The organism is Bartonella sp. AA81SXKL (assembly GCF_042196945.1).
In the GTDB taxonomy this organism is placed as follows: Bacteria; Pseudomonadota; Alphaproteobacteria; order Rhizobiales; family Rhizobiaceae; genus Bartonella.
In genome coordinates this window covers 211,832-269,502 of record NZ_JBHIRH010000001.1, presented here as the reverse complement: position 1 = coordinate 269,502, position 57,671 = coordinate 211,832, and the positions used below count along the sequence as shown (strand labels likewise).

The 57,671-nt window shown below is 38.4% G+C and carries 46 protein-coding genes and 2 pseudogenes (1 of these 48 cut by a window edge); 29 read left to right on the top strand and 19 right to left on the bottom strand.

Annotated features, from left to right (window positions below):
• The 5 genes from argH to ACFINZ_RS01205 form a co-directional block, all read left to right on the top strand.
• Window positions 1–396: the end of an argininosuccinate lyase gene (gene argH, locus ACFINZ_RS01225; RefSeq protein ID WP_375633603.1), read on the top strand. 1,005 nt of this gene lie to the left of the window's left edge; 396 of the gene's 1,401 nt are visible here — the last part of the coding sequence; the start codon falls outside the window, past its left edge; it ends in the stop codon at window positions 394–396.
• A 51-nt stretch (window positions 397–447) separates the two neighbouring features.
• Window positions 448–627: an LPS translocon maturation chaperone LptM gene (locus ACFINZ_RS01220; protein ID WP_375618333.1), complete on the top strand. Its 180-nt coding sequence runs from the start codon at window positions 448–450 to the stop codon at window positions 625–627.
• Window positions 628–635: 8 nt separating this feature from the next.
• Window positions 636–1,916, top strand: a complete 1,281-nt coding sequence (gene lysA, locus ACFINZ_RS01215; protein WP_375634328.1) for a diaminopimelate decarboxylase — start codon at window positions 636–638, stop codon at window positions 1,914–1,916.
• Window positions 1,917–2,042: 126 nt separating this feature from the next.
• On the top strand, window positions 2,043–4,472 hold the full coding sequence (locus ACFINZ_RS01210) for a TIGR02302 family protein (RefSeq protein ID WP_375676947.1): 2,430 nt from the start codon (window positions 2,043–2,045) through the stop codon (window positions 4,470–4,472).
• 222 nt (window positions 4,473–4,694) lie between these two features.
• The gene (locus ACFINZ_RS01205) at window positions 4,695–5,465 is read left to right on the top strand and encodes a class I SAM-dependent methyltransferase (RefSeq protein ID WP_375632423.1); all 771 of its coding nucleotides are present in this window, start codon (window positions 4,695–4,697) and stop codon (window positions 5,463–5,465) included.
• 912 nt (window positions 5,466–6,377) lie between these two features.
• Here the strand turns inward: ACFINZ_RS01205 and ACFINZ_RS01200 are convergent.
• The 3 genes from ACFINZ_RS01200 to tsaD form a co-directional block, all read right to left on the bottom strand.
• Entirely contained in the window at window positions 6,378–7,058 is a 681-nt protein-coding gene (locus tag ACFINZ_RS01200; RefSeq protein WP_375701121.1) for a response regulator transcription factor, read from the bottom strand.
• 906 nt (window positions 7,059–7,964) lie between these two features.
• Entirely contained in the window at window positions 7,965–8,399 is a 435-nt protein-coding gene (locus ACFINZ_RS01195; RefSeq protein WP_375634332.1) for an EVE domain-containing protein, read from the bottom strand.
• 596 nt (window positions 8,400–8,995) lie between these two features.
• Complete coding sequence (tsaD, locus tag ACFINZ_RS01190) at window positions 8,996–10,090, bottom strand: tRNA (adenosine(37)-N6)-threonylcarbamoyltransferase complex transferase subunit TsaD (RefSeq protein ID WP_375683926.1); 1,095 nt, start codon at window positions 10,088–10,090, stop codon at window positions 8,996–8,998.
• Between the two features lie 306 nt (window positions 10,091–10,396).
• On the opposite strand from tsaD, the gene ACFINZ_RS01185 reads away from it, so the two are divergent.
• The 4 genes from ACFINZ_RS01185 (at window position 10,397) to ACFINZ_RS01170 (ending at window position 15,828) form a co-directional block, all read left to right on the top strand.
• On the top strand, window positions 10,397–11,581 hold the full coding sequence (locus ACFINZ_RS01185) for a COG4223 family protein (protein WP_375683927.1): 1,185 nt from the start codon (window positions 10,397–10,399) through the stop codon (window positions 11,579–11,581).
• 11 nt (window positions 11,582–11,592) lie between these two features.
• A complete protein-coding gene (locus ACFINZ_RS01180; protein ID WP_375636560.1) occupies window positions 11,593–13,152 on the top strand; it encodes a heme biosynthesis protein HemY in 1,560 nt (519 codons plus the stop codon).
• A 146-nt stretch (window positions 13,153–13,298) separates the two neighbouring features.
• Window positions 13,299–14,045, top strand: coding sequence for a glutamine amidotransferase (locus ACFINZ_RS01175; RefSeq protein ID WP_375606037.1), 747 nt, complete (start codon window positions 13,299–13,301; stop codon window positions 14,043–14,045).
• A gap of 796 nt (window positions 14,046–14,841) precedes the next feature.
• A complete protein-coding gene (locus ACFINZ_RS01170) occupies window positions 14,842–15,828 on the top strand; it encodes a DUF2125 domain-containing protein (protein WP_375683928.1) in 987 nt (328 codons plus the stop codon).
• Between the two features lie 1,193 nt (window positions 15,829–17,021).
• Here ACFINZ_RS01170 and ACFINZ_RS01165 read toward each other — a convergent pair.
• Window positions 17,022–21,731 (bottom strand): NAD-glutamate dehydrogenase, encoded by a 4,710-nt coding sequence (locus ACFINZ_RS01165; RefSeq protein WP_375701120.1) that lies wholly within the window; start codon window positions 21,729–21,731, stop codon window positions 17,022–17,024.
• Between the two features lie 274 nt (window positions 21,732–22,005).
• Between ACFINZ_RS01165 and ACFINZ_RS01160 the strand changes: the two genes are divergently transcribed.
• The 4 genes from ACFINZ_RS01160 to rpsP all read left to right on the top strand — a co-directional run bounded on the left by ACFINZ_RS01160 (window position 22,006) and on the right by rpsP (window position 25,206).
• Window positions 22,006–22,662 (top strand): carbonic anhydrase, encoded by a 657-nt coding sequence (locus ACFINZ_RS01160; protein ID WP_375612226.1) that lies wholly within the window; start codon window positions 22,006–22,008, stop codon window positions 22,660–22,662.
• Between the two features lie 230 nt (window positions 22,663–22,892).
• Window positions 22,893–24,461, top strand: coding sequence for a signal recognition particle protein (gene ffh, locus ACFINZ_RS01155; RefSeq protein ID WP_375634440.1), 1,569 nt, complete (start codon window positions 22,893–22,895; stop codon window positions 24,459–24,461).
• Window positions 24,462–24,485: 24 nt separating this feature from the next.
• Window positions 24,486–24,815 (top strand): chorismate mutase, encoded by a 330-nt coding sequence (locus ACFINZ_RS01150; protein WP_375633593.1) that lies wholly within the window; start codon window positions 24,486–24,488, stop codon window positions 24,813–24,815.
• A gap of 16 nt (window positions 24,816–24,831) precedes the next feature.
• The gene (gene rpsP, locus ACFINZ_RS01145) at window positions 24,832–25,206 is read left to right on the top strand and encodes a 30S ribosomal protein S16 (protein ID WP_375634339.1); all 375 of its coding nucleotides are present in this window, start codon (window positions 24,832–24,834) and stop codon (window positions 25,204–25,206) included.
• Window positions 25,207–25,328: 122 nt separating this feature from the next.
• Here rpsP and ACFINZ_RS01140 read toward each other — a convergent pair whose 3' ends face one another.
• Window positions 25,329–25,544, bottom strand: coding sequence for a DUF1674 domain-containing protein (locus tag ACFINZ_RS01140; RefSeq protein WP_375606032.1), 216 nt, complete (start codon window positions 25,542–25,544; stop codon window positions 25,329–25,331).
• 83 nt (window positions 25,545–25,627) lie between these two features.
• On the opposite strand from ACFINZ_RS01140, the gene htpX reads away from it, so the two are divergent.
• The 3 genes from htpX to ACFINZ_RS01125 all read left to right on the top strand — a co-directional run bounded on the left by htpX (window position 25,628) and on the right by ACFINZ_RS01125 (window position 29,896).
• Window positions 25,628–26,674 carry a zinc metalloprotease HtpX gene (gene htpX / locus ACFINZ_RS01135; protein WP_375634341.1) on the top strand — a complete coding sequence of 349 codons (1,047 nt, stop codon included), beginning with the start codon at window positions 25,628–25,630 and terminating at the stop codon, window positions 26,672–26,674.
• Window positions 26,675–26,721: 47 nt separating this feature from the next.
• Window positions 26,722–28,086, top strand: a complete 1,365-nt coding sequence (locus ACFINZ_RS01130) for an RsmB/NOP family class I SAM-dependent RNA methyltransferase (RefSeq protein ID WP_375634343.1) — start codon at window positions 26,722–26,724, stop codon at window positions 28,084–28,086.
• A 64-nt stretch (window positions 28,087–28,150) separates the two neighbouring features.
• On the top strand, window positions 28,151–29,896 hold the full coding sequence (locus tag ACFINZ_RS01125; protein ID WP_375701119.1) for a heparinase II/III family protein: 1,746 nt from the start codon (window positions 28,151–28,153) through the stop codon (window positions 29,894–29,896).
• Window positions 29,897–30,821: 925 nt separating this feature from the next.
• Here the strand turns inward: ACFINZ_RS01125 and ACFINZ_RS01120 are convergent.
• The 3 genes from ACFINZ_RS01120 to ACFINZ_RS01110 form a co-directional block, all read right to left on the bottom strand.
• On the bottom strand, window positions 30,822–30,974 hold the full coding sequence (locus ACFINZ_RS01120) for a DUF1127 domain-containing protein (RefSeq protein WP_273790070.1): 153 nt from the start codon (window positions 30,972–30,974) through the stop codon (window positions 30,822–30,824).
• A gap of 346 nt (window positions 30,975–31,320) precedes the next feature.
• Window positions 31,321–32,940 (bottom strand): bifunctional phosphoribosylaminoimidazolecarboxamide formyltransferase/IMP cyclohydrolase, encoded by a 1,620-nt coding sequence (gene purH / locus ACFINZ_RS01115; protein ID WP_375701118.1) that lies wholly within the window; start codon window positions 32,938–32,940, stop codon window positions 31,321–31,323.
• Between the two features lie 694 nt (window positions 32,941–33,634).
• A complete protein-coding gene (locus ACFINZ_RS01110; protein ID WP_375633588.1) occupies window positions 33,635–34,417 on the bottom strand; it encodes an SURF1 family protein in 783 nt (260 codons plus the stop codon).
• 295 nt (window positions 34,418–34,712) lie between these two features.
• Between ACFINZ_RS01110 and rpmB the strand changes: the two genes are divergently transcribed.
• The 5 genes and pseudogenes from rpmB to ACFINZ_RS01085 all read left to right on the top strand — a co-directional run bounded on the left by rpmB (window position 34,713) and on the right by ACFINZ_RS01085 (window position 38,101).
• Window positions 34,713–35,030, top strand: a complete 318-nt coding sequence (gene rpmB / locus ACFINZ_RS01105; RefSeq protein WP_375633587.1) for a 50S ribosomal protein L28 — start codon at window positions 34,713–34,715, stop codon at window positions 35,028–35,030.
• A gap of 76 nt (window positions 35,031–35,106) precedes the next feature.
• Complete coding sequence (locus ACFINZ_RS01100; protein WP_375701117.1) at window positions 35,107–35,790, top strand: VUT family protein; 684 nt, start codon at window positions 35,107–35,109, stop codon at window positions 35,788–35,790.
• Between the two features lie 556 nt (window positions 35,791–36,346).
• Window positions 36,347–37,197, top strand: a pseudogene (locus ACFINZ_RS01095) (DNA adenine methylase).
• A gap of 8 nt (window positions 37,198–37,205) precedes the next feature.
• Window positions 37,206–37,481 carry a hypothetical protein gene (locus ACFINZ_RS01090; protein ID WP_375633585.1) on the top strand — a complete coding sequence of 92 codons (276 nt, stop codon included), beginning with the start codon at window positions 37,206–37,208 and terminating at the stop codon, window positions 37,479–37,481.
• A pseudogene (locus ACFINZ_RS01085) lies at window positions 37,406–38,101 on the top strand (HaeIII family restriction endonuclease). The gene ACFINZ_RS01090 and the pseudogene ACFINZ_RS01085 overlap by 76 nt, the downstream one beginning before the upstream one ends.
• A gap of 49 nt (window positions 38,102–38,150) precedes the next feature.
• On the opposite strand, the gene cobT reads toward ACFINZ_RS01085, so the two are convergent.
• The 3 genes from cobT to ACFINZ_RS01070 form a co-directional block, all read right to left on the bottom strand.
• The gene (gene cobT, locus ACFINZ_RS01080) at window positions 38,151–40,046 is read right to left on the bottom strand and encodes a cobaltochelatase subunit CobT (RefSeq protein ID WP_375671985.1); all 1,896 of its coding nucleotides are present in this window, start codon (window positions 40,044–40,046) and stop codon (window positions 38,151–38,153) included.
• Window positions 40,047–40,060: 14 nt separating this feature from the next.
• A complete protein-coding gene (gene cobS / locus ACFINZ_RS01075; RefSeq protein ID WP_375636542.1) occupies window positions 40,061–41,041 on the bottom strand; it encodes a cobaltochelatase subunit CobS in 981 nt (326 codons plus the stop codon).
• 202 nt (window positions 41,042–41,243) lie between these two features.
• Window positions 41,244–41,864: a J domain-containing protein gene (locus ACFINZ_RS01070; RefSeq protein WP_375606021.1), complete on the bottom strand. Its 621-nt coding sequence runs from the start codon at window positions 41,862–41,864 to the stop codon at window positions 41,244–41,246.
• A 123-nt stretch (window positions 41,865–41,987) separates the two neighbouring features.
• Here ACFINZ_RS01070 and ACFINZ_RS01065 point away from each other — a divergent pair, with 123 nt between their 5' ends.
• Window positions 41,988–42,260, top strand: coding sequence for a BolA family protein (locus ACFINZ_RS01065; RefSeq protein ID WP_375612716.1), 273 nt, complete (start codon window positions 41,988–41,990; stop codon window positions 42,258–42,260).
• 18 nt (window positions 42,261–42,278) lie between these two features.
• Here ACFINZ_RS01065 and ACFINZ_RS01060 read toward each other — a convergent pair whose 3' ends face one another.
• Both ACFINZ_RS01060 and ACFINZ_RS01055 read right to left on the bottom strand, forming a co-directional pair.
• Window positions 42,279–43,247 carry a tyrosine recombinase XerC gene (locus ACFINZ_RS01060; protein ID WP_375636540.1) on the bottom strand — a complete coding sequence of 323 codons (969 nt, stop codon included), beginning with the start codon at window positions 43,245–43,247 and terminating at the stop codon, window positions 42,279–42,281.
• Between the two features lie 3 nt (window positions 43,248–43,250).
• Window positions 43,251–44,072: a SapC family protein gene (locus ACFINZ_RS01055; protein ID WP_375636538.1), complete on the bottom strand. Its 822-nt coding sequence runs from the start codon at window positions 44,070–44,072 to the stop codon at window positions 43,251–43,253.
• Window positions 44,073–44,204: 132 nt separating this feature from the next.
• Between ACFINZ_RS01055 and rimM the strand changes: the two genes are divergently transcribed.
• The 7 genes from rimM (at window position 44,205) to ACFINZ_RS01020 (ending at window position 50,342) form a co-directional block, all read left to right on the top strand.
• A complete protein-coding gene (rimM, locus tag ACFINZ_RS01050) occupies window positions 44,205–44,762 on the top strand; it encodes a ribosome maturation factor RimM (RefSeq protein ID WP_375618306.1) in 558 nt (185 codons plus the stop codon).
• Window positions 44,763–45,046: 284 nt separating this feature from the next.
• On the top strand, window positions 45,047–45,745 hold the full coding sequence (gene trmD, locus ACFINZ_RS01045) for a tRNA (guanosine(37)-N1)-methyltransferase TrmD (RefSeq protein WP_375612244.1): 699 nt from the start codon (window positions 45,047–45,049) through the stop codon (window positions 45,743–45,745).
• Window positions 45,746–45,954: 209 nt separating this feature from the next.
• Window positions 45,955–46,395 (top strand): 50S ribosomal protein L19, encoded by a 441-nt coding sequence (gene rplS, locus ACFINZ_RS01040; RefSeq protein ID WP_375612245.1) that lies wholly within the window; start codon window positions 45,955–45,957, stop codon window positions 46,393–46,395.
• Between the two features lie 495 nt (window positions 46,396–46,890).
• Complete coding sequence (gene sdhC, locus ACFINZ_RS01035) at window positions 46,891–47,292, top strand: succinate dehydrogenase, cytochrome b556 subunit (protein ID WP_375606014.1); 402 nt, start codon at window positions 46,891–46,893, stop codon at window positions 47,290–47,292.
• Between the two features lie 18 nt (window positions 47,293–47,310).
• Complete coding sequence (sdhD, locus tag ACFINZ_RS01030) at window positions 47,311–47,697, top strand: succinate dehydrogenase, hydrophobic membrane anchor protein (protein ID WP_375612246.1); 387 nt, start codon at window positions 47,311–47,313, stop codon at window positions 47,695–47,697.
• Window positions 47,698–47,703: 6 nt separating this feature from the next.
• Window positions 47,704–49,548 carry a succinate dehydrogenase flavoprotein subunit gene (gene sdhA / locus ACFINZ_RS01025; RefSeq protein ID WP_375620955.1) on the top strand — a complete coding sequence of 615 codons (1,845 nt, stop codon included), beginning with the start codon at window positions 47,704–47,706 and terminating at the stop codon, window positions 49,546–49,548.
• A 14-nt stretch (window positions 49,549–49,562) separates the two neighbouring features.
• A complete protein-coding gene (locus tag ACFINZ_RS01020) occupies window positions 49,563–50,342 on the top strand; it encodes a succinate dehydrogenase iron-sulfur subunit (RefSeq protein ID WP_005774220.1) in 780 nt (259 codons plus the stop codon).
• A gap of 1,871 nt (window positions 50,343–52,213) precedes the next feature.
• On the opposite strand, the gene ACFINZ_RS01015 is transcribed toward ACFINZ_RS01020, so the two are convergent.
• From ACFINZ_RS01015 to ACFINZ_RS00990, 6 genes are all read right to left on the bottom strand, one after another.
• On the bottom strand, window positions 52,214–52,390 hold the full coding sequence (locus ACFINZ_RS01015) for a hypothetical protein (protein WP_375683934.1): 177 nt from the start codon (window positions 52,388–52,390) through the stop codon (window positions 52,214–52,216).
• Window positions 52,391–53,655: 1,265 nt separating this feature from the next.
• The gene (virB11, locus tag ACFINZ_RS01010; RefSeq protein ID WP_375634367.1) at window positions 53,656–54,717 is read right to left on the bottom strand and encodes a P-type DNA transfer ATPase VirB11; all 1,062 of its coding nucleotides are present in this window, start codon (window positions 54,715–54,717) and stop codon (window positions 53,656–53,658) included.
• Window positions 54,692–55,849 (bottom strand): type IV secretion system protein VirB10, encoded by a 1,158-nt coding sequence (gene virB10 / locus ACFINZ_RS01005; protein ID WP_375618344.1) that lies wholly within the window; start codon window positions 55,847–55,849, stop codon window positions 54,692–54,694. Before virB10 ends, virB11 begins: the two co-directional genes overlap by 26 nt.
• Window positions 55,849–56,655, bottom strand: a complete 807-nt coding sequence (gene virB9, locus ACFINZ_RS01000; RefSeq protein ID WP_375606008.1) for a P-type conjugative transfer protein VirB9 — start codon at window positions 56,653–56,655, stop codon at window positions 55,849–55,851. Before virB9 ends, virB10 begins: the two co-directional genes overlap by 1 nt.
• A 13-nt stretch (window positions 56,656–56,668) precedes the next feature.
• Complete coding sequence (locus ACFINZ_RS00995) at window positions 56,669–57,370, bottom strand: virB8 family protein (protein ID WP_375606007.1); 702 nt, start codon at window positions 57,368–57,370, stop codon at window positions 56,669–56,671.
• Window positions 57,367–57,510 (bottom strand): hypothetical protein, encoded by a 144-nt coding sequence (locus tag ACFINZ_RS00990; RefSeq protein ID WP_015857026.1) that lies wholly within the window; start codon window positions 57,508–57,510, stop codon window positions 57,367–57,369. Before ACFINZ_RS00990 ends, ACFINZ_RS00995 begins: the two co-directional genes overlap by 4 nt.
• Between the last annotated feature and the right edge of the window lie 161 nt (window positions 57,511–57,671).

Here is a 57,671-nt window from a genome sequence, read left to right as displayed (position 1 = left end):
GATGGGGCTTTGAGTTTGGAATTATCACTAGCAGCAATGACAGGGATGATTGCTGATTTGAAAGTGAGTAAAAAAGCCATGAAACAAGCAGCGGATTTAGGGTATGCAACAGCTACAGATTTTGCGGATTGGCTTGTACGCAATTTAGGGATTCCTTTTCGCAAAGCACATCACATCACAGGGTGTGCTGTGGCATTGGCAGAAAAAAAACAGTGTCGCCTTCATGATTTATCATTAGATGAACTTCAAGCAATTTGTCCTGATATCAATGCGACACTTTTTGATGTTTTGACCGTTGAAAAATCTGTTGAAAGTCGTAAAAGCTTTGGAGGAACAGCGCCTTCAGAGGTTCTTCGGCAAATTGCGTATTGGAAAAAGCGTCTCGTGAGCGCTTGAGTGATTGTATTTTAAAGGTAAAAAAGAAATCGAGATGAGGAAAGAGGACAAATGAAAATTATATTAAAGGGGTTGGTGATTGTCCTTTTGGGGGGCTTGGGTATTGTTGGGTGTGGGCGTAAAGGGTCATTAGAGTTACCTCCTTCAACAGGAGTGAATTCTTCACAAGGAACTTTTGTTTCTCAAGGCAAAACAGATAAACCTTTTATTCTTGATCGGTTAATACAATAGGAATTTTTATGCGTTTTTTTTCTTATCATCAGGGTGTGCTTCACGCTGAAGGTCTTTCTCTTTTGGAACTTGCGCGGGAAGTTGGAACACCTTTTTATTGTTATTCAGCTAGCGCAATCGTTGCACATTTTAAAGATTATCAGAATGCATTTCATGATATGCCGAGTTTAATTGCTTATGCGGTTAAAGCGAATTCCAATCAAGCAGTTTTACAACTTTTAGCTAACAATGGAGCGGGAGCTGATGTGGTCTCAGAAGGGGAATTACGGCGTGCACTTGCTGTTGGTATTCCTGCGCAGAATATTGTTTATTCTGGTGTTGGTAAAACAGTGAGAGAAATAGATTTTGCTCTTGCACAAGATATTTATTGTTTTAACGTTGAATCAGAGCCAGAACTTGAACAATTATCGGCGCGGGCTGCTGCGCTTTCAAAAACGGCTCGTATTTCTTTACGCATTAATCCTGATGTGGATGCTAAGACTCACAAGAAAATTACAACAGGTAAGTCTGAGAATAAATTTGGTATTCCACTGTCTTTGGCGGGTGATGCATATAAAAAAGCAGCCCAATTGCCCGGTCTTCATGTGTGTGGTGTTGATCTCCATATTGGCAGTCAAATTTGTGATTTAAAACCGTTTGAAGATGCATTTGTTATTGTTGCAGATTTTGTGCGTCAATTATGGAATAATGGTTATGCGATAACCCATATCGATATTGGGGGTGGGCTTGGTATTCCTTATGGTTATGAGCAGCATCCAGTACCTTCTCCTTTTGAGTATGCAGCACTGGTAAAGAAACATATTGCGCCTTTAGGGATCAATATTATCCTAGAACCTGGGCGTAGTATTGTTGGTGAAGCCGGTGTATTGGTAACATCGGTTGTGTATTTAAAAAAGGGGGAAGGACGAAATTTTGTTATTGTTGATGCGGCGATGAATGATTTCATGCGTCCAACGCTTTATGATGCGTGGCAAAATGTAATGCCAGTGAAAAAAACACCAGTAGATGCCCCTCTGATTAATGCTGATATTGTTGGTCCTATTTGTGAAACTGGTGATTATTTAGGCTTGGAACGTTCTTTACCAGTGTTGAAAGCGGGTGATGTTTTGATGTTAACAGGAGCAGGGGCTTATGGCGCAGTGATGGCAAGCACTTATAATAGTCGACTTTTGGTGCCGGAAGTTCTGGTTCAGGATACGCGTTATGCAGTCATTCGTCCACGCCTTGATTATGCACAATTGATAGGCTGTGATCATATTCCAGATTGGATTGAGCCCAAATTAGATTGAGCATTATTAAATATTTTGGGTCTTATTTTTACTAAACTTTGATGAAACAATTTATTTTCTAGAAATTGTTTTGTATGGGGTTTATGATCTTAATGCACCACGATAAAAGGGGATAAATGCTTGTTTATGAAAAATAAAAACATCAAAGGTTTTGCAATGAAGCTTTTGTGTGTGCGCATTTTGATGTGGGGGATCCTTTCATTTGAACGGATGTGGGTACGGTTGTTGCCATTTTTCCTCGTTCTTAGTCTCTTTTGTTCGTTTAGCTGGTTGGGACTTTTTGGTATTTGGGGCTATTGGTCACATTTGCTCTTACTTGGGGTTATACTTATTTGTGCTGGGGCGAGTTTATTTTTTCTTATTCGTTTTCGGTTTCCCACAATGCGGGAAGTAAATTGCCGCCTTGAACGCGTCAATGATCTTAGACATCAGCCTTTGAATATTCAGACAGATCGTTTATGTTCTGAAAATGATGAAGATTTTAGTGCTGTTATTTGGCGTGAACATCAACGCCGAATGGCAAAGCAATTATACCATTTAAAAACGGGATTTATCTCTCTTAATAGTGCGGATTATGATCCTTTGGCTTTAAGGGCTTTGTGTGCTCTTCTTTTTGTGTGCGCTTTTAGTTTTTCTTTTGGTTCACAAGGGGGGCGTTTGGCTGATGCCTTTGATTTTCGTCCTGTCGTTGATGAAAAACTCATGCGGATTGATGCTTGGGTAACACCACCTGCTTATACCGGTGTGGCACCGATTTATTTGACAAAAGATGAGAAAACACAACTAGAAATCCCTGAAGGGAGTAATGTTGTTGTGCGTGTTGTCAATGGGGCTGGCATTACAGTAAAAGCAAAATCTGTAGAAGATGGGAGGGAAGTTTCGTTTTCAGAGAAAACGGAACAAACAGCTTTGAATGATCCAATTGTTCATTTTGAAACACATTTAAAGCATTCAATAAATTTATTTGTATCATCACGTCGTAAAAAACAGCAATGGCACTTGCAGATAATTAAGGACACGCTTCCAACAATTCATTGGTTGGAAAAACCAGGGAGGATTTTAACAGGATCATTGGAGTTACGATATGTGGTGGATGATGATTATGGTGTGACAAAGGCTTTTGTTGAAATAGAGCCTTTTCTTCCTCAGAATAAAAGTGCTTCTTCTCTTTATAATGCTCCGGAAATAGAGCTTCTTCTTCCGCGTGGTGGAAAGGGGAAAATGCGAATGGTGCAGGATATATCAGCGCATCCATGGGCGGGTTCGCAAGTCAAAATTACTTTGGTGGCAGAAGATGGTGCGGGGCAGAAAGGGCGTAGCAAAACTTTTGTTATGATATTACCACAGTGTGTTTTTTCGAATCCTGTTGCACGCGCAGTGGTTGAACTGCGTCGTTTATTAGCTCTTAATCCTTTAGCGCGAGAGCGGGTACTTGATATGCTTTCTGCTTTGCTTGTGCGTCCAGAAAAGGGGTTGCAAAATGCATCGCATTTTATTGTTCTACAAAGTGCGTGGACAAGACTTTCTTTAGCACAAACAGACGAGGATTTGCGCGATGTGGTGGATTATTTATGGCAAATTGCTTTGGGTATTGAAGGCAATCAACTTGAATCCGTGCAAAAAAAGTTAAAACAAGCACAAGCTGCTTTACGTGATGCATTGCGTTACGGTGCTTCAGCGGCAGAAATTGAACGGCTTATGGCAGATTTACGTCAAGCTATGGATGAGTATATTCGTGCTTTGGCTGAAAAAGCACCGGATAGTCAAGTTTCTAAAAATTCTAAAAGCTCAAAAAGTCCTAATCTTTCTGAAGCTACATTACAAGAAAAGCTAAATTTAATTGAGGAAATGGCTAAAACAGGCTCTTCTTTAGCAGCTGAACAACTCTTGGCGGAAGTTGAACAGACGCTTGATCATTTGCATGTGCAAAAAGGCAATCAAAATGAGGGAGAAAAAAGCCAATCTGCACAAATGAAAGAAAAGATGGACCAGCTTGGAGATTTAATGCGTCGTCAGCAAGAAATTCTCAATGAAACACATCAGTTAGAGATGGAACAAAAACGCGGAGAAAATATACCGGAAACACAAAAAAAATCTTTAAAAAAACGTCAAGCTGAATTGCAATCTGAATTATCAACATTAGAAAAAGAATTATCAGAACGAGGATTTGAAACAGGGGGCGCATTGAAAAGGGCAGAAGAAAAAATGAATTCTGCGGAAAATGCGCTTGATAATGGAAATCATCAGGTATCTATACAAAATCAGTCTGATGCTTTGGAATCTTTGAGGCAAGGTGCACAAAATGTTTTGAAAAAAATGCGCGAAACACTTAAAGAAACGGGAGATGAGCAAAATGCTGATTCTGGTCCTAAAGATCCGTTAGGACGTCCACTTTCTTCAAAAACAGATGAAGAACAAGAAGGCGAGGCACTACCACAAGAAAGTGATCAAATGCGTACGCGGCAGATTTTGGATGAAATTCGCAAACGTCTTGGTAAAGAGCATCTTTCAGAAGAAGAAAAAAACTATCTTGAAAGATTGCTTCATTTTAATTAACCAGTGTTGGTTTTTTTCTTAATTGATGTCAAAAACAGTGTATGAAGAATCTCTATGGGGTTTATCTCCAAAAAAATGATTAAAGTGCTTGTAAGGCAATAATCATCCTGTTGTACTGATTTTTTAATCATTTAAGTTTAAAATATGCAATATTGAAATGTTCGCTATTGCGGAAAAAAAGCAGAAGTCCATATAGGTTTGGTATATGAAAATCTGTAATGTTTGAAATTTGTTTCTACATGGTATGTTGAGTTGGATATCGTTACGCTGAAAGATTTTTATGCTTCTGCACTTGGACTACGTGTGCAAAAGACGCTGTGTGACCAATTGAATTTATGGTGGCCTGATCTTACGGATAAACGGATTATGGGATTGGGTTATGCACTTCCTTATCTTTCTACATTGCGTGAACGTGCCCAACAATGTTTTGCTTTTATGCCTGCTGCTCAGGGTGTTTCGCCTTGGCCTTGTTCTGAGCAAGTTGCTACAGCGCTTGTTTTTGAAGAAGATTTGCCGCTTCCTGATGCGTCAGTTGACTGTATTTTATTAGTACATGCATTAGAATATACAGAAAATTCATTTGAAACGTTGAATGAAATATGGCGTGTTTTAGCACCTAATGGCCACTTGATCGTTATTGTACCTAATCGCTCTGGCTTTTGGGCGCGCAATATTACTACGCCCTTTGGTTATGGCGAACCCTATAGTCGGCAACAAATTACTCGTTTGTTCGAAAAAACAAATTTTGTTTCTGGGCCAATACAAGAAATTGTACACTATATGCCCTCTACGGGGTATTTTTCGCGGTTGTTCTCATTTTTTTACGAGCCATTTGCTCGCTATCTTTTGCCTTATTTTGGTGGACTCTTAATGTGTCAGGCACAAAAACGTGTTTATCAGGGTTTGCTCGTACAGCGTCGTCAGTCGCGACGTATTTTTATTCCTGCTTTATCGCCACAGACAAGAAATATTTTAATTTATAAAGATAATTAATCATTTTGTCATTGTCATAAGAACCGCAAGTATAGAAGGATTCTCTTATTTCAATTTTTTGCATTTACAATTTAAAAATATTCTTTTGTACATTAATATGTGGAATTGGTATGTGAATAAAAATCTCAAGTATCTATATACCGAACCATATTTCACGAATAGTGGAAACATTTTAAAAGAAAAAAATGCTGGTATCTTCGTAAAAATAGCAGAGTCCAAGGGATCTTGCATAATATGGTTTATGGTGGTTAAAAACTGTACAAGGAAGGATTAAAATGCTTCTTATGAACCATCTCAAGTATCAAGGGCTCCTCTGCAACATCGAGATCTAACATAAGTGTGTGATGGTGCTGGCTTATTCTTTTATAAACGTAAAGATGGTGGTGCTCAGTGGCTTTATCGTTAGGATAAACATTTAGCGTTATATCATTAATTATATAACCTCTTAAGAGGAGATAAAATCATAAAGAATAGAAGAAAACTATAAAGATAAAAAACATCTCTCAATTTAGGCTAGTGAATATGAGATAAAGCAGTGCGTGGAGCGGTTTTTCTGAAAAAATAATCATAAATAGCACTCATCTAAAGATGATAGTTATGATCAAGAATGTTGCTAAAAGATATCACGATTATTTATATGCGAAACATATTAAAAACTTTAGAAAGAACAAAAGCATGTGAAACAGAAGTTACAAAGTATATCGTGAGGGTTGAAAGCATTTTTGTTTCTGGTTCTCATGTTGGAATATTTCGTTTTTTATTCATAATGTTATATATTTTGTCATAAGAGTACAGATAAGAGTAAGTTCTATGTATATGTAATAGCATTCGAATTATACGTGAAGGTTTTTTCATCTCGTTTCTGTTTTTATTTAGGATATTAAAATTATTTTTGAAACAGTAAATCTCGAATTAAAGATTTAAACGATAACCATTTTGATCTGTCATGAGAATTTGTGCATTGGAGGGATCTTTTTCGATTTTTTGTCGCAAACGATAGATATGGGTTTCTAAAGTATGAGTGACAATATTTTCATTATAACCCCAAACTTGTTCTAACAATGTTTCACGGCTGACAATTTTATCATTGGCATAATAGAGACATTTAAGAATCGCTGCTTCTTTTTCTGTGAGACAGATTTTATTGTTGCATTGATCAAGAAGAAGTTTTTGTCTTAGTTTAAAAGTATAGGGACCAATATGAAAGGTTGCGTCTTCATTTTGTTCATATTGGCGCAACTGTGCTCGAATTCTCGCTAATAACACCGCAAAGCGAAAGGGTTTTGTTACATAATCATTGGCGCCTGTTTCAAGATCTAAAATATTATCACAGTCTGTATCATAATTTGTTATCATGATAATGGGGGCACGAAATTCTTGGGTGCGTAATTGTTTAACGGCTTTGTAGCCATCAAGATCAGGAAGTTGAAATCCCAAAATAGTGAGATCAATATTTTCTTCTTGGATTATTCTCATTCCCGCTTCTGCTGTTTTTGCTTGGAAAATTTTAAACTCTTGATGCATTTGCAATTGTTCTACTAAAATGGGGCGTAGATCATCGTCTTCAACGATTAAAAGAGTATAGTGGTTCATGTTTTTCCTTATAGGCATATTGATGCACTGATTGATATAGTTTCATGAAAAATGAGATTTCATGCAAGAAAAATTAAAAGAAGAAAATTAAAAAAGAACGCTTCTAAAAAATAAACTTTTATAATTTCTAATGGTTGCTTGCTGAAAAGAAGGTATTCCGTCTGCAGAGTATTTTACGTATTGGTTGGAAGCGTTTTTTATGTTCTAGAACGTGTTTTAGCTATTGAGTGTCATCATCTTTACGCTTATGGAGAAACAAGCTAGCACTATCATTCACTTTGCCAGCTCGTGGGTGTTGCGGACAGTCCTTGGCACTTGAGACGATTCATAGGAGGAATTTTTAGTGCTTTCTTTCACGTTTTTTATCTATATGGGACTTTCTCCGCTTAGAATGTGCAAGCCAATAGCTTTTGATTGATTCAATATAAAACAGGTTGGGAATGAGAGAATCCTGCGGTATGAGGCGCACTCGTCCAACATGCAAAACAATGAACACGCAATATGATGCGTTTTTTAAGCGTGAAGAGAATTGTGCAACACTTAGCACATATGCACTGTTTAGGAGAACTTCACGATCGTTTTTATTGTTTTTATCCACGTTCAGTTTTGTTTTTTTGTTGCATTTGTGTGCGAAGGGGATTGTGTGTTATGTTCGTGGTGTTGCTTATTATAATCGTTGAGCAAGCTTTGCCTTTAGCAATGCCGAAAAGATGCATCATAAAGAGGTTTTTTGTGTAATTTGGAAGGAGACTGTATTGAGAAAGAGTGCAGGATAAAAAATGACAAAGAAAAATATCATATTTATGCATTTAGCATGAGAATACCTCAACAGAAGGATGTGTTGAGCTTATTCTTCTGCGCTATGAAGCATCTTTTTATATGAGTTAATGAATAAAAATTATTGTTTTAAGATAAAAGCATTTCCTCCTTAAGGTTGCCCATTAAACAGACTTCTTTCCATTCATCTTCTGTTACGGGTTGCACTGATAAGCGGCTGGCTTTGACCAGCACCATATTTGCTAGTTTGGGATTGGCTTTAATTTGTTTTAATGAAACAGGTGTTGGCATGTCACAAAGTGCACGGATGTCCACACATTCCCAGCGTGGATCAGAGCTTGTAGAATCAGGGTGCGCTTCAGCACATATTTCTACAATTCCTACAATTTCTAAACCTTTATTTGAATGATAAAAAAAACCTTTATCACCATATTTCATAGCGCGCATATTGTTACGGGCTTGATAATTGCGTACACCATCCCATTGTTCGCCATCAGCTCCTTTTTTCTTTTGCATCTCCCATGACCATTTATGGGGTTCAGATTTAAAAAGCCAATAAGCCATGAGTTCTCCTTTTTCATAGACTGTTATGCATTTTTATAAGCATCTTTGTAATACCATCAACGATGATTTTTAAAATGGGGTAAAGAACGACTATTATCTATTTTTTCTTGTTTCAAAATAATGTGTAGTAGAGAGACACGCTCCATTGATATTTCATGTTGTATAAAAGTATTTTGCTCTTTGCTTATCTTTTCAGCTATGGTTTGAAATGCGGTTACTATAAGAGTTTGTTGGAAAAAATTAAGAAAATTGGTTCTAAAAAGCTTTAAGATTACAATGACAATGAAACGAATAAATGATCAAAGATGATGAGGTCAACGAATGGCATTCATATCTATGCTTCGTGGGAGAGAGTAGATCTTATTATGCTGTAAAATACCGTCATTTGAAGTGTAATGATATAAGGCAGTTTTTTGAAACATGAAGTTTTTAAGAATGTGTGGTGAATATTTAGGTTTACGTGTCGATCTTTGGGTTAAGTGAATTGTGTGAGTGGGAAGCAGGTGGAATCTGCTCGATAGAGAATTCGGACTATCTATAGACCGGATTGAGTAGAAATCTTCGTTCTTTAAGATGTGTGTAGGACGTCAATTTTATTATACTTTTGTTCCACGGCGTCCCATCCCGATCAAGGGCGGGGCTTTTTCATCTAATGGCCAGCGTGAGCGGGGTGCAATGTCAAGAGAGTTTGTTTCTCCTCGTACGAGTTTTTGTGCACCGGCAAAAGCAATCATTGCAGCATTATCGGTACACAAGGAAAGAGGAGGGGCTATAAATTCAAAACCATGTTGATGGGCAAGTTCTTGCAACGTAGAGCGAATGGCTTGGTTTGCGGCAACACCGCCTGCGACAACCAAAGCAGGAGAACGCTTTTCTTGATCATGAGAGAGAGGATATTGGTGGGCAAAGTGTTGTAGGGCTAGGTGAATACGATCATGTATTGTATCGGTCACGGCGGCTTGAAAACTTGCGGCAATGTCAGCAATATCATTTTCTGTAAGGGGAGCTATGGCTGTTGCGGCTTGTCGAACAGCAGTTTTGAGTCCTGAAAAAGAAAAGTCTAACCGTTTTTCACCTTTTAAAGGTCGTGGAAGAGGGATGCGATTTTTATCACCAAATAAAGCTGCTTTTTCAAGTGCTGGTCCACCAGGATAAGGAAGACCTAAAAGTTTTGCTGTTTTATCAAAGGCTTCTCCTAATGCATCATCAATGGTGGTTCCTAAACGCTGGTAGTTACCTACTCCATGAACAAGGATTGTTTGTGTATGGCCACCTGAAACTAAAAGTAATAAATAAGGAAAGTTGACATTGTGCGTCAACACAGCTGTTAAAGCATGTCCCTCTAAGTGATTTACGGCAATAAATGGTTTTCCAGTAGCAAGAGAGAGTGCTTTTGCGCTCATAACCCCTACCAACAGTCCTCCTATCAAACCAGGTCCACTGGTGGCTGCAATGCCATCAATATCTTTTAATTTTGTGTTTGCTTCTGTTAGTGCTTGTAGAATTAAATGATCAAGAACTTCAACATGGGCACGAGCAGCAATTTCAGGAACAACACCGCCGTAAGGTGCATGGTGATCAATTTGACTCCAAACAACATTGGAAAGAATTCGGCTGTTTGATTCATTGTTATATTCAATGACAGCCGCTGCCGTTTCATCACAACTTGTTTCTATTCCCAGCAGACGCATTTTAAACAAAACCTTATATTGAAGCTTCTTTCCTGCGTGCGTACCATGAACAGAAAAAGATGCAAAGTATTTCTCTTAGAATTGTTTTTTCTATGAAAAATATGTGTTTTGGCATTTTCTTTGAATTTTATGATATCGTTGATTAAAAAATAAAGCTGTATTTTCGAGTATAAAATGCAATTTTTTTTTAAAACTTGTCTATTAAAGGCGATAATTGTAAATATTATTGAGAAAAGCTGCATTTTTAAAACTTTTTTCATTTTATTATTTTATCATTAAAAAAAGTGTGCACGAAAAGTGACAGAGATGGTCGATTCTTCAAAACCAAAAGTTAAACCACATTATGTTGGTACGCGCCGTAAGAAACCAGTTATTGAACATGAAGCTGTTCCCCATGATTCAGAGGAAAAAATCCATAATTCTGTAGAAGCTCAGGCGCGAGAAAAACAGAATATGCAAGGTCAGGATAAAAGTATCTCTAGTACAACTTGGCTTTTCTTATCCCTTTCTGGGATTTTGGGGGGATTCATTGCTTTGGGAATTTTTATGGGGCTTCAATGGGCTGGTTTTTTTCCTTCTCCTTTTGTGGAAAATTCTGCTGGAGGAGAAAAAGCGTTGCAGATTGCTGAAGCCGCAAAAAGTCAAGGTGAAGACACAAAGGAACAATTGAGGCGGGTCTTTCAAGAAATTGATACGTTAAAAACAGAGTTTTCTTCTTTTTCATCACAACAGTTTAAAACAACGAAAAATGATGAACTATCGAAAGAAGAAAGCAAAAAAGCTTTTGCGATTTTAGAGGAAAAAGTAAAAGCTCTTGAAGAAACTGTACAAACTTTTGTTAGAAAGTCGAAAGATATAGAGACGGCTTTGTCTGTTGGGCAGAGCAATGCAAATAATTTTTCTGCGTTAAAACAACAGTTAGAAGCACTACAGGAAGAAACTGCTGTTAAAAATAGTGAGAAAAAAGAAATAGATACCGCGCTCTTTACTGCAATTAGTTCATTAAAAAATGCTGTAGAGCGTGGTGGATCTTATAATAATGAATTAAAGCTGTTGCGGCAATTATCGCCTTCGATTAATGGACTTGATGTGTTGCAAAAAACAGCTACTGTGGGTCTTCCAAGTTCAGCACAACTTTCAGTTGATTTTGCTCATGTTGCTGATGCAATTGTTGGTACGCAAAATCTTGTTGCGTCAGATGCTGGTTTTTTTGACCGAATTTTAGCGTGGATAAAAGGGCTCATTGTTTCGCGACCGATTGGAAATGTTGAAGGGACAACGCTGGGGGCTATTGCGGCACGCATGGAAGTTGCCATTCAAGCTGGTGATTACGAAAAGGCTTTGAGCGAATGGCAATCATTGCCCCAAAGTGCAAAAGATGTTTCAATGGATTTTGTTAAGCAGCTTGAAAGACATATTGCTATTCAACAGTTGTTGCAGCAATTGTTATTGTCTGTGCAACAAGGATCTTTTAAAGCAACAAAGATGTAAATAGGCCCAAGATGATACGTGTTTTTATTTATATTTTTGTTGTTTGTATCCTCGGTTTAGCTTTCACGTGGGTTGCTAATCACAATGGTATTTTTGTTCTCACATTTTTGCATTTCAGATTTTCTGCTTCATTGCTTACAGTGTTAAGTGTGCTTATTTTGTTTTTTGTAACGCTGGTGCTTTTATGGTGGTTATTGTCTTTCTTTTTTTCCATACCGAGTGCTCTTTCCAATTATTTTTATAAACGCCATCAAAAGCGTGGTTACAAAGCTCTTTCAAAGGGGATTCTTGCAACTTTTGCTGGTGATAGTATGGTTGCGCAAAAAATGGAAGCACGGGTTGCTAAATATCTTGCAGGAAAACAAGAGCCATTGGTAAAACTCTTACAAGCGCAAACCTTGTCTTTACAAAATGACTCTGTTCGCGCCATCGGACTTTATGAAGAGATGAGAAAGGAAGATCCGACAAAACTGGTTGGACTTTATGGTTTGTTTCGTGAAGCGATGAAGAGTAAAGCTTATGAGGCAGCACAACAATATGCCGAAGAGGCACTGACTTTATCGCCAGCACTTTTATGGGCGCATCAGGCGGTGCTTGATCGGTTAAGTACTGAGGGTAAATGGGATAAGGCACTTACTATTTTTGAAAGAACGCAAAAAGCTCTCCCGCGTTCTATTCGCGCGACTCCAGAGCGGCAGCATATACAGGTTTTACTACTAAGTGGGCAGGCACTTTCTTTGTTTGATACACATCCTGTACAAGCACGTGAAGCTATTTTGAAAGCCCATAAATTGGCGCCTGATTTTGTTCCAATAATAGTTATTGCTGCTGATATTCTTTATAAATTAAACGAAACGCGTAAAGCGGATAAAATGATTATAGCGGCTTGGCAAAAGGAGCCTCATCCTGATTTGGGACCGCTTTATCTTGAAAGAGAAGAAGGAGCCATTGGGCGATTGAAAAGGGCTAAGACACTTGCTTCTTATAATAAAGATGCATTTGAGTCGGCTTTCCTTATTGCTAAAGCAGCTTTGGATGCTGGTGAAACAGCATTAGCAAGAGAGAAGGCACAAAAAGCATTACAATGTCATCCACGGGAAAGTGTTTATTTATTGTTGGCAGATATTGAAGAGGCACAGGGAAACAATCAAGGTGCTGTGCGTCAATGGCTTTCTTTAGCACTTCGTGCTGAACGTGATCCAGTGTGGATGTGTGATGGGTCCATTTTTTCTTCTTGGTCAGCGGTTTCTCCAATCAGTGGACGTTTGGGCTGTTTTGAATGGAAGGCGCCTCCTTGTATGCCTTCTCTCACATTAGAGGCGGACAATATTGTGTCGAAAAGGCAAGACAAAGAGTATGTTATGGGAAAAAGTGATGATGTTGGAGATAAGAAGCTTGAAAAATTAACACCTATAGATGATTCTCTTTTGCATAATGCGCAGGTGGAGAAACAAGATATAAAAGAAAAAGATGTAAAAATGTTCAGTCAAACTCACTTAAATGTTGATGATCCAGGGGTTAAAACAGAAGAAGAAACATCTTTATCGAGGAAAAAATTTCGTTTATTTTAAATTGCACCAATGTGATAATACGAATGTTTTCTCAGAAGAAACAATTGACCTAGAAGAAAAAATATCGTTAGTCTTATCCAATAAAATTATTCTCTTATGTTTTAAAAATAAAGTTTTGCTTGGTAGCAGAGGTGATTGGTTAAAAAATGTTTTTAAATCAGAGATGTCTTGATAAAAAACAAAAAAATAACAAACCAAGGATTGCTGTCGTTATTCATCGGCGCTCTACCTATACTGGTCGTTTGGGAAAATTTTTACAACAAAATGGTTTTGTTCTTGATATTTATCGTCCTATTTTTGGACAAAAACTCCCTGATACATTAGAGCATTATGCCGGCGTTGTTATTTTAGGGGGACCGATGAGTGTGAATGACAGCGAAGCCTATATTGGTGAGGAAATTGATTGGATTTCGTTATCACTAAAGGAAAATAAGCCTTTTTTGGGTATTTGTCTTGGAGCACAAATGTTAGCGCGAAATCTAGGGGGGCGCGTTGGTACAAGAAGTGATGGGACTGTTGAAGTCGGCTGGTATCCACTAGAAGCAACCCCACAAGGGAAGGAATTGATGAATTGGCCAGAGATGGTCTACCATTTCCATGATGAAGGTATTTATGATTTACCGAAAGAGGCAATGCTTTTGGCAACAGGGAATACATATCCTACACAAGCTTTTCGTTATGGAAACAATGCATGGGGCTTGCAGTTTCATGCTGAATTTACACGCGCTATGATGCGGCGTTTGGTCGTGCGTTCGGCACATAAATTGACTGAAAAAGGTGCTCAACCTGCTTGTGCACATTTGAAAGGTCGTTTAATCTATGATCGAGCTTTGAGCCAATGGTTTGAAAGCGCATTACACCAGATTTTTTGTACACCGCCCGTACTTGTGTGATTGTTGACAAAGCATTGATTTATATAGGTAATTCACGGTTTTGTATATTGAATGAGAACCCCGAATATAGTAAGGTTTTCTCATTCCAAACCTGTGTATGTTGACTCAATAAAAACTTCTTGCTTGCATGTCACAAGTGGGGCTGGCGTGTGGGCAAAAACTGTATAAGAAAAGACTAAAAATGCTTCTTATGAACTGTCTTAAGTGCCAAGGGCTGTCGCAACATTTGGGGGGTAGCCAAATATAATGATGGTGCTGGCTTTGGGGCCTCCATAAGCGTAAAGAGGGGGCTCAATGGCTTTATCGTTAAGAAACACTATTCATTATCATTTTTGTTGTGCTGTAAAACAGTATGGTTTAAGGCAGAGGTAGAAAATCTATGTAAAACTTTACACATGAGGTGTTTTTTGTTAAAGGGTGTAATGGGTTTTTTTTAAGAAAATCTTGTTTATTAAGCTTATGAGATACTATACTTTAGAACGATGTATAGGGGCTTCTTGAAGTGATCAGTAGATAAAATCCGATCGATTAAGAAGTTGGATTGTGTATAAACTGAACGTGGTTGGGAATCTTTATCCTTTTTAGGGTGGGGAGGAAGTTAAGAGATAAAGAAAGTTTGAATATTGTCTAAATCCTTTCAAATACCATCATCACAAAAAAGTTTTTCTTTGAGTTATTTAATTTGTGGGCTCTTTTGTCTTGCTCTGATATTTATTTATAGCGCACTCTGGTTTTTTTTTCACGTAAAATAGAAGACTATGTTTCTGATATATTCACAAAAGTATCTTCCCATAATATGGCGGCGGTATGTGAGAATGTGCACAAGGATGGTTATCCTTTACGTGTCGGTGTTGTTTGTGACAAGTTTCAATTTTCTTGGCCTTTACATGGGGTTTCTTTATCGACGGGGCGTTTGACAGCTGGTGCACCAATTTACGCACCTCATTTGGTCGAGTTTAATGTTCATTCTCCTGCATTAATTGTTTTTTCCGGAAAAACTCCCATAGTATCGCATTGGCGCAATTTGGTGATTGAAATAGAGCCTTATTGGAAAACGGGTAAAACATTGAAATTTATAGCTGAAGGGCTTGATATTTCATCTTTTTCCTCTTCCCCTGAAGATCAAAAGCTTCAAGAAGCATTAAGAGCACAAACGGCAGATAAAAAAACGACACAAGAAAATATTGAAGATCCGGCATCTTTGCAAAATACGCATGACGTGATTATTCAGCCGTTAGAGCCACAAGATATGCCTCAAAAAATAACGGCAGAATTTTTGCGTTTTGATCTAAAACATGAAAAGAATAATTTATCGGGACATATAACTTTTGACGGTTTTGATGCTTCTCCTTTTTTAAAATCTTCTTTTGTTGATATTCCTAAAATTGATGGCAATTTGAAATGGATTTTAAATGACATCTCTTTTCAGTCTGAAGATGAAGAAAAAAATTGGCAACAGCGACTGTATGGAAAAAGTGGACTTTTAAAGCAAGGTGAATTGACTTTTCATACAGGTGGTGCAGTGCGTATTAGTGGACCTTTTTCTTTTGATGATGAAGGATATTTGACAGCAAAATTTGAACTTGTCCTTATTCAGTCCATGAAGCTTCTTGACACTCTGCAGCACTTATTTCCCGCGCAAGCCAATAATCTTCAAGCGTTATTTTTTATTTTGGGTGTTTTGCCTAAAAATGCGGACGGCACTCCCGTTCTTTCCTTGCTCATTAACAATGGGTGGGTAAAATTAGGCTTTTTAAAACTTGGTCGTCTTGCTCCGCTTTAGGTGTTGTACCAAAGTCTTTTTTCATTTTTACTACCAAATTTCGATTTTTTCTGATTTTCATACTTTTTTTGCAATTTTAGAGTGTCAAAATCTATTTTAACAAAATGCGTATTTAATGGTAAAAAAAATAGCTATAAAAATAAAAAATTACCACCTACTCCTAATTCGTCCAACCTCTTTTCACTTAGTACAAAATCTTATGTCAAACTACATATAGCAACAGTGTTTGTATGGAAAAAGTGGCATTTTAAAGTATGCTGAATTGCCTTTTTATACAGGTGGTGTGGTTTTTGTTAGGAACCTTTTTCTTTATATATGGAATGAGCATATTGCATATATTTGTTTGGGTGTAACCTCTTAAAACAAGTAAATAGCCTAGTTGGAGGAAGATATGAAGTTGTAAAGGGGAAAATCAACATCCATCTTTACTGTCATTTTTTATTCGATTTTATGCATTTCAAAAGCAGTTACAGTTATATCTTTTAAATAATGGATTAAACTTATCCTTTTATTTCTGATATTTTTTAATGAAGCCATATGTCTTCCACGTAAAACAGAATATATTTGTATTGCATATTTACGTATTTATTAAAACAATATTTCTCAGTGCTTCTTATTTCACGATGTCGCCTATGAATGGTATAACGATAAAGCCATTAAACACCACCATCTTTTCGGTTATGGAGTAATAAGCTAGGGGGCAACACCATCATATTATATTTGCTAACTCCCAATGTTACTGCAGCTTTTGGCACTTGGGGCGGTTTATGAGGGGCATTTTTAGTCCTTTCTTTACTGTTTTTATCTATTCGGTTTTCCCATTTGCAATATGCAAGGGGAAATGGGGTTAATTGACAGTAAAATTTGAATTTATTTTTTATTTTGAGTGCTCTGTCTAAAAATGCAGGATAGGGCTTCCGTTCTTCTCTTGCTGATTAGTCATGGATGGATAGAACGGAGCAAAAGCTTAGCTGTTTTGTACAGCTTTTAAGTCTGAAAGTTTATGTTTTTAGGGTGAAAAATAAATCCTGTTGTTTTTTTGAAATTGTTGCAAACAATTCTATTGTGATAAATAGCGAGATTTTTATTTTTGGAACCTTGCCTAAAAATGCAAACTCCCGCTCTCTATTTTTGTTGGTTTGTTGTAGTGGTGGGATAGAACGGGAGATTGAGTGGGTCGTTTTGTATTTGCTTTAGGTTTGAAAGCCAATATTTTGAAGTTGAGAAATCAATCCTGCTGCAAAGGTAAAACGAGAAATATTGAGATCATTTTCAATAAGGGCGCTAATGCGGTTTGTAATGTTGTGAATATGATCTTCTTCTGTTTTTTTCCAAGTGTCAAAAGGATCTTTTTTCTTTCCATGATTTTTGAGGATTTTCATAACGATTTGCCGAAAGCTTTCAGAAACATTTTCTTTGGCTTGGCTTAAAGCCATACTATCATAATAATCTACTACAGGGATTATACGACTTGCTTCGTTAATGCGGTTTATACGAATGATTTGCGCAAGTGAAAAGTAGATCTCTGCGGTTTTAATAAGATCACTGTTGCTTTTTTTTGCAATTAAAGAAATATCACAGATTGTTGAAGCAGCTTCCAAGAGGGCTAATTGTTTCGCTAATGCTTTTGGTGCTCCCTCTTCGCTGTAGTGTAATGCTTTTTCTTCAATCTTTTGCTTAATATCGTTGTCGTGAGAATGCATAAGCTCTTTTTCAATAACGCTACGGGCTTGCTTTATTGTTTTTACAATTTCTTCTAATGGACGTGAGAGATCTATGTTGTGCAAACCCCAATTGGTTGTTTCAAAGAGCATTGGGGTCATTGTTGCGTAGAATTTATTTTGGACAAGACCGGGTATTTTATTATCAAGCTTATCAATTTGCTCAGACAATTGAGGAATTTCGAAACCATCGCGGATGGCAATGAAAACGCGAATAATATTTTCAGTCTTTTGTTCTGTTGCATCGTGTAGTCTATTAACAAAAGTGGGGCCTCCACGATTTACAATATCGTTGGCAATCAGCGTTGCGATAATATTACGACGCAATTGATGGTTAATAACTTCCTTCTTAAAATTTTCTTGAATTTGGGTTGGAAAATAGTTCAGCAAGGCTGTATTGAAATAGTGATCATCAACAATGGGGCTATTAGCAATTTCTTCTTTTAAGGTCAATTTAGCATAGGCAAAAATAACGGCGAGTTCTGGACGGAGAAGACCTTTGCCTTGGGTTGTTCTTTGTCGTAAAATTTGCTCATCAGGGAGTATTTCAACTCTACGATCTAGAAGCTTTTTTTGTTCCAAATCGTGCATAAAGCGTATTTGATAGGGCAAATCAGTAGTGCTTTGGTTTTCCGCCAAAGAAAGCGCAAGGGGTTGTAGATAATTGTTGCGCAAGACGAGTTGCTCGACTTGAGGCGTCATTTTTTTCAAGAGCTTATTGCGATCTTCGCGGGTTAACGTTTTGGCACGTAGTGCTGATGCAAGAACAATTTTGAGATTGACCTCAATATCAGAACAATTCACACCAGCAGAATTGTCAATGGCATCCGTATTGCATCGACCACCATTTAAGACATATTCAATCCGTCCACGTTGTGTAACACCAAGATTAGCTCCTTCACCAATAATTTTTGCACGCACTTGTTCTCCGGTAATGCGTATTGCATCATTTGCGCGATCACCTACTTGGGCATCGTTTTCTGTTGCAGCACGGATATAAGTACCAATGCCACCGAACCATAAAAGATCAACAGGGGCTTTGAGAAGAGCAGAGATAATTTCAAAGGGTGTTCCTGTTTGTTTTTCGAAACCAATGGCTTTTGCTGCTTCAAGTGAAAGAGTAATGGTTTTTTCTTTTCGTGAGAAGATACCACCGCCCTTTGATAATTTGCTTTGGTCGTAATCCTGCCAGCTTGAGCGAGGCAGTTTGAAGAGACGCATACGCTCTGCATAGCTTTCGTCTATGTTCGGATCTGGGTCAATAAAGATATCGCGGTGATCAAAAGCGGCAATCAATTTTGTTTGTTTGGAAAGCAGCATCCCATTGCCAAAAACATCACCAGACATGTCGCCAACACCGACACAGGTGAAGGGCGTTGTTTGAATATCGTGATTAAATGACTCTCTAAAATGTCTTTTGACGGCTTCCCATGCACCTTTAGCTGTAATACCAATGTCTTTGTGGTCGTAACCTGCTGAACCTCCAGAGGCAAAAGCATCATCAAGCCAAAAGTGGTTTGCTTGGCTGATGGCGTTGGCTGTATCAGAAAAAGTTGCTGTTCCTTTGTCTGCCGCAACAACAAAATAGGGGTCAGGGTCATCATGACAGATGACATTGTGGGGAGAACTTATTTTGCCGTTAATCAGATTGTCTGTAATGGAGAGCAAAGCTGTTATAAAGTCTGTATAAGCTTGTCGTGCTGCTTCTATGATGACAGCACGGTCATTTGTTTGGGGAAGCCGATGGGGATAGAATCCACCTTTTGCACCTGCAGGAACGATAACCGCATTTTTAACTTGTTGGGCTTTGACTAAGCTAAGCACTTCGGTGCGATAATCTAATGCACGGTCAGACCAACGAATTCCGCCACGAGCGATAGGTCCAAAACGCAAATGGACCCCTTCAACTTCTGGTCCATAAACAAAAATTTCTCGGTAAGGGCGCGGTTCAGGCAAACCTTCAATCTGGCGCGGATTTAATTTGGTGGCTAAAATACGCCGTGGACTTCCATCAGGAAGAGGTGTAAAGGCATTCGTTCGTAAACTCGCCTCGATAAGGTTACAATAACGGCGTAAAATGAGATCATCATCTAAACCAGAGACTTTCCGTAATTTTTCTTCAATGCGCTTTTGAATGACTTGTTGGTTTTTTTCCCGTTCTTTTTCTGTATGGCTTTGATGAAATTTTAAATGAAATAAAGCATAAAGATCTTGGGTAATGTCAGGATAAGCATTTAAAGTTTGGGCAACGCGATCTTGCGAATAAGGAATTCCAGCTTGTTGGAGATAGCGCCCATAATGGCGCAAAATAACAATTTCATGCCAATCAAGCTCAGCTGTTTGGGTGAGAGCATTAAAGCCGTCATTATCAGCATTTTGTGCCCAAATGGCTTCAAAGGTTTCGGCGTGTTTTTGACCGTCTTTTTCAAAATCGATACAGCGTTGGAAAGTACTTTCTAGCTGCATATCATGAAGATACACAGAGCGCCCATTGCCATCTGGTAATTCAAGGGTTTGTTCAGCAATAACGCGAAACCCCATGTTTTCAAGGAGTGGTACACGTTTGGAAAGGGCAAGTGCTTCATGGCGGTGAAAAAGCCGAAGAGAAATGCACTGTTTTTCTTTGTTTTGTGCGTGATAAAAGATCACGAAAAGGGGCTTTTCATCATGAAGACTTAGAATATGTCCGGCATCGTTAATAGCGTCTTCAGCTGAAAATAAATCACGATAGCTGTTGGGGAATTCACTGGCTAGACGTGTTTGTTGCTCTGTTATTTTCTTGTTAAGAGCGATGGCTTGAACCCTGTCTTCCCAACTTCGTGCAATCGAACGTACATGTTGTTCAAGTGTGGAGCGCTCGTGAAGAGGAACAGTTTCATTTCCTTTGCGATGGATGATATAATAGACACGTATAAGAGTGCTTTCCAAAAATAGCGGATAAGATTCAAAAAAGTCACCTTTATAAAGCTCAACAAAATGTTCGCCAACTTTTTCACGCAGGCTGCTGCTATATTGGTCACGCGGTACGTAGACCAGGATAGAAACAAAGCGTCCAAAAGAATCAGTGTGGGCAAGAACCCGTAAACGTGGGCGCTCATCTAATTGTAGAATAAGCTTAGTGTTTTCTGTCAATGTATCAACATCAGAGCGAAACATTTCATCTCTTGGATAGGTTTCTAAAGCACTGATGAGTGCTTTTCCTGAATAATCGGCGTGATTGTGTCCAAGACGTTGAATAATAGTTCGGGCTTTTTCTTTTAAGAAAGGAATTTGCAAAATAGAACGTGTATAAGCTGAGGAGGTAAAAAGCCCTACAATGCGTAATTCTCCACAGAGTTGGTTTTCTTTATCAAAGATTTTAAGACCAATATAATCGAGCCAAACAGAACGGTGAATTTTGGAGCGGCTGTTCGCTTTTGTCACGATAAACAGATTATCGCTTTCCATGAAGGATAAAACTTCTTGAGGAGGTTCTTTCATGCTTTTATCGTCAATAATATGAATAGAAGCATCCGTGAGTATACCAAGTTCAATATTACTCGCTGTAAAGGATTTTAGGGGTTTTTGGTCTTTGATGAAGTTGTAAGTGCGCATACCAAGGAAAATGAAATTATCGTCCATTAGCCAGTGAAGAAACTCAATGGCTTTTTCGCCTTCTTGTTTGTAGTGCGGGGGAAGACTTATTTGGTAGGCATGAATATGCTTTTCAACTTCTTCAAGCATAGGTTTCCAGTCTTGTACAGCAGCATTAACCTGTTCAAGAACTAAGGTGAGTTCATTTTCAAGTTTTTGTATTTGCTGTTTGTTTAATGACTCGATGTGAATTTGCATCAGACTGATGCGTTTTCCAGAAGCACAATCAATAATGGGGTGTGCAATCAAATAGATATGGTTTTTGTGTTGATTGAAAACATTTAAAATAGAATCGAGAAGGAAGGGTTTGTTATCATTGACAAGCGTGATAACGGTTACAGGTCTGTTACTACGGGTTAAATTTTGCTCAAAGCAGATGGTGTTGTTTCCCGTCTGATGGAGATTAAAAGCTTTTACCGCGATGGCTGTGGCCTTTTTAAGTTCTTCATTTTCATAATAAGTAATATCTTCTTTATCGGTTTGGGCAAAAAGGATTTGTTCTATTTTATCTTGGGTGTTTTTTGTTTCTGTTTTTTTTTGTTGCAACACATTCACTCTCCCTTTTTGCTCTTAAGGGGTCTTTTCTTCTCTTTTTAAAAGCAGACCATTATATTTTTTATATACTGTAACACCTTCTTTCTGAAGAAAATAGCTCTTTATTTGGAAAGAATGAGTTTGTTTTTGCTATTTTTAGTAATATTTTGTACTTTAAAGAAATATTTTGCTTCAAGGAAAGGGCATTTTTAGTATTTTTGTATGTTAATAGTTTGTTTTTTAAACTATACAAAATGAAAGTAAAAAAAGAAGCAAAAGTAAAGAGAGAATGGCGCATTTACCAGAAAGACTTTTAAGTGGTTACCAAAACTTTATAAACAATCATTTTTTATATAAAATAGCAGATTATCAGCAATTGGCGATTGAGGGGCAGAAACCTGAAGTTTTGGTCATTGCTTGTTGTGATTCGCGTGCAGTACCAGAAATGATTTTTGATGCTAAGCCAGGGGAAATTTTCACTCTGCGCAACGTGGCGAATGTGGTTCCTCCTTTTTCTCCTGATGACCAATATCACGCAACATCAGCAGCTCTTGAATATGCTGTGCAATTGCTTGAGGTGAGACATATTGTTGTTTTTGGTCATGCCCATTGTGGAGGCATTCGTACTGCTCTTAATGAGACATATAAATCTTTATTATCAAATGATTTTATCGGTCAATGGATAAGTCTCTTAGCTCCAGCAGCAGAAATCGTTTTGAATAATAAGTCGCTGTCTTGGCCAGAAAAACAGACGGCATTAGAGCAGCTTTCTATTCGCCATTCGTTGAGAAATTTAGAGACGTTTCCGTGGATAAAGCTTCGCAAAGATCAAGGTTTTTTGACATTGCATGGGGTTTGGTTTGATATCTCTAGCGGAAAATTATGGAGCATGGAACAGGAAACAGGTTGTTTTATGCGTGTTGAAGTTGAAAGTTTTGAAGTATAGTATTTGTTGTTTTTATTTCTTCGTATAAAAAGATATTTTATGATAAAACTTGACAAAGCTGGGGTTTTATTGTTTGAAGGAGCAAGCTTTCAGTGACAAAATTAACTTGGAGCCACCGACTGAGACCCCGGTTTAAGGGTATAAAGAGATCTCAGAGGTCAACATCCGACGGCGCGATGCGTTCTCGGATGCTATTTTGGTTTGTTTGTTATGCAACAATGAGGTAAATGATGTTTGAATCCTTGCAAGAGCGACTTGGTTCTATCCTGTCTCATTTGACGGGACGTGGCGCTTTATCGGATCAGGATGTTGTAGAGGCGCTGCGTGAAATTCGTCGCGCTTTATTGGAAGCTGATGTTGCTCTTGATGTTGTGCGCTCTTTTACCGATAGAGTTCGGGAAAAAGCTGTTGGGGCCGAAATCGTTAAATCAATTAAACCAGGCCAAATGGTGGTTAAAATTGTTCATGATGAATTGGTTCATATTCTTGGAAATGAAAGCGTTCTGAGTGATTTAAATGCACCAGCTCCTGTTGTTATCATGATGACTGGTTTGCAAGGTTCGGGAAAAACAACCACAACAGCAAAGCTTGCAAAACGTTTTACTGATAAGCACAATAAAAAAGTTCTCATGGCGTCATTAGATACACGCCGTCCCGCTGCACAGGAGCAATTGCGCCAATTGGGAGAGCAGGCAAAACTTGCAAGCTTGCCTATTATTGCGGGTCAGCTGCCCGTTGATATTGCATCACGTGCCGTGCAGGCTGCTAAATTGGGTGGTTATGACGTGCTTCTTCTTGACACAGCAGGACGTAATCATATTGATGAAGCTTTGATGCTCGAATTGGCTGAAATTAAAGCATGTTCCCTTCCTCATGAGATTATGTTGGTGGCTGATAGTTTGACGGGGCAAGATGCCGTTCATCTTGCTCGTTCTTTTGATGAGCGTGTAGGGATTACGGGGATTATTTTAACACGGATGGATAGTGATGGGCGTGGTGGCGCTGCTCTTTCTATGCGTGCTGTTACAGGTAAACCAATTAAAGCAATTGGAACTGGTGAAAAAATAGATGCTTTAGAAGAATTTCATCCCAGTCGTATTGCTGATCGTATTCTCGGAATGGGGGATATTGTTTCTTTGGTTGAAAAAGCTGCAGAAACAATGGATCACGAGAAAGCTGCTGCTTTTGCAAAAAAAATGCAAGCCGGAAAATTTGATCTGAATGATCTTGCAGAACAGTTGCAGAAAATGAAAAAACTGGGTGGAATGGGCGGTATTATGGGCATGTTGCCAGGAATGGGGAAGGTCAAAGAGCAGATTGCGGCTGCGGGGTTTGATGATCGTTTGTTTGATCGTCAATTGGCCATTATTTCATCTATGACACCGAAAGAGCGGGCGAATCCAGAGCTTTTAAAACATAGCCGCAAACAACGAATTGCTAAGGGGTCTGGTACGACAGCGGCTGATATTAATAAACTTTTGAAGATGTATCGCCAAATGGCTGATATGATGAAAGCCATGGGTGGTAAAGGAAAAAGTGGTTTTATGGGAAAAATGTTGGGAGGCCTTGGTTCCAAAATGGGTTTTGGTGGTATGGGAAACTTGGGAGGGGATTCTTCAGCTATGCCGGATTTGTCGGGATTGGATCCAAAGCAATTCTCAATGCTTCAAAAGCAAATTGAAAATGGTAATGGAGGGAAGCTCTTGCCCGGACTTCCTAAGCGTGGACCTACATTTCCTGGTTTTTCCAATGGCATTGTCGATGGGGGAAATTTTCCTCAGCATCCTAAGAAAAAATAAGATGTAAAGAGGGAAAGGAATATAATGCAGGAAACAGTATTAAACGAATTGGCACATTTACGAGCATCCATTGATAATTTTGATGCAACCTTGATTCATATCTTAGCAGAGCGGTTTCGTTGTACGAAAGCTGTTGGGCGCTTAAAAGCCCATTATGATTTGCCTAAAGTAGATCCTCTGCGTGAGCAATATCAGGTAGCGCGTTTGCGGCAATTGGCTATAGATAGTCATCTTGATCCTGATTTTGCTGAAAGATTTTTAAAATTTATTATTAAAGAAGTTGTGAGTCATCATGAAGTTATTGCTGAAGAGCAAAAAACAAAAAAAGTCAATTTAAACGAAAGCCAGAGCTGACAATAGGAGATAAAATATGGCATTGAAAATTCGTTTGTCCCGTGGAGGTTCAAAAAAACGTCCTTACTATCATATCGTCGTTGCAGATGTTCGTAGTCCGCGCGATGGACGGTTTCTTGAACGTGTTGGTGCATGGGATCCAATGTTGCCTAAAGATGGACCGAGGGTGAAACTTAATGAAGAACGTATCCAATATTGGCTTGCGCAAGGGGCTCAACCAACAGATCGCGTTTTACGGTTTTTAGATGCAGCTGGCTTGAAAAAGCGTCCAACTCGTAATAATCCACATAAAGGTGAACCGGGTAAAAAAGCACAAGAACGTATAGCAGCAGCAAAGCAAGCGGCAGAAGAAGCAGCGGCAGCGGCTGAAGCAGAATCTGCTACAGCATAAGAAGCATGGTTGTTTAATCAACGTGTTTTTAAAAGCTTTAGAAAAATAAATATTATCCGTTTTTGTCTATCAAAAACGGATTTTCTTTAAAAAGCTGCTTGTTTAAACCGCGCTGGTTTTTTTTAAAAATCAATGGCGCGGCCTTTAATTTCCCAGTCTCCATAGCGGGAAGGGTCTTTGCCGCCGCGTCCGCCGTTTTCTAAAGGTTGTTCTTTTTTTGTTGCGCGTTTTCGTCTTTCCTCAGCTTCTTTAAGGGCGCGTTGTGCTGCGGGAGAAAGAGATTGCTGTTTAATGACAGTTGCATTTTTTTTGCTTGTTTTCTCATCTTTTTTATTCATTTTACACCTATTCCATTGAAAAAGCAGAAAGAAAACACCATCATATAGTATTGATTGACTTTTATCATGGAGTTTTTTGAGTAATGAATATAATGCGTACAGCTATGCTTTTGGCTTTTTTAACTGCTCTTTTTATGGGAGTTGGTTATCTTGTTGGAGGGGGTGGTGGCATGGTCATTGCTCTTTTGATGGCAAGTGGTTTAAACTTTTTTTCTTATTGGAATTCAGATAAAATCGTTTTACGCATGTACGGGGCGCGTGAAGTTGATCAGCATTCAGCACCAGTTTATTATAAGATTGTAAGCGATTTAGCTAAAAAAGCTTCTCTTCCTCAACCAAAAATTTATGTTATTGAGAATGCACAGCCAAATGCTTTTGCGACGGGACGTAATCCGCAAAATGCAGCTGTTGCTGCAAGTACTGGGTTGTTAGAGCGGTTAAGCGCTGAGGAAATTGCCGGCGTTATGGCGCATGAGCTCGCACATATTGAGCATCGTGATACGTTAACAATGACTCTAACCGCAACGATTGCAGGGGCAATTTCAATGCTTGGTAATTTTGCTTTCTTTATGGGAGGACAGCGTAACTCTTCAGAAGATTCTCATGGCGCAGGGGCAATTGGAGGATTTATTGCATTGCTTGTGGCGCCTTTTGCAGCGATGCTGGTGCAAATGGCGATTAGCCGTACACGGGAATATGCTGCGGATCGTAGAGGGGCTGAAATATGTGGTAATCCTTTATGGTTGGCTTCGGCATTGCGTAAGATTGCTGATGGGGGACGTGGGGTATATAATGAAGAAGCAGAGCATAATCCAGCAACCGCGCATCTGTTTATTATTAATCCTTTGAGCGGTGAGGGAGCGGATAGTCTTTTTTCGACACATCCAGCAACTGCAAATCGTATCGCTGCTCTTTATCAGCAAGCAGAAGAGATGAAAGGGGCTCTTGCCAAAAGTGTGGGATGGAATAAAGAAGACGCTATACATGAAAAAAGCAGCGGGATGAACTATGGAGATTTTCATAGTGGTCAGACTCATGTATTAGGTGAACAGGAAAACAGTTCTTTTCAACGTGTTACAAAACGTCCTTCTTGGCTTCGTTATGAAAATTCAAAAAGATCTCGTTCATAGAGTTATTGAGGGAGCTTTTGAGAAAACTGTGATATAAAGGTGGTGTTTTGAAACACAAAAAAGCGGGGCATGTGTCTGAAAAAAATGTTCCAGGATTAGCTGTTCGGCAGGTGTGTGTGCGTCTTTTTGGGGCGGTAGTTGATAAGTACACGCCTCTTTCTGGTTTGACAGATAATGAACACGGAAATCCACAATATTTAAAACTTTCACAACGAGATCGTTTGTTATGTCGGGCTATTTTAACAGCTTCATTGCGTCATCGAGGGCAGATTATGGCGGCTCTCTCACGCTTTTTGGCGCGTCCTTTGCCTTCACAAGCACTTTCACTTCAGAATCTTTTGCATATCAGTGTTGCACAAATTCTTTATCTTGATATTCCTGATCATGCGGCTATTGATTTAGCTGTGCGTGTGGCGAAACTTGATCCTCGAATGCGCCGTTTTTCAGGGGTAGTGAATGCTCTTTTGCGCAATGTTGCGCGTGAGGCAGAGCCTTTACGCCAACAAGTTCCTACCATTGAAGGTGTTCCAGCGTGGTTTGGACAACTTTTAGTGTCAGCTTATGGAACAGAAAAGGCACATCAGATTATCGCAATTCAAAGTGTGGAACCCCCTCTCGATTTGACAGTGAAATCTGATAGTGGTGGATGGGCTGAAAGGCTTGGTGGTGTGGTATTGCCCAATGGTTCTGTTCGATTGAATCGTCTGGAGTGTTCTGTTTCTGATTTACCAGGCTATCGTGAAGGGTCTTGGTGGGTTCAAGATTTCGCTGCATCGTTGCCTGCTTGTTTACTTGGGAGTATTGAGGGTAAACGCGTTTCTGATCTTTGTGCGAGCCCTGGGGGAAAAACAGCACAATTGGCTTTGCAAGGGGCTGAGGTGACTGCAATTGAGCTTTCTGCTAACCGCATAAAGCGTTTAAAAGAAAATATGGAACGGCTTCATTTTTCAGTTCACATTTGGCAGGGCGATGTGAGAAATTTCTATCCCACACAGCTTTTTGATGCGGTTCTTCTTGATGCTCCTTGTTCTTCTACAGGAACAATCCGTCGTCATCCAGATATTTTATGGACGAAATCGAAGGATGATATCGTCAAGTTAGCGGCGTTGCAATATGATTTGCTTGTCGCAGCAATTTCTTTGGTGAAGGTAGAGGGGCGGATTGTTTTTTCCAATTGTTCATTGGCAAGAGAAGAAGGTGAAGATCTTATTGAGAAAATTTTGTCGACACGCAATGACATTGTTTTAGACCCTATTTGTCCAGAGGAAATAGGAGCACTGGAGCATTTGCTTTGTGAGGGGGTGTTACGGACAACGCCTGCGGATTTTTGTCATAAAAATTTTGATGCTGAGAAAACCGTATTTTTAGGAATGGATGGTTTTTTCGCTGCGCGCTTACGAAAAATTGCTTAATTAACGCTTCATTTACAAAAATGGTCGAAATTGTATTTGATTCAGCATAAATGGAGATGAAATTTTGGCGGTTGCGGTAAAAGCTCCTCAGGTAAAAGTGGCAGCCTGTATCGATACGATACAGAATGTTATGCGGCGTTTATGGGTTGGACCATTGTTTCGTTGGCGATTTTCAGGGTTTCGTCCTCATAAAATTTTAGCGCATCCCATGGATTTGCATGTAGCAGACTCTATGATGGCGCATGAATTTTATCATGGTCGTTTTGCTTTTGCTGGTCACATTGTTCATTCTGGTGCTGTTTCGCCGTTTTCATTGGTTCCACCAACGCTAGAATGGGAAGCGGCTCTACATGATTTTCATTGGTTGCGCCATATGGAGGCAGCAGGAAGTGATTTAGCTTCTGCACATGCACGCTCTCTTTTAGAAGATTGGTTTGACCATGCTGGCAAGAAGGTAAAAGGATTTGCTTGGAGTGGTCCTGTTGTGGCGCGGCGCTTGATTTCATGGATTTGTCATTCGAAAATGTTGTTAGAAGGGGCAAGTGAGCGGTTTGAAAAACGCTTTTTGCGTGCACTTGGTTTGCAATTTCGTTATTTGCGCGTGACAATTTGTAGTATGGAGCACAATGATCAACGTTTACAAGCAGCAGTGGCTTTGACATTCGCATCTCTTGCTTTGCCTGTTTCTGTGGCAGTGAAAAAAAAGGTACAAACGACGCTTATAGAGGAGCTTTCCCGTCAAATCCTAGTTGATGGTGGGCATATTTCCCGTAGTCCTGTTATTTTGCTGAATTTGTTATCGGATTTATTGTCGTTACGGCATCTTTTTATGCGTAGCAATGAAACGGCACCCCGTATTTTGATTGATTCTGTTGAGCGTATGTTGCCAGCTTTACGATTCTTTATCCATGAGGATCAGACGTTGGCCCATTTTAATGGGGTTGGTCCCCTTGTGTCGGAACGGTTATCATCACTTTTGGAGCTTGATGAAACAGGAGGACATCCTTTTAGTTATGCCCGTTATTCAGGATTTCAGCGCTTAAAAGCCAATCAAACAACAGTGCTTGCAGATACAGGAAAGTTTCCACCCCGCTCTGTAGCACAGCAGGCTTGTTCGGGGTGTTTGTCTTTTGAAATGTCTTCACAAGGGCACCGTTTTATTATCAATACCGGTGTTAATCCTGATGGGAGGGAAGATTATCGACATTTAGGGCGTGTTACTGCAGCACATTCAACAGCTACGCTTAATGATTGTTCAGTGGGTTCTTTTTATCATAAAAAGAAAAATGGCGCGCCATTTTTGTTTGATGGACCAACAGATGTTCAAGTGTGCCGTATAGATGATTCAGAGAAGACGGGTTTTATTGCGAGTCATAATGGTTATGTGCGACCCTTTAATCTTATTCATGAGCGTGGTCTTATTTTGGCGACAAATGGAGATACGATCGAAGGTTTTGATCGCTTTTTTATGCCAAGTAAAGGGAGAAAGAGACACAAGAGTGTGCAAAATGAACAAAATTATGTTGCTGTTCGATTTCATCTTCATCCACAAGTTGAAGTTAACTATGATGGCAAACGTGTGTGTTTAGCCGTAAAGAACGAGAACGTGAAGAGCGAACAAATATGGTATTTTATATCGCCTGACGCAGATATTTGTCTTGAAGATTCGATTGATTTTGCAGAATTAACAGGTCCACAACGGACACAACAGATTGTTTTATATTTTCGTCCTGCATTTCAGGAAAAAGTTCGTTGGCGTTTTATCCGTAAAGCGTTTGATAAAAAATTAGAACATTGTTCCAACCCATAGTATATTGCGTTTTATATTGCGTGTCGCAAAACATTATTGTTTATTGTGGTAATATTCTCAAAATTTGAAGATCATATCAATTTTATACACGAAGCATTTTTTGGGAGTATGGGTTGGATGTTTTTAGGCAAGGTTTGCTCATAGAATCTCATGAGGTGATGCTAAAGGGATTGGCTTCAGAAAAAAAGGTTTTTGAAAGACCCTTGTTGACAGATGAGTACTAGTTAAGGATTTTGATCCTTTAAAGATATGGAGAGAAAATTAAGCCGTTGCTTATCTTCGATAAGTTTTTAAGTGTGCTGTTGGGATCAATATTTCTCTCTGAGAGAGTTGCATTAATAGGATTACGCTCTTCACGAAAAACAGAGCGCTATTGTATTGTATATTCACGGACTTATTTTAAAGAAAAATCCCTTAACGCTTCCAAGCCTATTTTGCGACGATGCCCGTGATGGGTATAACGGTAAATCCATTAAGCACCCCCCATCTTTATGCTTATGAAAGAGCAGTTCGGCACTATCACACTATTTATCAGTGTCCAATGTTTGTAACAGTTCTTGGCACTAGAGAGGGTTCATAAGAGGCATTTTTAGCCTTTTCTTAATAGCTTTTATCCATACAGCTCCCCCCGCTTGTAACGTGCAGGCGAATGGTTTTGGTTGATTCAACATACATAGATTTGAAATGAGAGAAACTTACGGTATTCGGGGTTCTAATTTAATATGAATAACGCTAAATTATTATTACAAATCAAATGTTGTACATCACAGAAGCATTGAAAATTCGAGAAACAATACATTACAATGGCCAAGAAAAATAACCCTTCTGCTCTTTGTTATTATACTAAAAATGAAGTCATAATAACAAACCACAAAATGCGCACTTTTTTATAGCAAAGCATTCTCTCAAATATCTCAAACAATTTTCATAAAGATTTACGCGAATAACGTCGTGCAATTGAATCAATATCACCTCGACAAATTCCAAGATCGCTGAGTTCATATGTTGAAAGACGACTTAACGCATTAACGGTTCGACGATAACGGCGCCAATTACTATAAAAACGTAGAATATTCATATCCTCTACTCAAACTTTTCATTACACTCTTTAGTTTAAGAATAGAGTATATTACTAAAAAGAGTTGTGTTATAATATCATAGCAGGTATGCATCTACATACAAGATAATATCCCTTTAACATTTTCCTCATGCGAAAGGGTAACCATTAAAAATATCAACAAGAACATCTTATCCCTAATCAATGGCTAAATTATGTGCATTTTCTGCGGTGATAAACTTCTTCACGTGTAGATTCTTTGGATTGAATAACTGCTTCCATTTCAACAGTTATCAATAGTCATACGATAATTATGAAAAATTCCTTGAAACATTTGTCTCATACGAAAAGAAAAGCAGCAAAATTATTAATGGCGGAAGTGACGTGTTCCTGTAAAAACCATCGCTAACCCCTGTGCATCAGCAGCGGCGATAACTTCTTCATCACGCATGGAGCCTCCTGGTTGAATAACTGCTGTTGCTCCTGCTTCAGCTGCTGCTAATAAACCATCTGCAAAAGGAAAAAATGCATCTGATGCAACAACAGATCCTTTTGTGAGAGTTTCTATTAAGCCTGCTCTTTGCGCACTTTCTGCTGCTTTACTTGCAGCAATTTTGGCTGAATCGATGCGGCTCATTTGTCCGGCTCCAATTCCAACTGTTGCGCTATTTTTCGCGTACACAATAGCATTTGATTTAACGTGCTTTGCTACACGAAAAGCAAATTGAAGATCACGCATTTCATCTTGAGTTGGTGCCCGCTTTGTCACTACTTGCAATTTAAGATCATCGACTACCACGTTATCACGTGATTGCACTAAAATACCTCCTGCAAGTGTTTTCGCAAGAAGTCCTCCACAGCGTGGATCAGGAACTCCACCTGTAATGAGCAAACGAAGATTTTTTTTCTTGGCAATAATTTCACGTGCCGCCATTGTGGCATCAGGAGCAATAATCACTTCTGTGAAAATTTTAACAATCTCTTCAGCACATTCCTCATCAAGGATTTGATTTAAAGCAACAATTCCACCAAATGCCGATACATTATCACACATAAAAGCTTTCAAATAAGCTTCTTTCAAATTTTCTCCTTCCGCAACACCACAAGGATTGGCATGTTTAATAAGAGCGACAGCAGCGGTTTTTTGCGGATCAAATTCTGCCACGAGTTCAAAGGCTGCATCTGTATCATTCAGATTGTTATAAGAAAGCGCTTTGCCTTGTAAAAGTTTTGCTGTTGCAATACCAAAACGTTTTTCATTATTGCGATAAAATGCTGCCTGTTGATGTGGATTTTCTCCATAGCGCATAACGTTTTCAAGATGACCAGAAAAACTCTGCCACGATGGAGTTTCAATTTCTAAATCCCGTGCAAACCATGATGCTATTGCCGTATCATAAGCAGCGGTGTGTGCATAAGCGCGCATTGCTAGCTGATGACGCATAGATAAGCTTAAACATCCATTATGCTGCTTTAATTCAGCTAGAATCGAATCATAATCTTTTATCGCTGTTACAACACCGGTATAAGCATAATTTTTTGCCGCGGCGCGAATCATCGCCGGTCCACCGATATCAATATTTTCAAGAATCGTTTGCCTATCAGCTCCCGAAAGGATCGTCTCTTCAAAAGGGTAAAGATTCACCACCAAAAGATCAATTCCATGAATGCTGTTCTTTTCCATAGCTTCCCTATGGTTAGGATCTTCTCTTACCCCTAACAAAGCACCATGAATCAAAGGATGGAGTGTTTTTACACGCCCATCCATTATTTCAGGAAATCCGGTAACTTCAGCAACATCTTTTACGGGTAAACCAGCCGCTATGAGGGTTTTGGCTGTTCCTCCTGTTGAAATTAATTCAACATTGTAAGTAGCATGAAGAGCTTGTGCAAAAGCAACCACACCCGTTTTATCAGACACAGAAAAGAGAACACGATGAACCCGATGAAGATCAGGTATGGGAAAATTTTTGGCAACAACACCCATAACAGCAGCCTTAAAAATGAAAGAGTTAAAATTCTAGTAAAACACGCTTATACGTTTATAGCATAAGCCTTTAGCAAAATACACTGAAAGGATAAACTGCCTTTTTAGAATATAGGATGACTCACCTTTTTCTATTATCCTGTAAAAACCTCTCATTTGAGGTGTGATGATAGGTATAAAAGTCGCGTTGAGAAATTAAATGTTTTTTTGTTGCTTATAATTCAATATCTCATCTTCATAGCAGTTGTGAAACAAAAAATGTATCCGTATGTTCTTTGCTATATTAGATGAAGGCGAAAGTATTGCGTATATCAATTGGAGTAATCTCTGAAATGGGAAACAATCTAATGAAGCAAGAATATAAAATTATAAAGGCAAAAATGAGTGCTCATCTTTTCTATTATTTTAAAATTTAGCTTTATGTTTTTCAAAAGCGTTTATGACAATTCTTTTTAAGAGTGAAGATAATGCATTTCTTCACATTTTTGGGCATTACATTTTTAATGAATCAACCCTATTTTATGATGTTTTTTTGATAAGAGTGTCGCGTAAATCTTTTGTGGATGGTATAAAGTTCATTGTATGCTTATGATCTTTAATTTAACAAAGGCGCAAGTTGGTAGCTTTTATTCTCTTTATCAGTTTTCAAGATTCTAAAAATTTTTGTTACTTGAGATGGAAGAGGTATTTTTTTTTAGTTTTTTTGCCGTAGCAGAAAAAGAAAACCTCCTAACACACCAGTAGCTAAAATAAACCACGTGATTGCATAAACGAGATGATTATTTCGAAAATGGATAATCGTAAGACCAACGACAGGAAGTTTTGCTTGTGGAGATGTTTTTCTGGCATCAATGAAATAAGGGGCAACAGTGGACAAACCAAGTTTTTGTGCCATAGCGGGGAGATCGCGCGTATACCATAAATTTTTGTCAGGATTATTTTTACGCGGGAAAAATCCATTTTTTTCACTCATGCGTAATAAACCTATAATCGTTGTTTGTTCTGTGTCTGTGGTAGAATTTTGCTGAGATAAGGCATTTGTATGTGATTGCTCTGTGTTTTGAAAATTGTTACGTTCATCCATGGGGATAAAGCCACGGTTGATAAAGATCAGTGTATTATCAGCAGTTTTTAAAGGAGTCAAAACCCAATAGCCTGTAGTATTTTGAGCGGCAGCAGTGACTAAAATATTTTTATCTGTTAAAAATTTTCCTGTGATAATAACAGGTTGATATTCATATTTTTCAAAAGTAACATCTGACCATTGATTTTTTGGAGGGGCTTTTATGGGGGGCAAATGAATGCGTTGATTGGTACTGGTGATAAGATTTGTTTTCCAGTTTAACCGTTGTACTTGCCATATACCTAATGCACTGAAGAGAAGAAAAAAACAAATACATAAAGTTCCAAATAAAAAAGAAGAAAAACGGCAAGAATTTCCCTGAAGCTTTGTCATAGGGGGCTCTTTTTTGCTCATGATTTGTGCTTCCTTTCGGGACAATAGGCTTTTATTCTAACATGTATATATTAAAAAAAACATTTTGTACGCGTTTTGGTGGAATTTGCACGCCTTATTGAGGAAAAAGATGAAAAATGAGCCAACAAGAGATGAAAAAGGTTTTATAAAAGACTTGACCTTTTGTTGTCGACCCCCTATTAGAAAGAAACTTCTCAATGATGCCCGTTCAAGGTTGCATTGCGCGTGTTTTGCGTTCATTGTGTCCTTTGGGTATGGGGATTTGAAAGTTTCTTAGAGTTTAAGGGTGAAGTTTATGTCTCGTGCATGTGAATTGACAGGGAAGACGGTTCTGTATGGTAATAATGTTAGCCATGCGAATAATAAGACTCGGCGTCGTTTTTTACCAAATCTTTGCAATGTGACATTGATTTCAGAGGTGTTACAGCAAAGTTATCGCTTGCGTATTTCAGCAAATGCGTTGCGTTCTGTTGAGCACCGCGGTGGTCTTGATGGTTTTTTGATTAAAGCAGACGATAAAGAGTTGTCACAACGTGCGCGTTTGTTAAAACGCCAAATCGTTAAGAAAAAAGCTGAGCAAGAAGGTGAGCAGAAGGCTGAACAAGCAGCGTAATTTTCAGCGTTATTGTTTTTGGCTTTTTTCTTTTTGATCGCTCTGTTTTATTGGTTCCATATCCCAGGTTAAAAAAATGTCTTCAAGCGGTCTTTTATTAGAACAGCAAAAGAAAAGGTGTGTTGTTTTTTCTATTTTTGCAATGTGCCTTGCTGTCACGGCTTCTAATATTTTAGTTCAATATCCTGTCTATTGGTTTGATTTGAATGCGCTGTTGACTTATGGGGCTTTTACCTATCCATTTGCTTTTCTAATCAATGATTTGACCAATCGTTTTTATGGTCCATCTGCTGCGCGGCGTGTGGTTTATGCTGGTTTTTTTACGGGTGTCTTTGTTTCTTGGATATTGGCGACACCACGGCTTGCACTTGCTTCTAGTTTTGCATTTTTATTTGGGCAACTCCTTGATATTGTTGTTTTTACTCCTTTGCGACGTAAAACATGGTGGAAAGCACCTTTAGCGGCAGCGTTGGTTGGTTCAGCTTTGGATACAGTGCTGTTTTTTGCTCTTGCTTTTTCTAGCTCGTTTGCTGTTCTTGATAAGATAACAGGCTATGCTGATAGTTCACTAGTGAAGAGTACTGTTTTGGGAGGGATAGGCATGCCAGTTTGGCTATCGCTTGCTTTTGGTGATTTTTCGGTAAAAATTATTATGAGCCTGTTTATGTTGATTCCTTATGGAACAATTCTTAATATTGTAAAGCTTCCTCTTTATCAAAGTCCTTCAAAGGATGATTCTTCTTTTGTTTGTAACAAATAATGGTCTTTGTTCTTTTGTTTTGCTAAAGAAGAGGGGAGGGGAGTTATGTCCTCTAAGGGCAGAATTTAAGCGGATTTATAAGAGGTATTTTGATTCTTTTCTCAAGTTGTATTTATCCATACATCATCTATGCTTACGATGTGTAAGGAAATGGTTTTGACTGATTCAGTATGGGATAAGAGCATCTTATCAGCATTAAAAACAGATAATAAAGCTCTTATAAAGGATCAAAAATGTTTTGTTAAGAGTTGTGATGTCTTACTTATGATTATTTGAGCTATAAGAAACTTGGTTCTTATAAAGGAAAAAACATTTCGATATACATTTGGGTAGTATATAAATAGAAAAATAAATACCAATGGTATCAAGTCTTTTTTGACAGTTTTAAAATTTGGTTATACTGATATTTATCATTATTTTAGTAACAAATGTTTGTGCAGATATGTTAATGAATTTACAATTTGTTATAATGCGATCTCTGTAGAATTTGGCAAACGCTTCGAGTGTTTATTTTAGATAATTGTAGGTTAGAAATGCGATACTTGGAGCTGATAGTATGAATAAAATGATAAATCAAACAGATCATACAGAGGCTTTATTTGATAATTTTGTATTAACTTCCTTGAAAAAACAGAGAGAGACTAGGGAGTTGCCTATTGTAAAATCACCTCTTCGTTATCCGGGAGGGAAAAGTCGTGCTGTTCCTATGATTATTAATAACTATATAAGGAAACAGAAAACTTTATGTTCTCCTTTTGTAGGAGGCGGTTCAATTGAATTAACCTTAGCAAAAAGAGGAACAAGGGTTTATGCTTATGATGCTTTTAAGCCGCTTGTTATTTTTTGGCAGATGCTTTTGAAAGATGCTTCAGCTCTTGCAGAAAAAGTGAGAGAATATGAAGATATGACTCCCGTAATGTTTTATAATCTCCAAAAAACTTTTGGGAATATTAAAAATCAATTAGAGATTGCTGCCGTTTTTTTGTTCTTAATCGTTCTTCTTTTTCCGGAACGACACTTTCTGGTGGTATGTCTCCAGGACACCCCCGATTCAATTATCGTTCTATTGAACGGCTTAAAGATTTTAAGATTGAAAACTTCATAGTGGAACACAGAGATTTTACAGAAAGTATTCCTAAACACTCTAACGATTTTCTTTATTGTGATCCTCCGTACCTTATTAATCAAAAACTTTACGGTCACAAAGGCGATAAACATAATTCTTTTGATCATCAAGCTCTTGCTGAACTTTTGAGAAAGCGTCAAGGATGGGTTTTATCTTATAATGATTGTGTGGAAGTTAGAGAACTTTATAAAGGACATACAATACTTAATCCTGAATGGACTTACGGTATGGGAAACAATAAAAAATCAAATGAACTCGTAATTTTGAGTAAGGATCTTTAGGAAATTGCATGAATCAGGTAGAAAATGGAAAAGCCTTTGAATATGCTTTGGCTATGGGTTTTAAAAAAGCAACAAAGGCTTCTATAGAGTTTAATTCGTCTTTTCAAATAGCGGAGTCTTTTTATAATTTATTTAATGATACTGAAAAAAGGCTTTTAAATCTTGCTTCTATTGAAGCAGCCATTTTTTACAGTTACATGATAAAAATATTAGAAACACGAAAACTATTGTTCTTCAGGAAGATTTTGTTGGGATCAAAGGAGATGTCCGTGATATTATTTTAAAAGTTCCTGAAAATCCTATTGGTATTTCTGCAAAACATAATCATAGCGCTATCAAACATCCTCGCCTTTCCAGTAAAATAGATTTTGGTAAAGAATGGACAGGTTATTCTTGTAGCAGCGTTTATTTCAATGAAGTTAGTCCTATTTTTGATTATTTAGCAGAGCTTAGAGATAAGAAGATGTTCTTTAGAGATATAGAGGATAAAGACAGCAGAGTTTATCTTCCAATCCTAGAAGCTTTTTCTAAAGAACTTCAAAGGCTTTGTTTAGATTATCAAGATAAATTTGTGAAGCTATTGTTTCAGTATGTTATAGGTTCTTATGATTTTTATAAGATTATGATAGATACAAGATCTAAACAAAAACGGGTGATTATTCAGTCTTTTAATTTGAAGGGTACTCTGGGATATGGTCGTAAATGGAAAGTTCTAAGCAAAACTTTATCAGTCGCAATATAACCAGAAAGTAAAAACAAACTCATTACAATTTTTGAAGATGGTTGGAGCATTTCTTTTAGGATTCATAATGCATCCAGTAAAGTAGAAGCTTCCTTAAAGTTCGATATTCAATTTGTGGGATTATCTTCTCAGGTTGTTAGCCATCAAATTCCGATGGTTTAATGATAGAGATAATTTTTTAAAATGTAATCGTTGCTAATTCAAGGCAGGTTTATTTCTTATGAATATGAGTTCTTTTATCACTAAAAAGTATTTCTAATTGTTTTGTTATGGCGTCGGCGAGTTCTTCAGCATTCATAATTGTTACAGCACGTTGATAATAACGTGTGACGTCATGACCAATTCCAATGGCAATGAGTTCGATAGGGGAGTGTGTTTGGATTTCTTGAATCACTGCGCGTAAGTGTTTTTCTAAATAATTGCTGGAGTTGACCGATAGTGTCGAATCGTCAACAGGAGCACCATCAGAAATGACCATGAGGATGCGACGTTGTTCACGCCGTGATAAAAGGCGTTGATGAGCCCAAATCAAAGCTTCTCCGTCGATATTTTCTTTTAATAATCCTTCTTGCATCATTAAACCTAAATTGCGTCGTGCGCGACGCCATGGGGTATCAGCACTTTTATAGATGATATGGCATAAATCATTGAGGCGTCCAGGATTATGGAGTTTGTTTTGGGTAAGCCATTGTTCGCGCGATTTTCCCCCTTTCCAAGTTTTGGTGGTAAAACCTAAAATTTCAACTTTGACACCACAACGTTCAAGAGTTTGTGCCAAAATATCAGCACAACTTGCAGCAACGCTAATGGGGCGTCCGCGCATTGAGCCAGAATTATCAATGAGGAGTGAAACAACTGTGTCCCGAAATTGGGTGTTGCTTTCCATTTTAAAAGAAAGGGGTTGCATGGGGTCAATAATTAGACGTGGAAGCCGTGTTGTATCAAGATATCCTTCTTCAAGGTCAAAGTTCCAGTTGCGATTTTGTTGCGCCATCAAGCGGCGCTGGAGACGGTTTGCTAAACGTCCAACGATGTTTTGGAGATGATTGATTTGCTTATCAAGATAACGGCGTAAGTGATCTAACTCGTTTTCAGAACAAAAATCTGTTGCTTCCAAAATTTCATCAAATTGACGGGTGAAGATTTTATAATTGCCAAGTCTTTCCATTTGTTCCGAATCAGAAAAAAGGTGTTTGGGTTTGCTCGGCTTTTCTTGCCAAGGTCCATTTTTTTGCTCGCCGTCAGCTTGATCATTGTTGTTTGATTGTGTCGCTTGTGTTTTTCCATCATCTTGCACATCACTTTCTTGTTCAGTGCTGGTTTGTTCTTCACTTTGAGCGTGTTTTTTGTTTTTACTCTCTTCTTCTCTTTGGTCTTGAGGTTCACACGCATTTTTTAATTTTTTATTGTTTTCACTGTTAGAAGCTTCAGCTTGTTGCACTGTCATTTTGAGTGTAACAAGCATTTGGCGAACAATCTGTGCAAAAGCTTGTTGGTTGTAAATATGATGTGGGAGTTCATTGAGTTGTGATGCTGCTTTTTGTTCGAGTTCTTTACGCCACAATTCTAAGACAGAACCCGCTTCTCTTGGAGCTGCGCGCTTTGTTATTTTTTCACGCAATAAAAGTGCAATCGCTTCTTGGATGGGGGCTTCACTTTGGTTGCTAATTTTATGATAATGGGCTCTTTTGTATTTATCGGCGAGCATGACATCAAGATTTTTTGCAAGTCCCTCCATGGCTAAAGTACCAATTGCTTCAACACGTGTTTGTTCGAGGGCATCAAAGATAGCACGTGCTTCTGATTCTGGTGGAGAAAATTGCATGTGAATGCGGTTGTCATGCCATGCTTTGCGCAGAGCCATGGAATCACCTAGTCCGCGGGTAATAGTGATGTCTTTATTCGTTGCGTATTGAGGTAATTCTGGTAAACGCGCGCAACTTTCGCTTAAAGATGGTCGGTTATGACTAAAGGAAACTTCAAGGTTGTTTGTGCCTGCAATCGCACGCATACAGGTGGAAAGTGCTTTTTTAAAAGCTTCAGCATTAAGAGTGTTGTTGGAAGAATCTTTTGCCGGATTTTTGTTGTCGCCAATATCGGTAGCCATGAGTGACAGATTCCTTAAGGCGAAACACCATGAATGAGTGATTCGGGAAGCTCTTGTCCAAAGGCGCGTTGATAAAATTCTGCAACAGTGGCACGTTCGAGTTCATCACATTTATTGAGAAAGGTTAATCGGAAGGCAAAGCCGACATCTTGAAAAATTGTTGTATTTTCTGCCCAAGTAATGACGGTACGTGGACTCATGACAGTTGAAAGATCTCCATTGATAAAAGATTGGCGTACCATATCAGCAACATGAACCATTTGTGAAATTGTCTTTTTTCCCTCAGCCGTTTGAAAAGATTTGACCTTTGAACAAATGATATTAACCTCTTTATCATGGGGTAAATAATTGAGTATCGTAACAATAGACCAGCGGTCCATTTGAGCTTGATTGATCTGTTGGGTACCATGATAGAGACCGGTTGTATCACCAAGACCAATGGTGTTTGCCGTTGCAAAAAGACGAAATGCTGGGTGTGGAGAGATGACACGGCTTTGATCAAGTAAGCTTAGTTTTCCAGAGGTTTCAAGAACGCGTTGGATGACAAACATAACATCGGGACGCCCCGCATCATATTCGTCGAAAACAAGAGCAATATTATTTTGATAAGCCCATGGCAAAATGCCCTCTTTAAATTCAGTGATTTGTAAGCCATCTTTTAAAACGATAGCATCTTTTCCTACAAGATCGATACGACTTACATGACTATCGAGATTAATTCGAAGACAAGGCCAGTTAAGACGTGCAGCAACTTGTTCAATATGCGTTGATTTCCCTGTACCGTGATAGCCAGAAACCATTACACGGCGGTTAAAGGTAAAACCTGCGAGAATCGCTAAAGTTGTTTGCTGATCAAAAAGATAATCAGGATCGATATCAGGAACATGGGGACTTTTTGTGCTAAAAGCAGGGACTTTCAGATCTGTTTCAATATGAAATAGATCGCAAGCACAAAGTGTAATATCGGGCAAATTTTCAACGGTAAGATTTGTCATTATGTTTCTGGAAGGGAGAGGACGCTATTTATTCATTAGAAACGATACAAGAGTTAAAGTATTTATGCAATGCTCTATAATGAGAGCCTTAGATATTGAAGAAAGATTTTTTTACGTATTCTATAATGTTTTGCAAAAAAAGTAACATTTTGCGCAAATAATGATGGTCTAAATGAAAATAGACTCATATAAGCGCATGTTTTCAGCACAAACCAGACTTTTTTAGCAAATTGTAAGCATGTAAAACATCACGAAAGCGCTCTTCTGAAGCACGATTACCACCATTGGAATCAGGATGGTGCTTTTTTACCAACTCTTTATATTTCATTTTGATGTCTTCTGCTGAAGCGTTTGCCTGTAGTCCCAGTGTATCAAAAGCTTTTGCTTCTAAGGGCTTTAATTTTCGTGAGAACTTATTGCTTGAATGCTGCCCAGTAAAAAGCGTGAAGGGATCGCGCATGCGATTTTGATAGGCAGCTGTGCCAGAGCGAATCTTTGCATAATTCGCGGCTGTTTTTTTCGATGTACCATTGCTCAGATCTGTAGGCCATGTCGGACGATGTCCTGTGAGAGCATCCTTTTGAAATTTTGCGATATCTTTATTGCTAAGACCAGAGAAGTAATTAAAATTTTTATTATAGGCGCGTACGTGTTCAATACAAAAATATAAATATTGTCCTTCGTGATTTCGACCTGCTGGTGCTTTATGGGACCCTGTTTTTTCACAACCTTCCCACTGACACTGTTGTGCTTCTGGCTCAGCTTTTTGTTTTTTATTTGAGCTTATGCGAATTGAATCGAATAATTTAGATGTTATTGTCATATTATTGGTTTATGCAAAATTGATTAATTTTACAAGAATTGACTTTTGAAAAATTTGTTTTCACACTTATTCTATTATGAAAAAGGTTATTTTTGCACGTTCATTTTGTTTGAGGAATGAAAAATGTTTATAGAAACAATAATTCAGAGAAAGCTTCAGGATGCTTTTCATCCGCAAAAGCTTGAAGTGATTAACGAAAGTCATCTTCATGAGGGACATCCTCATAATGAACATGCTTTTGATGGTAAAGGAGAAACACATTTTCGAGTGAAAATTTTATCTTCTTCTTTTTCTAATATGACACGCGTAGAAATACATCGAGCGATTTATAAAGTTTTACAAGAAGAGTTAGCTACTTGTGTTCATGCTTTGGCACTTGAGGTTGAAACACTCTAATTTTTTGATGAGACGTTTTTAGGAACGGGGATGGGCCTTTTGATAGATTTTTAACAAATGGTCTGTATCGACGTGGGTATAGATTTGTGTGGTGGAAAGACTAGCGTGCCCAAGAAGTTCTTGAATCGTGCGCAAATCTCCCCCCCGTGATAAAAGATGGGTGGCAAAAGAATGGCGCAGTGTATGAGGCGTTACAGTTTCTGGTAAACCAAGGCTTGCTCGTAAGTTGCGTACAGTTTTCTGAATAATGGCGGGCTGTAGGGGACCGCCTCGTGCCCCGCGAAATATGGGTTGGTTATCCACTAAAGGATATGGGCAACATTTGAGATAATTTTGTACAGCTTCGTAAACAATTTTGATGAGAGGAACAAGGCGTGTTTTGCCGCCTTTTCCTGTTATAAATAAACTTGTTTTTTTAGGATCAGAAAATTGTTCTGGTGTGAGGCTTAAGGCTTCTGATATTCGCATTCCACAGCCATAGAGAAGCATGAGGACAGCCGCATTACGAGCGCTAATCCAAGGTTCATTTTCTAGCTGGTTTTCTTGTTTGACTATGTGAAGTGCTGATTTGATCGCTAAAGGTTTTGGGAGCGATCTTGGGTGTTTGGGGCTTCGGATAAGCTGAGCCGCCGGAACATTGACGATTCCTTCACGTGATAGGTACTTGAAAAAAGAACGGATGCCTGCTACTCCGCGGCTTAAAGAACGAGCACTTACATTGTTTGTACGCCGATAAGCAAGATAAGCACGCAAGTCACTGATGCGTAAATGAGCAAGATCTGTAAGGGTTGGTGTATGATTTAAGTGTTGACAGAGAAAAGACAAAAATTGCCGCGTATCACGTTCATAGGCTTGCACTGTTTGTGCTGACATACGACGTGTTTGGGTAAGACACTCTAACCAATTTTTCCTTGCGTTTAAAAGTGCATGGTCTGCTGGAATGAGAGGAATATTTTCATCTTTTCTCTTGTCGTTTTTGATAGGCATTATCTAGTTGAGAGTTTCTTTCTTTTTAGATTTTTCATCGTTAGAATGACCATTCTTGTTTTGGGGTTGCTCTTCACGATTGATAAGTTGCTTTTCACCTTTGAGAGAGAGTATTTTCACAAGATTGTGTGTTGACATCAAATGCGCAAAAATTAATCCTAAAAAGCCATTTTTATGAAGTTTGGCAAGTTGGCTTGCTGATAATTTATTCAATTTTTCTTCATCAACAACCCAAAAATGTTCCAATTGCGCTGAGAGACCTTTATCGTTTTTCACATTGATGGATTTTTGGCTTAGAAGATCCATTTCTACAAGAACATCAATAAACTCAGAGGTTTTCTCCATAGCGATTTTAAAACTTTCAAGAAAGCGAATACGTTCTTCCATAAAAGGAGAAATAGAGCCATCGGAATTAAAAAGTTCTGTTCCTGCAACTTCATTAAACATACCGGACTGTTGATCAAAGCAGACAGAAAGTTCTTTTTCATTGCTAATTTGTGCCAAAACAAAAGGATAGCGACGGACAAAAGCTGGAACATAAGTATTGTTTTTCCAACTTTTATCAGAAGCGATATAGTCATTTTCGTCATTAGAAAGACCGACAAGAGCTGCGGATGTGTAGTGCCGTTTTTTTTGTTCATCTTCGGCGCACATAAATAAAATAGGATAGTCTAGCGCTGCTTGAAAATATTCAGTACTTGCTAAAGGAACCCAATGAGTATCCTTGGCAAAAGACATATCAGTTGGAGGAGCAAATTTTAGATTTTTATGGGAAATTTTGTTGATTGGTGTGATATCTTTGTAAAATAGCATAATATTTGCCATAAGACTTTCTCCTTTATTAATTTGTTTTTTGTTACCAAGAAAGGTCTTTTAGAAGATTGTCTCATATGGCAACAAGATTGAATAGAAAACTATAAGATTGAAGGGTTCATTTTTGAGAGATAATATTTTTGCATGAAGTATAATAAAGAAAAGCTTAAAAATAAAGTCTATCTTGCCATTATTGGTATGCCTCATGGTATAAAAGGAGATGTTTTTGTTAAAATTCTAAGTGCTGAGCCACAGCGTTTCAAGTTTTACAGCACTCTTTATGATGATATGGGGCGTTCTTATGAAATTGTAACTCTTCGCATACAAAAAAATAAGGCGATTGTACGTTTTAAAGGGGTAGAAAATCGTAATGCGGCTGAGTCTTTAAAAGGGATTCGCCTTTATGTGACGCGTGATCAATTAATTGATGATTTGATGGAGGATGAGTTTTATCAAGTCGATTTAATAGGCTTGTGTGTCCAAGATTGTGGGGGGAAAATCTTAGGTGAAGTGTGTGGTTTTTTTAATTTCGGGGCTGGTGATTTGCTTGAAATACGTTTGAATACAGGTAAAAGAGTTCTTATTCCCTTTAGTAAGGCGGCGGTACCAGAAATTTGTATGGATTCTGGTTTTCTTGTTGTTGATCCCATGGCCGCTGGTTTAATTGATGGGGGAGACAATGATAAAAAGGAAATAGCTTGAATCTAAAAATAAAGATGAAGGTAAAAAACAACAGATGAATTTCGTCAATAAAAAGTGGAATGTGTGAAAATATTAAAAATGCTCTTTTGAGCAGATATTGTAAGCACTTTATCTCGAAATAGTCCTGAATTTTTAGAGTCTTTTTTAGTGCAAGTATTTAGAAGGATCGTATTAAATATGGCGCAGATCAAGAAGACTCAGATTAACGCTATAGCGTTAAAAGTCTTGTTTGTGCTATTTTTGCTATTAAGAGTCTGTTTAAGAAAATAAGGATAAGAAATAAAATGAAATTTCAGGCGCGCGTTTTAACCCTTTATCCTGAAATGTTTCCTGGTTTTTTAGGGTATTCTTTAGCAGGGCAAGCTTTAGAGCGTGGAATTTGGTCACTGGAGACGGTACAGATTAGGGATTTTGCTTTAGACAAACACCATAGCGTTGATGATAAACCTGCTGGTGGGGGAGCTGGTATGGTAATGCGGGCGGATGTATTGGCGGCTGCTCTTGATTGCTGTCCACAGGATTCGCCAAGATTGTTGATGAGTCCACGTGGGCGTCCTTTTGACCAAGCTTACGCGCATAGCTTGGCTCGTGATACGGGTGTAACGTTAGTTTGTGGACGTTTTGAAGGGGTTGATGAGCGAGTCATAGAGGCACGAGAACTAGAAGAAGTCTCTATTGGTGATTATATTCTTTCAGGGGGTGAAACAGCCGCATTGGTTATCTTAGATGCTATTATACGTCTTCTGCCTGGAGTGATGGGGAATGCAGCTTCTGCAAGGTGTGAAAGTTTTGAAAATGACTTGCTGGAACATCCGCAGTATACCCGCCCTTCTCTTTTCGAAGGGCGGGGTATTCCGCCTGTATTGCTCTCAGGTCATCACAAAGCGATCGCAGATTGGCGTCAAAGCCAAGCCGAATTGTTAACACGTCAACGTCGCCCTGATCTTTATGCGCGTTATAATAAAAATCATCAGAAAACTTGATTCATATGATAAGGTGGTGTATTGCATGGCTCTCTTTTTAGAGAGTTTTTTATAAAAGGTTTTCTGTAGTTCCAAAATTAAAATGAAGGAATGGTGTATTCGCTCCTGTGTAAGACATAGCCTAAAGAGCTCCTTATTCTTAATAAAGGCTTTTTTGGTAAGAGTTGAGCGCTCTGACTGTTCGATAAAGAACATGAAGGATAAAAGAAATGAATATTATCGCACAGCTTGAAGCTGAACAATGTGCAAAAATTGAAGAAAAGCGCCAATTTCCAGCATTTCAGCCAGGAGATACAGTCCGTGTTATGGTGCGTGTGACAGAAGGTACACGGACGCGTGTTCAGGCTTATGAAGGTGTCTGTATTGCGCGTTCAGGCGGTGGGTTGAATGAGACCTTTACAGTACGCAAGATTTCTTATGGCGAAGGGGTGGAGAGGGTATTTCCTGTTTATTCTCCTTTGATTGAAGGTGTTGAGCTGGTGCGCCGTGGTAAAGTGCGCCGTGCAAAACTCTATTATCTACGTGGCTTGAGAGGTAAAGCTGCACGTATCGCTGAAAAGAGAGATTATCGGAAAAAAGCTGAAAAGGTTGTTGAGAAAGTAGAAGCAGCATCTGTCAGCACAGATGTTGAAAAGCAAGTTTCTGAGTAAAGATTATATCGGCTAAACTTTATGCAAAAGCGGCTTTTATGCCGCTTATTTGTGTCTTTCTTGATTCGTTTTGCCTTTTAAAAGGCTTGGAGGGGACATAAAAATGTTTAATCTATCAATTTTTCCTCTTTTTATTCTTAATCATGGGTGCAATTTAAGAGACCATTGCATATATCGTGGATACTCAAAAGGATAAGTTTAATCTGAAAAAATGTCTGTTTATATTTGGAAAAGATTTTAGACCTTTGACGTGAAGATAAAAGTGTATTAGATTAAGGCGAGTTTTGCGGATCATATCCGGGGAGTAATCGGTTTTTTTATGCGTGACCTTTAATCCGTTATTTGAGACAACCGACCTGTAATATCGGTATCTTGAGATGCCAAACAAGTAAAAACGAGAGAGTATGTTTAGTCGTTTTGCGCGAACTTTCTCGTTCATTGCGGTTGCAAAAACCAGGTCAGGATATTTTATGATAAACCAGGTCAGGATATTTTATGATAGAGACAACTAGGATAAAAGAGCGCCCTCGTTCCCCTCATATAAGTATTTATCGTTGGACAATTACTATGGCCATGTCCATTGCACACCGCATTACGGGTATGGCACTTTATGTTGGAACGGTTTTTCTTGCTGTTTGGTTAATTGCTATTGCGTGTGGCGAGGAGACATTTAGAACAGTTTACGAAATTTATAGTTCTTGGTTTGGATTGTGTATTTTGTTTCTTTATACTTTGGCAGGGGTTCATCACATGGTTGGTGGTGTTCGCCACATTGTTTGGGATCTGAAGCCTTGCCTTTTGGCAAAAGAAAAGGCAACAGTCACTGCTTGGGCGACAGTGTTTATTTCTCTTATTGTTACTTTTGCGATTTGGATTATTGGATATACCGTTGTTTAGCTGGGGGTGAAAAGAGACATGAAAAAAGATTTTCGAACGGAACTTGGAAAAGTACGGGGGCGTGGCAGTGCTCATGAAGGAACAGAGCATTTTTGGCTAGAACGTTTGACGGGGTTTATCAATCTACCACTTTTGATATTTTTTATTGTTCTTATTCTTTCGCTTGTGGGAAAGGATTATAGTATTGTGCGTGCAAGACTTGCACATCCTATTGTTGCTATTTTGATGGGATTGATGACTTTTTCGGTCCTTTATCATATGAAACTTGGTATGCAGGTAGTGATTGAAGATTATATTCCACGTGAAGGTTTTCGGATATTCTTTTTGACGTTAAATATTTTATTTTGTTTTCTCATAGGTGGTATCATTATTTTTTCTCTTTTGAAAATTGCATTAGGGGGTTAAACAAGTATGGCGGGTACAGGATCATCTCTGGGTGCTAAAGCAGGTAACGCCCCTTATCGCACTGTAGATCATAAATTTGATGTTGTTGTTGTTGGGGCAGGTGGTGCAGGATTACGTGCGACACTGGGTATGGCAGAACAAGGATTAAAGACAGCTTGTATTACGAAGGTTTTTCCAACGCGCTCACATACGGTTGCAGCACAAGGGGGAATTGCTGCATCGCTTTCAAATATGGGACCTGACAATTGGCAGTGGCATTTATATGATACCGTGAAAGGTTCTGATTGGTTGGGCGATACCGATGCAATGGAATATTTGGTGCGTAATGCTCCTGCTGCTGTGTATGAATTAGAACATTATGGCGTTCCTTTTTCGCGAACGCAAGAAGGCAAAATTTATCAGCGTCCTTTTGGTGGACATACGACACAATTTGGTGAAGGTCCGCCTGTTCAGCGTACTTGCGCAGCAGCTGACCGTACAGGCCATGCCATTTTGCATACGCTTTATGGACAAAGCTTAAAGCATAATGCGCAATTTTTTATTGAATATTTTGCACTCGATCTCATCATGACGGATGGGGTTTGTACGGGGGTTGTGGCATGGAATCTCGATGATGGTACAATACATCGTTTTTCTGCCAAAATGGTTGTTCTTGCAACCGGTGGTTATGGACGCGCTTATTTTTCTGCGACATCGGCGCATACCTGTACGGGTGATGGTGGTGGAATGATCGCACGTGCTGGATTGCCACTTCAGGATATGGAGTTTGTGCAATTCCATCCGACAGGGATTTACGGTTCTGGCTGCTTAATTACAGAAGGAGCTCGTGGTGAAGGAGGCTATTTAATCAATTCTGAAGGTGAACGCTTTATGGAGCGTTATGCACCTTCCTTTAAGGATTTGGCTTCACGTGACTTGGTTTCGCGTTGTATCACACTTGAAATTCGTGAAGGGCGTGGCGTTGGACCTAAGAAGGATCATATTCATTTGGTTCTCAATCATATTGATCCTGCAATCTTGCATGAGCGTTTACCAGGGATTTCAGAATCAGCACGGATATTTGCAGGGGTGGATGTAACAAAAGAGCCTATCCCCATCTTGCCAACGGTTCATTATAATATGGGTGGGATTCCTACCAATTACTACGGGGAAGTTCTCAATCCAACGGCTGATTCGCCTGATCGTATTCAACCAGGGCTGATGGCGGTAGGAGAAGCAGGATGTGCTTCTGTTCATGGAGCTAACCGCTTGGGGTCAAATTCATTAATTGATCTTGTGGTGTTTGGTCGTGCTGCTGCCATTCGCGCGGGTGAAGTTATTGATCGGAATGCAGAAATTCCACCCATCAATGAAGAAGCTGTTGACGAAATTATAGCGCGTTTTGATCGTTTACGTTTTGCACAAGGGGCAATACCAACAGCTGTATTGCGTGAAAAAATGCAACGCACGATGCAAGAAGACGCAGCAGTCTTCCGTACAGAAGATTCTTTGAAACAGGGATGTCAACGGATGAATAAAATCTGGGGGGAATTGTCGGATCTCAAAGTCACAGATCGTTCTCTGATATGGAATTCTGATTTGGTTGAAACATTAGAGCTTGAAAATCTCATGGCGAATGCAATCATGACTGTTCATTCTGCCGAAGCACGTTCAGAAAGCCGTGGCGCTCACGCTCGTGAAGATTATCCAGAGCGTGATGATAAAAACTGGCGTAAACATACGATTTCACATTTGTCAAAAGAGGGTAAGGTGACATTATCATATCGACCTGTCCATGTGGACCCGTTAACATCTGAAGCTGATGGTGGGATCGATTTAAAGCGCATTGCACCTAAAAAACGGGTTTATTAAGGGGAGAATGAAATATGGTACAAATTAAGCTTCCCAAAAATTCTCAAGTAAAACCGGGAAAGGTTTGGCCTAAACCTGAAGGTGCTACAAAGCTGACGGAATTTCACGTGTATCGTTGGTCGCCTGATGATGAGGAAAATCCTCATTTAGATACTTATTATGTGGATCGTTCTGCTTGTGGTCCTATGATTCTTGATGGGCTTTTGTTTATTAAAAACCATATTGATCCAACTTTGACACTTCGTCGATCATGCCGTGAAGGCATCTGTGGTTCATGTGCGATGAATATTGATGGAACCAATACATTAGCTTGTACCAAAGGGATGGATGATGTAAAACATCCCATTAAGGTCTATCCGTTGCCTTCCATGCCGGTTGTTAAAGATTTGGTTCCTGATTTAAAGCGTTTTTATGCACAACACCGAGTCATTGAGCCTTGGTTGCAAACAGTTTCTCCTGAACCTGCAAAAGAATGGTTACAAAGTCACTCCGATCGCCAAAAAATCGATGGCCTTTATGAATGTATTTTGTGTGCGTGTTGTCAGACTTCATGTCCAAGTTATTGGTGGAACGGTGATCGTTATTTGGGGCCCGCTGTTTTGCTTCAAGCTTATCGCTGGATTGCGGATTCACGTGATGAGATGTGTGGTGAACGTCTTGATAATTTAGAAGATCCTTTCCGCCTTTATCGTTGCCATACGATTATGAATTGTGCGCAAACTTGTCCAAAGGGATTAAATCCAGCGAAAGCGATTGCTGAAATTAAAAAACTCATGGTTGAACGCCGCCTTTGAAAATTTACTGATTGATCAAAATAAAGCGCAAGGTGGGAAATTGTATCTCCTTTTAGCAATTAAATCTCTAAAAGAAGATCGGCTGCTTATGGGGGCGCAGTAGCTATCATCATTCTAAAAGTGAAGTAATCCCTAAAAATTTAAGCAATTCTTGCAATGGCTGAGCAGAAAACTCATAGTTGAATATTATCTTTGAAAATTAACCGATTAATGAACAGTAAAAAGAAAAATAGAAAATTGTGCGTGTTTTTTGTGCCTCTTTGAGGCTTAATCTCTAAAAATTTATTGGCTTCTATAAGGCGGTTAGTATAGTTATTATTGCCTTTAAAAAGGCATTAGTCTTTCGAGTAAACTATACTTTAAATAGCGTTCTATGTAAAAACAATAAAATCAATATGCCATGTGTTTTTATTTTTATTAAATTCGCATCATAATTTATACTTTGATGCAGATTTAAGTAATCATTTTTTATAAAAAATGATTACTCTGTATAAATATAGCACAAAAATAAATGCTGATACAAATATTATAACGCATGTAAATTATTCATATGAAATACAAAGAAGTGATCATTATGACAGTTTGTCATTTTACGATACGTTTATTATAATATCGAAAACATTGCGAATATTCAGGATTAGGAATTTTTGATAACATCATTTATATATTTAAAGGTCATATTTTTTATTTTAAAGATTGGATTGTTAATCGTATTAAAAAACAAAATTTATAGTTCTTAAAAAATGGAGAACGTAAAATCCCTATCTATTGTAGAGATAGATTATATAGTTAAGGGGGTAGTAATTAAAAAATATTGTAACGTCATAGATTTAAATTCATTAAAGAGCAGATAAGACGTTTGAAAAATAGCAAATTTATAGGTTTCTCTAAAAATTTAGAAAACGATAGTAAGAATTCTAAGAACACATGTTGCGAATGTGGAATAAGCGGTGTTTGTAGGTTCGTTTGAGTTGAATAAATTCAATAATCAAAGAAAATATGTTGTATTTTGACGAGTTTCGGAGGTTTTGATTTTATATGTTTTTATCTATAAAAAAATAGAGATTTCTAGGTTTAGATCTTATTTATTATGTTAGGGTATTTCATTGTTCTTGTATGTATGCCTAAGAAAGTTGTTTAAGCAGTAAAAGTGTTTTTTATTTTTCAGCATAAAAGATATTTCTTAACATGAAAAAGAGGTGTCCAAGTATTAACGGTATAATCAGTCATTGTTTTGGTATTTATTCTGTTGTGCCATAAAACACTATCGTATTTAGGATGTGGTAATTAGAGTGGTTAGAAGGTGAAATCTGCTAGGCGAGGGGGCGGATTGTTTGCAGATTAGTTTGCGTGTTAAGAGGCTTCGTCCTTTGAGGTGTGATAGGTGGAGTCTGTTAGCCAATTACGTAAATGAGAGCGAAATCTACGTGGACAGGTTTTTAGTCTAATCTCTCTTATATATTGTGATAGGAAATTCACATTAATAAGGACTACGACCGGTTACAGAAAACAGAAATCATTGCGAAAAAACAAGCGTGCTTATTTTAAAATTTTTAATATTTGTGATCATAATGGCATGCGAAATCTCCTGTAGTATCACGCAGACCGTTCGTATTCTCGAGCCAAGAATTGTTCATATATCCTCTTCAATCTGATCTTCACGAATTGATGCAAGAGATGGGTACGAACACCTGTAAGAATAAGCAGATGCAAAGCCAGTTGTATCATTATTGTTGCTTTGCAGAGTGTTTGATAAAAATCTGGAACATTTCTCCAATTCATTGCCGGTTTATTAATGACTTTATGGCGTTGTTTTTCTAAAAGAGCTTTTGCTGTTGCAGCTTTCACTTATCAGATGGGAGTTAAGAGTATTATGTATCTCTGTTGGCGTAATCTTTGAAAGTCGCTATACAGCCTCCTAATTTGAGGAGAATATGAAGCTGTAAAGGTGCAAACAAGTTTCCATTTTTAGCATCATTTTTAAATTCTGCTTTACGACTTTTAAAAGCATCTAGAGTAATGTCTTTTAAATAATAGAGATTACGCATTGCTTCACGCTTTTGTTTCTCTCGTTCTTTAATAAGATCAAAACCCTTATGTAAAACAGAACGCCCCGAACCAAATACACTTTGCTTGTCAATTTACACGCTTGTTTTTAAGAAACCTTTCTTTAAGGTGCCTAAGCTTATTTCACTACAGAGCTCGTGGATGGTATAATGGTAAAGCCCCGATGAATAATATAAAATTTATAGAGCATCTCCATTTTTACACTTCATAAAAGAGCAAGTTGGACGCCATTAGACACTTTGCAAACTCCCAATATTGTGACAATTTTGGGCATTTTGGATGGTTTATAAAAGGCATTTTTAGTGCTTTTTGTACAGTTTCATTCTATACGGCTTTATTTACTTATAATGTGCAAGAGACATGGTTTTGGTTAATAAACAGCTTTGAAATGAGAGAATCCTACGGTATTAAGATCTTTTATCCAACACGCAAAATAATGAACACTCTTTATAAGACAATGTGATGCATCTTAAGAAGAGTGATTGTAGATCTGTGCTTTTAGGAATTTTTTCTTTTTGAGGTGCAGAGAAGAGAGCAGGAATATTCAGAGTAGAGCTTACCTTATGTAATCTATGGATATCGTCTTTAGGAGAGGGACATAAGCCACGTGATATGGTTAGCAAAGCTTGCTTAAGAGAAATTTGGTTGTTTACGAACAACTGGAGGTTAAGAATCTTTCTTCGTCCGAAGAAGACGTTGATATGCCACTATACTTTTTATTACCAAATAGAATGTGGTTTATGGATGCTAAATTGAAATGATAATTTATTTCGTATGAGGTTTTCCGTATTTGGAGATTGTTTGGTTAAAAAACACATTTATTAATCACTTGAAGATAGCACTTAGAATTTTTAAACGATAAGTTTTGGTCTTGATGACGATAATTGTTTGTGATGATCGAAAGTATCTATTTTACGAAGCTTTCATTGATAGGCGAATCAAAATTTATTCTTTTCTTTTGTTTAAATATTTATTTTGCAGCTATTTTTTCTTTTTTGCATCAAAGATACTTTTTCAAAAGGTAAATGGAAAGAATGATCAAAGGCAAGAGAATAGAGAGAGCCTTATGTATAATTTGGTTTTCTCGTAGAGTTGTTGTCTATTAACTTTTTTCTTTTTTTCTTCATGAAGAGTGTAGAAAATCCATTGGAGAAGCAAAGAGAATAGGAAAAGTTAAATAAATAGCCGTAACAATTAGTTACGGCTATTTTTGTTTGCTTCATATTACCGAGAGAGGAAGCTCCCCTTAAGCGATTTTTGATTTAGCAAAAATCGGGTCGTAAAAGACTTCAGAGAGTTTTCTATCTTTAAAGAACAACACTACGTCAACTGTTGTATAGAGAACGATTTTTATCATTTCTAACTCGAGTTGCCGGCCAATTTCTGATCTTTTAATCAAGGTGGCACATCGCTCAAATGTCTGCAAAGCGCTGTTGGCATGCGTTGTTGTAATCGATCCGGGATGACCAGTGTTGAGCGAATTGAGATATTCCCATGCTTCATTGCCTCGCAATTCAGCGAGAAAAATTCTGTCAGGCGACTGACGCATACACGCATCTAGGCATTCTTCAGCTGAAACACGACCTACATTGTTACCATAAATCATATGTACATGATTGGGATGATTGGGTAGAAAAAGCTCATGAACATCTTCAATTGTGATAATACGCTCCTCTACAGGGACCTTTTCAATTAAAGAGCGAGCAAATGTTGTTTTACCAGATCCTGTTTTGCCTGCGATAATAATGTTGCGTTTGTGAAGGACGCATTTTTCCAAAAATTCAAGAATTTTTCCCTCACGTTTACTTTGTAAGAGTTGAACTTCAAATGGTTCCAACCGTGTGAAGTCCTGCCTCGATAACAAGTTATTGGCTTCTTTTGCTGAAGGCTTATTAAAACTTACATCAGAAAAATCGTCAAAAGCCCCTTCTTCTTTGAGTTCTTCTAACGTCTTAACTATGAGAGAATGTTTACGAATTACAAAGGAAAGAGCACCATCAACAACAGCTGGTGTTTGTATAATTGTACCACGTTGCCCACCAGGCAAGAGCACATAATTAATACTTCTGGGAGCCATACCGTTATAAACGATAATAGCTGTAATAAGCGTTTGCAAAAAAGTGGTTGTTAACTCTGGTACGCTATGTACTTGCCAACCCTTAAAGCTTTTCGTCCATACTTCACAGGGGCGGCAAATCGATAATTCAGTGATCGTGGGATCTTCTAAAAAACAATCAAGCGGTTGCAGAAGCTGAAAAACTGCTTGATCTTTTTGTATCGGGTTAACGTGTGACGAGACTGTAGACATCGCTGAAATCCAGATCACGAGCAACAAAAATATTTACTCGTTCGCCTTGGTTTTTGTAAAGTGTTGGTGTGATATTGATGGAATTCTGAAGAACATCGATTGCTATAGATTCAGCATTCTGAGCTCCTTTATTTTGTGAGTTATCTTTATTTTCTTTGCTGCTTTTACCAACTTTTCCTCTTACCCATTCTCCTAAATCACCGATAATGCTTACCATAATTGCACTACCAAATCGTTCCCAAAAATGTCTGTCAACCCAGCCACCAATACCCGCTTCACCCAGAGGACCTGTGCCTGGTGAGTCAAGATTGACAACAACACCAGAAGGCGTTTCAATGCGTAACCATTGCACAAACACGCGCGTTTGTCCTTGTTGTATGCCACTTTGGTAAAAACCAACGACTTTAGAACCACGGTCAAGCAAAACAACACGTCCACTCGTGGAATAAATATCGCGTGTTAAATGACACGTCGTCATTCCGGGTTGTGATGTAATGATTTTTGTTTCTAACGTACAATCTATTTGCGTTCCTTGTGTAATCAAAAAGTCACGGTTACGAAGTTGCATCGCATGTGATTGACCTAAACGCACGGGCTGAAGGTTATCAAATAATACGCCATTACCTCTATCATTATTCGATGCTTTATTATTTGTATCTGTAGATCCTTCGCTACCACCGTTGTTAAGGCTAGAACTGAGCATACGCTTGCGTGCTAATTCTTCAGAATCTTGGAGCATATGTGGAGGAATGGCTGTTTGAAGAAGTTTACTCAAGGCCGGTGGAATATCCAAGTTTGAATCTTCTATTTGTGTTGATTTTTCTGCTTCTTCTACAATCTTTGGCTCTTCTATAATCCGAGGGACATAGTTTGGTATAATTTGCTGTACTATTTGTTGTGGTTTTTCTTCCTCAACCTCCACGGTATTACGCATTTTAAAAGCTTTCCAAGTCAAGGCAATCGGTATCGCTACTATGACAATAAGTCCTACCATTAACAATGCACGGGTACCTGGAATTGTCGGACGACGTTCAGAACCTAGTTCGGATCCTCCATAGGCACCTTCAATATGTTTTTGCTCGACGTTGTCCAGTTTTGTACCTTTTCCCTCTCCTTCCTTATTGTCAAACATCATTTTCCTCCTTTATTGATACGATAAACCACCGAAGATACTGTCCCTGTTGTGTTTGGTACGCCATTGGGGTCATAGGCTTCATTAAAAACAGCTAGAGCGCGTTTACCAAGCCGTATGAGCCATTTAGGATTGACCTTATGAACGGCGATAATATCATTAGAACTGCCGATAACGGTGCGTGGTATTAAGCTTTCATTGCCTTCAGCATCTACGACATAAATCGATGGCATATCCATGTTAGCGGGAAATTTGAAGTAAGTAATACGCCCATTGTCCCAAGCATTTATCGGAGCAATATCTTGGTGACCGCTCATGGTATAACTGAGATTATAGCCGTTGACGCTTTGGTGAAAACCACGTTCAATCGCAAGGCGTCGATTGTTTTCTTCTGACTTTTCATCGTTTGAATCGGGATAATGGAAAGCCAATTCATATGTTGATCCCGCACGGTCATTCCGAAATTGTAGTCGGAATTTATAACTCCGTTTGTCGGTTACAACGATGAGATTGGTATTGGCAAGTTCTGCTTTTGGTTTAATAAAAATATGCCGCCCTTTATGAGCAAAGGCATAGGCTTCAGAATCGCCAAAGGCATGAGTTATGTACTGTTCACCTTCTTCAAGAATAATATGTGTTGCCACACCAAGAACTGTTTCGATTTGAACCACATCGGCTTCGTTATATGTTATATAGCGAATGCGGTGATCATATTGTGAATTTGATGGACTTTTGAGCGCCTGCACAGGTACCGTATAAAGAGAAGAAAACGAAGACAATAGAACAACGAACGCAAGTTTTTTCATAACAATCAATTCCTTAATCATTCAACAGTATTTCTGGGTCAGAACGGTAACTTGTTACTTGAAAACCAAGGGGGTTAAGCAATCGATCAGATGATTTCATGGGTGCACCAACATAGGTGTAACCAATTGTTGCAATTTGGTGCTGTTTTGGTCCAGTAGCAGCACCGTTGCTGTCAAGTTGCTGAGTCGTAAAACGTACAGTTGCTTGACCGAGTCCATTAGGCTGGATTGATCGTACTTTAACTGTGATACGTGCTTTGTTGGAAAGCACTTTGTCCCGTGCATTTTCTCCATCATAGATTTTATAATATTCTTGTTGAACAGATGCCGCACTTAAAAGTGCTGTTGTGTCATAGTTCAGTTGAATAGTATCGTAGTCGTAAGTTTCGCGGTTAAGCACATATTGATTTAGCCAATATCTATCTACAACTTCACCATAGCTTTCTTCGTGTTCACGCATGATTGAGATAACATCAACTGCACCCGTCGTATTATCAACGCGCAATACTAAGGGAGTTGGAGCTGGTTGAGAAAATCCAACAACTCCACATATCATACCGAATAAGCCAAAAAGACCCACAGTACTCGCAACACGCCATGCCGTTCTGCGCGACCTTATAAATTCATTGATAAGATCACGTTCTAAGCCACGGCTTTCTTCATAATAACTTCTAAGTTGTTCGGCTTTCACTGGTTTTGCTTGTTTTGTTTTCATCTGTCTCCTCGCTTGATTTCGGCAGGGATTGTTTTATTAATAGGCACGCGGTTCCTATCATTGGGCTGTTTTAGCTTTGGTGCTAATGCACAAGCCGATAAAAGGTTTGCAATCAAAATTACAAGAATGATATTTTTCATTTTAATATGACTCTTTTTACTGTTATATACATTCTGATATTTGTTGTCATTATTATAATTTTGACACTAAAGTAAAGTGTATAGTTTACGATAATTTATCTTTTCTTAATTTCATTTTTTAATTTATGAAAATAGCTCAATTTCAGTGCGAATATTTTTTA

Bases quoted from the DNA above. Each gene is read 5' to 3' on its own strand.
- ACFINZ_RS01220 (WP_375618333.1), top strand. From the start codon at position 448: ATGAAAATTATATTAAAGGGGTTGGTGATTGTCCTTTTGGGGGGCTTG.
- lysA (WP_375634328.1), top strand. From the start codon at position 636: ATGCGTTTTTTTTCTTATCATCAGGGTGTGCTTCACGCTGAAGGTCTT.
- ACFINZ_RS01210 (WP_375676947.1), top strand. From the start codon at position 2,043: ATGAAAAATAAAAACATCAAAGGTTTTGCAATGAAGCTTTTGTGTGTG.
- ACFINZ_RS01200 (WP_375701121.1), bottom strand. From the start codon at position 7,058: ATGAACCACTATACTCTTTTAATCGTTGAAGACGATGATCTACGCCCC.
- ACFINZ_RS01195 (WP_375634332.1), bottom strand. From the start codon at position 8,399: ATGGCTTATTGGCTTTTTAAATCTGAACCCCATAAATGGTCATGGGAG.
- tsaD (WP_375683926.1), bottom strand. From the start codon at position 10,090: ATGCGTCTGCTGGGAATAGAAACAAGTTGTGATGAAACGGCAGCGGCT.
- ACFINZ_RS01185 (WP_375683927.1), top strand. From the start codon at position 10,397: ATGGTCGATTCTTCAAAACCAAAAGTTAAACCACATTATGTTGGTACG.
- ACFINZ_RS01180 (WP_375636560.1), top strand. From the start codon at position 11,593: ATGATACGTGTTTTTATTTATATTTTTGTTGTTTGTATCCTCGGTTTA.
- ACFINZ_RS01175 (WP_375606037.1), top strand. From the start codon at position 13,299: ATGTTTTTAAATCAGAGATGTCTTGATAAAAAACAAAAAAATAACAAA.
- ACFINZ_RS01170 (WP_375683928.1), top strand. From the start codon at position 14,842: ATGGCGGCGGTATGTGAGAATGTGCACAAGGATGGTTATCCTTTACGT.
- ACFINZ_RS01160 (WP_375612226.1), top strand. From the start codon at position 22,006: ATGGCGCATTTACCAGAAAGACTTTTAAGTGGTTACCAAAACTTTATA.
- ffh (WP_375634440.1), top strand. From the start codon at position 22,893: ATGTTTGAATCCTTGCAAGAGCGACTTGGTTCTATCCTGTCTCATTTG.
- ACFINZ_RS01150 (WP_375633593.1), top strand. From the start codon at position 24,486: ATGCAGGAAACAGTATTAAACGAATTGGCACATTTACGAGCATCCATT.
- rpsP (WP_375634339.1), top strand. From the start codon at position 24,832: ATGGCATTGAAAATTCGTTTGTCCCGTGGAGGTTCAAAAAAACGTCCT.
- ACFINZ_RS01140 (WP_375606032.1), bottom strand. From the start codon at position 25,544: ATGAATAAAAAAGATGAGAAAACAAGCAAAAAAAATGCAACTGTCATT.
- htpX (WP_375634341.1), top strand. From the start codon at position 25,628: ATGAATATAATGCGTACAGCTATGCTTTTGGCTTTTTTAACTGCTCTT.
- ACFINZ_RS01120 (WP_273790070.1), bottom strand. From the start codon at position 30,974: ATGAATATTCTACGTTTTTATAGTAATTGGCGCCGTTATCGTCGAACC.
- purH (WP_375701118.1), bottom strand. From the start codon at position 32,940: ATGGGTGTTGTTGCCAAAAATTTTCCCATACCTGATCTTCATCGGGTT.
- ACFINZ_RS01110 (WP_375633588.1), bottom strand. From the start codon at position 34,417: ATGAGCAAAAAAGAGCCCCCTATGACAAAGCTTCAGGGAAATTCTTGC.
- rpmB (WP_375633587.1), top strand. From the start codon at position 34,713: ATGTCTCGTGCATGTGAATTGACAGGGAAGACGGTTCTGTATGGTAAT.
- ACFINZ_RS01100 (WP_375701117.1), top strand. From the start codon at position 35,107: ATGTCTTCAAGCGGTCTTTTATTAGAACAGCAAAAGAAAAGGTGTGTT.
- ACFINZ_RS01090 (WP_375633585.1), top strand. From the start codon at position 37,206: ATGAATCAGGTAGAAAATGGAAAAGCCTTTGAATATGCTTTGGCTATG.
- cobT (WP_375671985.1), bottom strand. From the start codon at position 40,046: ATGGCTACCGATATTGGCGACAACAAAAATCCGGCAAAAGATTCTTCC.
- cobS (WP_375636542.1), bottom strand. From the start codon at position 41,041: ATGACAAATCTTACCGTTGAAAATTTGCCCGATATTACACTTTGTGCT.
- ACFINZ_RS01070 (WP_375606021.1), bottom strand. From the start codon at position 41,864: ATGACAATAACATCTAAATTATTCGATTCAATTCGCATAAGCTCAAAT.
- ACFINZ_RS01065 (WP_375612716.1), top strand. From the start codon at position 41,988: ATGTTTATAGAAACAATAATTCAGAGAAAGCTTCAGGATGCTTTTCAT.
- ACFINZ_RS01060 (WP_375636540.1), bottom strand. From the start codon at position 43,247: ATGCCTATCAAAAACGACAAGAGAAAAGATGAAAATATTCCTCTCATT.
- ACFINZ_RS01055 (WP_375636538.1), bottom strand. From the start codon at position 44,072: ATGGCAAATATTATGCTATTTTACAAAGATATCACACCAATCAACAAA.
- rimM (WP_375618306.1), top strand. From the start codon at position 44,205: ATGAAGTATAATAAAGAAAAGCTTAAAAATAAAGTCTATCTTGCCATT.
- trmD (WP_375612244.1), top strand. From the start codon at position 45,047: ATGAAATTTCAGGCGCGCGTTTTAACCCTTTATCCTGAAATGTTTCCT.
- rplS (WP_375612245.1), top strand. From the start codon at position 45,955: ATGAATATTATCGCACAGCTTGAAGCTGAACAATGTGCAAAAATTGAA.
- sdhC (WP_375606014.1), top strand. From the start codon at position 46,891: ATGATAGAGACAACTAGGATAAAAGAGCGCCCTCGTTCCCCTCATATA.
- sdhD (WP_375612246.1), top strand. From the start codon at position 47,311: ATGAAAAAAGATTTTCGAACGGAACTTGGAAAAGTACGGGGGCGTGGC.
- sdhA (WP_375620955.1), top strand. From the start codon at position 47,704: ATGGCGGGTACAGGATCATCTCTGGGTGCTAAAGCAGGTAACGCCCCT.
- ACFINZ_RS01020 (WP_005774220.1), top strand. From the start codon at position 49,563: ATGGTACAAATTAAGCTTCCCAAAAATTCTCAAGTAAAACCGGGAAAG.
- ACFINZ_RS01015 (WP_375683934.1), bottom strand. From the start codon at position 52,390: ATGCGTAATCTCTATTATTTAAAAGACATTACTCTAGATGCTTTTAAA.
- virB11 (WP_375634367.1), bottom strand. From the start codon at position 54,717: ATGTCTACAGTCTCGTCACACGTTAACCCGATACAAAAAGATCAAGCA.
- virB10 (WP_375618344.1), bottom strand. From the start codon at position 55,849: ATGTTTGACAATAAGGAAGGAGAGGGAAAAGGTACAAAACTGGACAAC.
- virB9 (WP_375606008.1), bottom strand. From the start codon at position 56,655: ATGAAAAAACTTGCGTTCGTTGTTCTATTGTCTTCGTTTTCTTCTCTT.
- ACFINZ_RS00995 (WP_375606007.1), bottom strand. From the start codon at position 57,370: ATGAAAACAAAACAAGCAAAACCAGTGAAAGCCGAACAACTTAGAAGT.
- ACFINZ_RS00990 (WP_015857026.1), bottom strand. From the start codon at position 57,510: ATGAAAAATATCATTCTTGTAATTTTGATTGCAAACCTTTTATCGGCT.